This window comes from Haladaptatus marinus (assembly GCF_051194195.1).
Genome location: NZ_JBLZNK010000006.1, coordinates 344,749 through 386,850, shown reverse-complemented (window position 1 = coordinate 386,850; position 42,102 = coordinate 344,749). Strand labels below are relative to the sequence as shown.

Genomic DNA, 42,102 nt, shown 5'->3' with positions numbered 1-42,102 from the left:
AATCGCTCGTATTGCCGAAAGAGCGCTTTCGCGGTGGCGAAGGCGTCGGTGGTCAAGAACTCGATGTGAAAGCGCGCGTTCTCCTCTAGCCGGTCGAGAAAGTCCGTTGCAGCGTCGTGGCCAGCGTGCGTGATCAGCCCGTTGAGCGTCTCTGCAAGCACGTAATCAAGAACAACTGCTTCTGGAAGCGATGCTGTGTCTACACCCTGTACGATCGGGAGGGCAGCGTCGTGTGCGCTGTCTCGACGATAGGCGGCAGCGAAGAGGACGGTTGTGTCGATGAGTGCGCGTGGCATTTAGTTGACGTCGACGCCCCATGCGTCGTGTTCAGTCGTTACGTCAGTCTCGTCGTCGCCGTCGTATCCGCCGAAGTCACTAAACGTACCACTTCGGCGCTGGACGACGTGAATACGAACCGTACCGTCATCTTGGAGCTGCCAGCGAAGTTTATCACCATCATCGATATCGAGTTCACGGCGGATTCGTGCAGGAATATTCGCTTGATTCCCCGAGACTTTGCTTTCGGAATCCACGCTCTCATTGCTCATACAGACCATGAGGGGAGCGCTCGGTATAAATGTAGTGTGTGCTCACACTACCGTCAGTCTCATCGACGCTGAAGAGAAGAATAGTCGCATGCGGGCGTCCATATTGCGGGACTTCGTGCGGGATTACGAGACCGAAGAGAGTGTTGACGACGATTCGCCGAATCCCGCCACGGAAGCCTCGAATGCAGGCCGTCAGCTCTTCGAGACAGTCCAACGCGCAGAACAGAACACTGAGCTCGTCAACTTCCGCGAGAAGCGAGCCGAGAGTCAGCACGTCGAAGACAAATACCTTGACGTCCTCGAGCACGCGAAGAACGTCGCGAAGACGAACGACGTAATGGTTGCTCGACTCGGTTATCGAGAAGTTGCGACACACTACGATTGTGCATACAAGAACGATGGCTATCGGGTGATGGAAGAGATGGCTGAACGGGTACCCGGTGTGACCTACAAGACATCTCGAACGCTGTCGATTGATGACGCCATGGGTGTCGGTGGCCATCACATCGAAATCACGTTCGCCCATCCCGAGTTAGCCGGGTGGATGCGAGCACACGAAGCAAACGCGGGAGGAAACGGAGGACGCTGAGTATAGCGTTGTAATCACGGGGGTTCGACGAACCCCCGCTCGAACCACGCCACCACAAGAGATTCACACCGCACTGCCGGTGACACATGGTGGTACTAGTGTGTTGGTTACTGTGGGGTGTGTCTATTTCTGCGAAATGGAGGGGGTCGCGTTCGCGATCCCCCTCTATTACAACGTTATAATGGACTATTCCTACTAGTGACACTCGAGGACGGCTTGGTTGAGAACGTGCCGAAGTGTTCCGAGCTGACGAGTCAGCGGTTGAACGTCACCCACCAGTAATCTGTTAGAAATGGTGTACCAGATATAGAGGATGTATCTATCGCTAACGAGCTGTCAGCCAAAATTTGGTATTATTTATTATTATTCGTGACTTATGCTTTTTGGAGACAGTGCGGCGAGAGAGCTAGTAGAGAATGAAGAGTAGAGGAGGACTGTGTTAGAGTTCCGAACTGAAACTGAGAATAGACCATGACGACATCACTACAACAAGAAGCGGTACAAGATTCTGCTTGGCCGGAGGGCACCTGTTATGGGTGCGGCCCAGCGAACGACAATAGACTACAACTCAAGAGCTATCTCTCCGAAGAGGGTGATCGGCTCGTGGCGACCTTCGAGCCCGACGATATCTTCAATTCTGGTGCGCCAAACAGTATGTATGGTGGCCTGGTCGCGTCCTTAATCGATTGCCAGGCAATGTGGACCGCGATAGTTTTCACTCATCTCGCAGAGGATCGTCCGCTGACTGACAACCTCATTCAATTCGTTACCTCCGAACTTCACGTGGACTATCTGAAACCAACCCCTCTTGATCAGCCGATTCATCTCCAGTCGTGGGTTAAAGACGAACGGGGGCGGAAAACGCGTATTAGCTGCGAAATCGGTCCAGAAGGTAAGGTCACAGCTGTTGGGAATGTCCTTGGAATCCGGAGCGATAACCCATGAGAGATCTCTTTCTCCCGATTTCGTCACAACCTAGCATTGATCACCTTATTGAGTATGCGGAAATAGCTGAGGAGGCTAGCTATGACAGGGTCTGGTTGGCTGAGACGTGGGGACGTGATGCGATTACTACGCTTGCGACCATCGCCACGCATACTGAAGAAATCGGTCTTGGGACCAGTATCTCGTCAGTCTATTCTCGGTCACCAGCCTTGTTGGGACAGACCGCGGCGACGCTCCAAGAGGTTTCTGGGGGGCGGTTTCGACTCGGTCTTGGCGCAAGCACGCCGCAACTCGTCGAGGGGTGGCATGGCGTTCATCATGAAGAACCGTTTCGACGGCTCTGCGAGAGCGTTGAAATTGTCCGGCAAGTCCTCTCCGGGGATCCTGTAAGGTACGACGGAACCGTTTTTAAGGTAGATGGGTTCCGGTTGCGGTTTGAGCCCCCGTCTCCGCCACCGGCTATCGATGTCGCCGCGATGGGACCTAAATCGATGGAACTCGCAGGACGATTCGCTGACGGGTGTCACATTCCGATGGCAACCCTGGACGGACTCACAGATAGCATTGAGAACCTCCGAACCGGGACTGAACTGGGAGAACGGTCTGTTGAAGACGTACGGGTAACAGTCGAGGTGCCGTGCTGCGCACTCGACGATAGCGAGCGTGCTCGGAACCTCGTCCGCCACCACCTTGCATTCTACATTGGTGCGATGGGTGTCGTCTATCGCAACCACATCGCTCGTCAGGGGTACGAGGCCGAATCCGAGGAAATCGCTCAGCTCTGGGCCAGTGGCAATCAGGAAACAGCGATGGAGGTGATCTCAGATGAGATGCTGGATACGCTCGGGGTTGCGGGAACACCTGAGGAGACCAAGCAGCTACTTCGCCGATGGGAATCATCGGAGGTAGTTGACTCGGCGGCAGTAGTATTTCCAGTACGGGCCACCCAGTCCGAGATAGTAGCTACCACCGAGGCTCTCGCGCCAGAAGCGTGAACGCGATTGCGATGAATATCCGTAGGGAAAAGTAGGTTGCCCGATGAATGGCAGATAGATCCTACTTTCTAGAATCAGGTTTTTCTCGCTAATCTGATTGAGCTACCGAACTAGCGCGGCTGGATTGATGAATATGCGCCCTGTATTCATCACGCAGATTCATTCGAGTCTGAGAGCTGGTACGTTGGAAAGTGAGAAGACTTCCGCGAATCACTATTAGTGACGGTGAGACTGTCGAGCGAGTGCTGTTTACAGCGGAACTCTGGTGTGTCATCAGCGGGACTGTCAGGAGCTGGGGCTGACTGTCTGTCCAGTGGAAAAACAGATGAAATCCGGTGTGTTTCAGCTGGGTGAAGACCCGTGTGTTTCTGCCGGCTGATTGTCCAGTGGTCACGAGTAGCGGTTATTCGCTCGGCGGCGAACGTTCGTCAGTAGCAATGGTAGTGGTCGATGTGTTGTTGAGCTATGGCTTGAGCTCGTTCATTGCGCATCTACAGTCTGCGTCTATTGACTGTAGCAACAAGAACTCGGATTACACATAGATTTATTCATGACTAAAATGATTACTCTACATGGAAGTATTTGAAGATCAACGCCACAAAGAACAGACCGCCGGATTCATCGGTTTGCTGGTTGCAGGCCTATTCCTCTGGCGAACATTCTACGCATACACTATCCAATGGCAAGGATTGTTTCGCATGCCGTCCGGACTCTGGTTTGTCATTACGACTGCGACCTGCCTAGCGCTCTTGATCTGGTCGGTCGGCCATCTTACTGGCGACTATCGGCACAACCAACTCTACTCTCGCCTGATCGGGATCCTCTCCAGTCTCGCCGTCGGGGGCATCCTCATCTTTGTCGGCTATATTTTCGCGCAGTAATCACCACTGCTGTCTCAAACAGTCAGGCCTTGTTGAAACCCTCAAGCGATGATTGGTTTCAGGAATCGTGCTGGTGAGGAAGATTGATGAGTATGAGGATAAATCAGAGAGACGTACGAAATGGCATATGGTTACCTCATTCCTCTCGGTCTCGGGGTCATTCTATTCTTTTTTGCAGAGGATCTAATCCACATTCGCCACTTTGGCCCAGTGACGGACGAATCACGGTCAAGTGAAACAGGCGGAATGGCGTTTCGTGGATTCGGACTCCTTCTGATAGCTGTCGGGGTAACCAAATTCTTCGAAAGCCTTCCATGGTAGTATCGATAAATCCACGGTCTGTATTCAGCACGTCAATTCTGTCAATCCTTGGTGATTTAAACAGAGCCAACAGCGATTATAGAACCTCATCACGGGTATGCAGCACAGCGGGGCAGTCACTGATACTGGCGACCACTTCGTCACGCTGACGCCCGACTCGTTCACCGCCGAGGTCAGCAAGCACTTCCTGTGAGCCTTACGACAGCAGTTCGGCAGAAAGCTCGTAATCGTCTTGGACAACACACCGTACTTCATCGCCAAGACGCTCAAGAAGCAGGCCGCCGCAAGCTCTCAGCCGGGCGGCCATTCGTAAACGTCGAAGCTGAATCACGCAGCGCCAACAGTGGGCGGTACGCGCGCACGGAACTCCAAGACCGTACTTCACCCGCCAGTTGCCGCCTTCACTCGCGTTCGTACTCACTGGTCCGGAACACTACCAAACGCCTGGCTTCCGGTGTGACTCCGGTGCAGGCACAGACGGGTGATGCACGACGGGCGAGTCGACGCCAGGGTTACACGAGCGACGTGGTTCGAGGCTCGTGTTCGGCGACAATCTGTCCGTTCTTGATGACGCACTGCGGAGCGGGGTTCTCGACGATTGCCCACTGTGGAGACTGTGCGTTGTGGACGACGAGGTCGGCGGGCGTCCCCGGCTCGAGGCCGTAGGTGTCGTGGATCCCCAGAACCTCGGCACCCTGGTCGGTAATCAACTGCCAGAGGGACGCCAAGCCATCGTTCGTTCCCCAACGCCGTCCGGACGCGAGCCGGAGCTTGAGAGAAGCCACGAGCATCGCCTCTAACGGATTTAGGTTACCATGGGACTCCCAGACGTCCTGGGCCTCGTCAGTTCCGTGGGCCATGACGAGTCCGTTGTCGTGGAACTGCCGGATGGGCATCGTCGGTCGCGTACTCTGATAGCAGGTGACCACCCGGAGGTCAGCCGCCGCGAACGTCTCAAGCGCACGCTCGAGACGCCCCGTGAGATAGGCTTGCCCCTCGTCCGCGGCGTCGGCGAGTGCGAAGCAGTGGCCAGCAGTCACTCGACCCTCGTACCCCCGTTCGACCGTCTCCTCGGCTAGCCGCTCGAGCGTGTACATTCCGACCGTTCCCCGATCATGGACGTGCGCGTCGATGTTGACGTCGTAGTCGGTGGCGATATCGAACCACGTGTCGATTGTGTCGTCGATGCTGTTGTTCATCGACGCCGGATCAATGCCGCCCACGAGATCTGCCCCCATCTCCAACGCCGCACGGGCAGCGTCCTGGGAACCGGGATCGCGGAGGAACCCCTGCTGTGGGAAAGCCACGATCTGCATGTCCAGTACGTCCGCCAACTCGTCTTGCACCTCGAGTGTCGCCTCGACAATTTTCGTCCCCACAGTGCTGTCGACGTAGACGTGGTTTCGCATATGGAGGACGCCGTTGGTGACGGCCTGTTCCGCTGCCCGCCGGATCCGGGCTTTGAGGTCGGCCACCGACTCGTTCGCGAAGAACTCCCGCGACTTTCCGACGAGCTCCTTCCTCAAGTACGTCTGTTCGTTGTAATTCGGGCGCCGCTCGCCGGCCGCTGCGAACGCCATGTCCGTATGGAAGTGCGCATCGACGAACCCGGGCGACACCAGGCCCTCGCCAGCATCGAGTTCGCGAGTGCCATCCGCCTTGATGCTCGGTTCGATCGTCGTGATGTCACCGTCATCGATCCCGATATCTACGACGGCATCCGCCCGTTCTACGTACCCATCTCTGATTATGAGATCCATGGACTGACCCATGGGTGCACCTTGCGGATGGATCCAATAAGTGTAACGTCGGGAGGGAGGATCAACTGGGCTGAGTCGGTTTCGGTCCGGTTCATCGGCAAATAGTCGAACTGATCGTCCGTCGAAACACCTCAAGGGAGATTTTGAATCGCAATTTCTCATTAATGTTTGGTCTCACTGACCCGGTCATACTCGGCGATACCGTGTTTAATGGATTCGAAGTGAGTCAGAGATGAGAATAACTACATTCGATTTATCGGATTGTGCCAGTCTTAGGCAGCGTTGTAACCAACAGGTGGGGTAGCGATCGAGTAGTAGACGTCTTAACGTCTGTACAAGCAATGCTGGTTGTGGGAGAGAGTGTGGGGAAATGGTACAAGCAGATCCCGTAAAGGGATTCCCCACGGTTGGTGCTCTAGACTCCGACAATAATAGGTCAGAGGGTAAAAATACGCGACTGCAAACGCTGGAAGCGTGAGTTCACTCCCATTGCATCGCCCAAACGTGCAAGACGAATGGAACGCACTCTCCTCATCAATTTATCAAAAATTCCATTAGTGATCGCGGACTTTATACGTCATTTTTTACGCTGTCTTGGTGGTATCACGATAGTCGTCGTCCTCGGACGGGAATGCGTCGAGAGTGACGTCATCAGTCGCGGTTGCGACGGCGGCCATGTGTTTGCAGTATGCATTGCGGTGGACGTGGTGCGGGCACGTGCAGGCTATCAGTTCGTTGGTCACGTCGACCATTCCGGAGGCATCGACGTCGAAGACGAATTGTTCGGCCTGTGCGCGGTTCTGTGCCATCATCCCAGTTGTCGCCAACTCCACTCAGGTGTCCAGCCGAACAGGTTCTGTGCTTTTGCTGTATCGACCAGCGTCGAGTGGTCGTGCTCGGCAAAATCGCATCGAACATCGACCTCGGGAAAAACTTCCGCAATGAGTTCACGAGTAGGTGTTTCGGCACTAGTGTCAGGTGCCGATACCCAAATGCACTCGTGGCCATCAAAGGTAGCCTCGACGGCCCGCTGAACGAGATCGACCACGTCCGACATGTGAACGTAGGTGAATAGCGTGTTACGCTGAGTGTGGAAGTGATCCGACGCTCGCATCCCAGCCAGCGTTCGGTCACCCTTGACAAACGTCTTGCGGGCTAGAGTATCATCAACGACCCACGGGAACCGAAGGGAGGTGATCGTCCGTGGTCGATCATCGACGCGACGTGCAAACCCATCGGCAGTAATCTCAAGCATTTGCTTGCCCATCCCATAGGGGTTTGACGGCGTCAGACGGTGATTCTCGTCAAGAGGAAGGTAATCGACAGTAATGCCTTCTGGTTCGAATCCACCACCTATAGCACTGAAACTCGATGCTAGAACGACCGTATCGATTCCAAGTGCCCCTGCGGCCTCCAGAACGTGATAACTGGACATGACGTTACTTTTGTACGTTTGGTATCCTGGCGTCACGTCCGGTGTTGGGAGCATCCCAAGGTGAACGATTGCGTCGGCAGTGCTCTTCGCAAGCGATCCGTAGACCTCACCGGTGTCCAATACATCGGTCGTGAGATACTCATCCGAATGCTTCTCGTCTCGCTTACCACGCGAGAGGTTGACCGTCCGGTAACCTTCGTCGTTCAAATGTGCCAGTACGCCCTGTCCAACACGGCCATTGCCTCCAGTGACCGCGACAGTTTCGATCATAGTCTATCTCTTTACGCCTTATTAAAATAATTCAGTGCATCTGTCGAAGCCCGATACGCCCGAGGACACTGTTCTTCCGCATGCTGTTGTGCACGGTCGAGCAGGGCGCGCTCAGTCGTCGGTGTGTCCTCACATTCGGTCGAACCAGCCGCACATTCGGTCAGCGGTCGCTGGGCACCATCGGACAGTGTTGTTTGGCGAGACAGAACTGAAAAAGTGAGTGAGTTAGCAGCAGTCGGTGAGAGCGCCTTTCCGGGTGGCTTCCGCGTCACATCCATTGGTCTTCGAGCGCGGCCATCCGTTCCTCGAGCGCTGTATACTGCTCGCGCAACCGCTCGTTCTCTTGCTGTAAGTTCGCAACGTCCTGCTCGAGGTCCTTCTTGTCGGCTTCGAGCGTGTCGGTTCGCTCGTCCTTCTCGTCGAGTTGGTGAGCCAGGCCCTGAATGGCCGCGAGTGCGACCCCGTCAGCGTCGACACTGGCGATGGTTTCCTCGTCGCTGCCGAGGTCGAACGCCGCGTTGAATTCGGCGGCCATCGGCCCCATGTGACGACCGTCGTCAGTGTTTTTGAACTCCCAGGTGTTCACCTGAAGGTCGGTGACGGCATCCAAGACAGTACTGGGGTCGACTGGCATGATCTCCTGCTTCTCAGCCTGGGCGCTAGTGGTATTGAACGTGGGGGCGTACATCGGCATCTGCGACCGGAACTGGTTGGAGCCCGTCGAGCGGAACTCGGTGTCTGTCGCATCAGCGAACACGACCGCACCATCATGTACGACACCGCTTTCAGAATCGGTTTTTGCGTTGTATCCGGTTGCGAAGGAATAGTCGCCGCTAGCGGTGTTATCCCCTCCCCCTGGAATGGTTGCACCAATACCGCTGGCGGTGTTACTGCTGCCCCCACCGACGGTCGCATACGAACTGCTGGCTTCGTTATAGCCGCCGCCCCCGACGGTCGCAGAAAGACCGCTGGCGGTGTTACCGTAGCCGCCAGCGACGACACTCAAGCTATCGGGGGCGTTGTTGTATCTTCCAGAGAGTACTACCATGACAGACACATGTACCATCGTCATAGAAATAATAGTTGATGGTCCCCACGGTGTCGATTCGTAGCTCAGACTGACACGGTTAGGTCGACAGAAGGTATGTGGATGGTGTGAAATTCTGCTCCCAGCGAATGCCGTACAGCGTGCAAGATATGCGCTCTGTATTCAGCAGCGTTACTGAAACCCATCACCAATTAGGGGTTTCAACAAGGCAGTTGCTCAGTGTTTCTCAACCGAACGACGCCAAACTAGACTCGGTATACTGTCCTAACTCCTCTTCAATATCCGATTCACGCCACCCGAGCGGTGATACCACACTCGCTGCTGCCCGAACTAACAACTCCCGATAAAACCCGACATCATACTCGTTCAACTCCTCACCCGCCAATAGCACCCGCTCCTGCGACTGCTTTGCATCATCGACCACCACATACGATACACTCTGACCAGGCGCACGTCCCAACCCTAAATCACCCGCTCGCTCCAGTGCCGCCACACTCCGCATCGATTGCGTGTAGTCCTCTCGCTGCTTCGAAACACGATTCGTAATCACTAACTCACTCGGATCGACCGCCCCACGCTCAAGGCGATCCACCCACGACCGCAGTTCCTCACAAACCGCCTTTGGATCACGATACGCATCGACCGCTCGAATCAACGCCTTCTGCGCCTCATCGACATACGAGGGCGAACTCCGCTGGCGGCACTCGATGCCCCCGATACTTGTACTCGTCCTCACCAGCGACTTTCCCGAAGTACTTTGTCAATGCACCAGCATTCGAATCACGCAATGGCACAAACGATATCCAGTCGTAGTGGGCTTCATGTTCAAGTCGGATATCCACCTCTTCGGAAATCTCCGAGACAAGCTCCGAAAGCGACGTCTGTTCCTCGCCTTCGATCGGTGTCACCCACACACTATCGACGATCCCATGCACAATCCGCCATCCATGTTCCTCGAGTACCGCTTTCGTCTCTAACAGAATCTCTCTCGCAAATGCGTTGATCGCTTCGTGGCATTCGATCCGTCCGAACTTCGCGTTCGAAAAGCCCTGATAGCCGAAACACGACACCAAAATCCACTTGATCGCACTCGATTGGCCTTCCAACTCATCACGACGCTCTTCATCCTCAGTCTCTCGAATTTCGGCTTTAATCGCATCACGATCCTCGATCAACGGCTCAAGCACGTCCGGAAGATAGCCCCGGTCGTCGCAAATTGAGTAGCCAATGCCAGGCACGTGCTCCCAACCACAATCGTCCGACAGCGGCTATTCAGGGTTCCATATTGCTGCGTGTGGATAGCCATCAGCTGTGCGGCTAGAACCGGCGACCTGCCCTCGGTCGTTGATACCTGCTGCAGTACTGTAATTACCACCGAGCGTCCCGAGGTCACGCATTCCATCGTCCTCGGACCAAATGAATGCGTGAACGGTTCCATCTGCCGTCTGGCTCATCCCTACAACCTGACCGCAGTTGTTGATGTCGGTAGCCTTACTATAGTTGCCGCCGAGAGTCCCGAGATCACGCATCCCCTCGTCTGCCGTCCAGAGGAACGCGCGAAGGCCATTCTGCTTTTCTGTCGAGCTCACCCCTACAACCTGACTGTTGTCGTTGATAGCCGTGGCCTCACTGTGGTTGCCACCGGGTGTATCGATGTCGCGTTTTCCGTCGGCTTCCGACCAAATGAACGGTCCGCGTTCTTGGCCTTCGACATCCATGGTCATCCCAACAATCTGACCGTGCGTGTTGATATCTGTGGGTGCTAAAAAGTACCTTGACGATTCTAGCGGGGCGGCGCTTTCACTATCCCCCCATTTGACGAATCCTTCCGTCGCATCCGTGCCCCAGTAGTGGAGAGTTCCGACGATATCTCCCCGGTCGTTGATAGCGGTGGCAACAGTGTTCTGCTCGCCGCTACTGTAGATATCTCGCATCCCCTCTCCCCTCGACCAACGAATAGCGTGCTCCGGGTATATTTCCGTTTGAGTCCCGGTGTCCCTCTCCCAGATATCGGTCACTCTGCTCGCACCGACGACCGTACAGTGGCCGTTAATATCAGTAGCTCTACTGACGCTGTCGGAGAGGGTCCCGAGATCTTGCATGCCCTCCGCTTTCGACCACATGAATGCGTGCGGAACCAAATCGCCTCGCTGACTGAAACCAACGACGTACCCGCCACGATTGATGCTCGTCGCGGTGCTCTCGACACCACCAAGCGTACCAAGGTCGGTTCTCGAGTACGCTGCGTCTGGTTTCGATTCACTCGGTGGGGTATTCTGGGAACTCGTGCCGACCATACCGAGGTCAGCACGACCGCTTCCTGGCTGGGTGAATTCGGACAAACTACCAAGCATCCCGACCGCCCCAACACCGCCAAGAAAGCGGCGACGGTCGGGCTGGAGACCAGGTCCATTCGATACTGGGCGGGTGCTGTCTGCTCGTTCGACGGCGTCTTTCTCACACCGAGTTTCGGACTGCTCCGTGTCGTCCTTTTCTGGGGACATAATGTAACTCGAAATGCAGTGCCTTATTCATACTATTGGCTGATTAATTACTAATGGATAGTTTGTCAACATCGCTGTGTCATGGGGTGAACTTCTCATCGGTCTTGGGCTACTCGTCGGTGGGCTGACTCGCCTCGCTGCATTTTTCGGCGCGCTCATGATGCTCCTGTTCTACTTCGGGAACTAGGACATCGCTCACGGTTACATCAACGGCGACTTCGCGTACATGCTTGTCTTCCTCGCCATCGCTGCCTTCGGCGCTGGCCGGATTCTCGGCCTTGACGCGTACATCGAACAGTACGAACACGGTGGGCAACCGCTCGTCGAACGGTATCCCTGGGTTCGATACCTTCTTGGGTGACGTCCGTACGTTTTCTTCGCAACCAGTGTCGAGTGAACGCTACTTCTATTTTACACAGGCAATAGATTAGGCCAGCAGCACCTCGTAACGAGGTAAACGAGGGTACGTCAGACCCCGCTCTCAGGGGAGATCCCGCCCTGCTCAATTCGCTCGTACAGGTAATACGAGTACACCACGGTTGTCGCGGCAGTCACGAGAGCGGGGATAACGAGGAAGTAGAGTGCGTAGTCGCCGAACAGCAGTCCAACTAGCGTCAGAATCGCTGTGGCCTTGAACAACTTCCCTCCGAGTGCGTGTGTCCGGTTCCATACTTCCTCGTTACTCAGCGTCCATGGGGTTCGAATGCCGACGAACCAGTTGCGTTTCGCATGTGTGACTAGGACACCGCTGTAGTAGAGGAGACCAGCGGCCGCGACCAGAATGAGATACGTGAAGTCGAACTCGTAGCCGAGATTGAACGCGACCATCCCGGCGTGGAGTACGAACATGTACCCTGTGAAGATGACGACGAACCAGTCGTAGTATGGGCGGAACGCCTCGATATTCTCGCCAAGCGGATCGATTCGAGGGAGGGCGGCAAATACGATGAGTAGACCTGCTGTCAGTGCAGGGACAAGCCAGAGAGCGAGCGTCTTTGACATCGTTCCGTTAGGATTGCCGCTCGCATCCCAGTTTGAGACGATTTGAGATGGGAGTTCGGGTGCGGCGACGACGCTCACGACGCCGGAAAGAACGACGAACCCAGTCGCTAGCGAGAAGCGATGACGAGTATTCATCCAGAGTGGTACGACCGAACGTCTAATAAACCCGTTCCCAGTGGTGCCCTTGCTGACTCCCTAGTGCATCACCAGATCGCGTTCACTGTGGAAGGGTGTCGCCTGTCGATGTCGATCCCGAGGACGAGTGCCGTCACTTGTACCCCAATAATCGAAGACCGTTCAGTGAAACGAGGACTGTAGACCCTTCGTGCCCGACCACTGCGAGTGGGAGTGGAAGTCCACTCAGGAGGATGGTCCCCACCATGAGCGCAATTGCACCGAAGGCAATAGCGAGGTTGATCGTGAGCGTCCGGCGTGTCTTTCGACCGAGCCCAAGCACATACGGTATTTTGCTGATATCGTCGCCCATCAGGACAATATCGGCGGTTTCGAGTGCGACGTCTGTTCCGGCACCCCCCATCGCAACACCCAAGGTTGCCGTGGCGAGCGCTGGTGCATCGTTCACTCCATCACCGACCATCGCCACGGTGTCGTAGCGCTCAACCAACTCCTCAACACTCGCAACTTTCTCCTCGGGAAGTAACGCTGCCTGGACCTCGTCGATACCGACCTCATCTGCGATCCGCTGTGCGACGCGTTCGTTGTCGCCCGTCAGCATCACGATGTGGTCAACGTCGAGAGCCCTGAGTTCCGAGATCATGTCTGCAGCCCCCGGGCGGACGGTGTCAGTGAACGCAAGCCAACCGAGCACGTGGACCGAGCCCTCGATCTCCTGTGCCACGAGCACGCTCGTTTTTCCCTCCGATTCCAGCGTTTTCAATCGCTCTAATCCCGTCCCTACCCCATCGATTGTCCAGTCTGTAAGGACTGTCTCAAAGTAGGAGGGATTGCCGATATGGATCGTCCGGTTTTCGACCACAGCTCGAACTCCTTTACCGGCGACCGCTCGAAATCCGTGAGCGTCCGGGATGTCGAGTGACTGCTGCTCTGCTGCTGTGACAGTCGCCTCGGCGAGGTGATGTTCCGAGCGGGTCTGTACCGCGGCCGCCACCGCCAGGAGCTGGTCGTTGGTACTCACCGCACTGGAGGTGGGACTTGCGTCGCGGACTATGACATCGGTTAGCTGTGTATCGCCTTCGGTGAGCGTCCCGGTTTTGTCGAACGCGACTGCATTGATGTTCGCTGCTGCCTCGACGTGTTCACCGCCTTTGAACAGGACACCCTGCCTTCCGCCCGACGCAATCGCCGAGAGCACCGCCGCCGGCGTCGAGATGATGACCGCACACGGTGATGCCGCGACCATGAGCGTCATCGCCTGGTAGAACGTACTCGTGAACTCTGCGTCCAGCAAGAGCAGTGGAAGCGCGATAGCCGCGATTGTCAGGCCGAACACCCCGAGAACATACGGCTGTTCGAGGCGGTCGATGAGACGCTGCGTAGGTGCCTTCTCGCTTTGGGCGCTTTCGACCATATGGATGAGTCGCGTGATGGCCGACTCGTGTGCCTGCCGGGTCACTTCGACCTCTAAACTCCCGCTTTCGTTGATCGTCCCGCCGAATACCTCGTCTCCAGGATCCTTTGGCACGGGTATGGACTCGCCAGTGAGTGATGCCTGATCGACCGTACTCTCGCCTGCTTCGACGACGCCGTCGAGTGGAATCCGGTCGCCGGGTCGGACGACGAACACGTCGCCAACCGCGACTTCGTCGATGGGCATCGTAACCTCCTCGCCATCGCGCACCACCTGTGCTGAGTCTGGGCGCATCTCGATGAGCGACTTTATGGCACGGCGCGACCGCCCGATGGCGTAGTGCTGAAGCACGTTCGACAGCGAGAACAGGAACAGCAACATTGCCCCTTCGAACGGCGCACCAATCGAGAGCGCCCCGAGTGCGGCGACGATCATTAACAGGTCGATATCGACCGCTCGATGGCGGAGCGTCTCGATTGCCCCCTCAAGACCGTACCACCCGCCGAAGACGTAGGCGACGCCGTACCCGGCCCACATGAGGAATCCAGGACCGTCGAGCCATCCCGTTGCCAGACCGGTCACCATCCCGGCAAGCGTCAGACCGACGAACACCGCTTCCCGACGCAGTTCCGAGCGGGTACTTACGTCGTCTAGTCCAGTTTCAGTATCCTCGCGGACTGAAACGTCGTGGTCACGGACTACCTCTTTGAGTGTCTCTTCAGCGGTGACATTCCCGTCGTATGTTATGCGTGCGCTCCCAGTCCGGAAAGAAACCTCGGCATTGTGGACGCCCGGCGTGTTCTGGAGGTGCCGTTCGAGTGCCCGCGCACCGGCCTTACCACGTCCTCCTCGCCGTTCGATCTGTACAGTACACGTAGACTGTTGTGAGTGCTCGGCAAAGGTCACGTTCGATACACCGGCACTGTCTCGGTACTGTCTGTAGCGTTCTTCGGCAAGTGGGTGCCGTAGTTCATTCTGGAGAGAGTCATCGGATGATCGTCACCGGAACCCGTGCTTGACGCGTGACTGTCTCGGCGACACTTCCCAGAATAGCCCGTTCAATGTCTGACCGACTGTGGCTCCCCATCACGATCTGATCGACATCGTGTTCGTCGGCGTATGCGAGTATCGCTCGTGCTGGACGGCCGATTTCCGTGACAGTATCGAGGTCGAAATCGTGATCTGCGGCAAACTCCGTCGCGGATGCGTGAATTCCGTCGGCTCGTTCTTGGGCCCTGTCGTACCAGTCGCTGGCGACTGGGAGTCCGCCCACCTCAACGTCGATAAGAGAGTCAGCTGGGTTAATAACGTGGATTGTGGTGATAACGGCCTCCGCGAAATTCTCGATGACGTACCTGAGAGCACGCTCGGAAAGTGGAGACCCATCGAGCGGAACGAGAACGGTTTCGGGCATTATTGTGGATTTTGTGCTGAATCTAAATGAACGTGCTGTTTAATAGAATGGTCTACTTGCTGTGCTGAAACGAGTAGCACTGACTGCGTGAGTGCAAAACACTCACACCGAGCTTCTGACTGCTTCCAGAACCGCGTTCGTCGTCGCCGTATCTCTCGGTTGTGCACGACGACTCGGGATCAGACAGTCCAAGCGACGAAGGCCCTCACTTCCAGGGATAACCCGGAATCGTGTCGTCTGAACGTACTTTCCCGATCTACTCAGGTCCAGTATCCTCATCCCGGTCATTCCCCTGTACGCGAAGTTTTTCGCTCGAACAAGTTCGTCGGAAGTCGCGAAAGCGGCGAACGTCACATCAACGACCATTCGATCCCATCGAGACACGTTGGACGAATTGGCCATCTGAAGTCGAAATTTTCGAGTTGTCTGTCAATCAACATTACCGAATCGAGACGCAGCCTACTGGCGAGCAAGTATCGAGGAAATCGACCACAAACTAGCCAGCGAGAGCAGCAACCGTTAGAGAATCAGAGACAGTGACCGATTCGCTCCCTGAATGCAGCATTGACCTGTGATAATCCCAACGCTATGGGATGAGCATATCCTTAGGTGGCTCACCACAATCAGCTACGGAATGAGTGGGTCTGGCTTCGGAAGGGCCTGACGACCGGGAATACCTACCAGAATATTTTGGCCGAGCAGCAGTTCCCTCTCAGTGAATTGACTGAAAGATCGGGTAGGCATATCTCAGATTCCAAATGTGGGCGGAGGTCTTGGTTTCTGAGAATCAGGCTCCAACTATTTGTCCTATAAACGCGATATTACTCCCATGAACACTCGTACAATAGCTCTCGGAGCGGGTGCCGCCGTCACCACCTTTTTGTTGACTGGTGCCGCGACAATCGAACTGCTCGGAGCCGGGGAAGCACCTGCGATAGGAATTATCGGCGTCTTCGTCGGTCTCGTCATCGGGCTGCTGGTAGGCGGGATTATCAGCGTATATGCTGACCGCCTCTCGGGAATCGCTGCATCGGCCCTCGTTGCTTACGCGACATTCGGTGTCGCGTTCGTCGCAATCGCGGGAATGAGCTATGTCAACGTTCCCGGTGTAGATGATGTGTTCAGTTTCCCCATTCACATCGGTGTAAGCTTCGTGGCCGCCCTCACTGTCAGCTTGCTGGCCGGTCATGGAAGACGCGGGAGATGGCCTGCACTCATCTGAATTCGACTTCGAACTGTGATCGCGATCTGAACATTACGCGCCTTGCAATCAGCACGACCGCTGAAACAGCCGCTAAGTGGAGGATATGCGAATCTAACAATACAGCCGACTAGCAACAGTCGCTTTCGTCGGGATTCCACTCACATGCATCACCCGCCGTGAGGTTGTTCTCGTCTATGTACGCCGACAGACAAGCATAGTTACAGAAGTACACGGGCGAGTTACACTGGTCTTCACAGTCGCGTACACAGATTGGGTCGTGGTCGAAGATCCGCGATTCACAGTACGCACAAGTCTCGTCCGCATCGGCTTTTGCGACAGTTGTGGACATACCCCGTGTTATGGGATGGGCAACAGAAAGCGTTTCGTGAGGAATCCAATAAGTAGACTGCCTGTATTGCCCAATTCCTGGTTAATTTGTTCAGTCGGTTGTCGCGGTATGATACACCGCGGCCCCAGAAATGAGCGCAATCACTAACCCGGCACCCGCACCGATTGTGAGTCCCGTCGAGGTCTCGCCACCCATAATTTGGGCCATCACTATACCCCATCCGGCACCAATACCGACCCCGATACCGATACCTGCACCGATAGCTTTCGAGCGAGTCGAGGTGTTAGTTGTACTCATACCAGTATCACCGCGCCTCTTGCAAATATCAATGTTCGGTACAGTGATAAGCGCTTGGTGCCGGGCCGGAAGTACCCGAAGGATGGTCTCGACCTGCCTCATAGAGTTTAATTTCAGCAGACATCACCCGGTCAAATCGTATTTGCAGGCTTCGTCGCGTACCTCTCGTACCGGTTAGACAACACCCCTTCTGGCCCCGTTTTCTGCCGTCTGCAAGCGATTCTCTAGAGTGAGGGTTCTGTCCTATCTCCTGTCTCATTCTCCCTCGACGGACGTCTTCACGATTGTCACCGGCCGTTCGGACATATGAGCGATCCGTTCGGCAACGCTGCCGAGCATTCGCCTGTATTCGCCGGACCGATTCTTTGATCCGACGACGGTCAGTCCGATATCTGCTTCGTCCACGTATTCGAGGATTTCCTCGTGCGGGACGCCGTGGCGAATCTCTGTGACTGTTGGAATATTAGCATCGGCAGCCTCCTGTGCAATGTCTTCGACGGCGTGCGTCCCGGCCTGTTCGAGCGCACTTTCGAGCCCTTCGAACTCGTGGACGTATTCGTCGCCGGGATACGAACTGTACGCCTCAGCGTCCACGACATATAGAATGTGCAGTTCCGCAGAGTATCGTTCTGCGGCGTCAAGCGTATGCTCGATCGCTTGATCGATCCCGGCACTCATGTCGGTCGGTAGAAGAATGCGGTCGTACATAGGGTAGTGTTTTTTGCCGAGGGCTATTATAGGTGGGGCTAATGGGCGGGATACCTGTTTGTTTGCAGCGACGATTATCTTCTAAAAGGAAGCGAACTCCTTCTACTCCAATCATGCGAAGGAGTCTTGCTGACGCTGGGACTTGACCTGCTTTTTTATGCGATTACACACCATGACGTTCGTCAATCTACTGTGGACGAACGCACAATATCAGTTGATACGAGTTTCGCTGGTCTAAATGATCAGCATCGCGATGACTGAAGAACTGAGGATCATGGTTCCCATTCTGGGATCGAACTCCCGCTACTTAGCACCTCCTCAGATCGTTACTAATTCATTTACGTATAGTTGAAAAATAGACTCGAAACTATTGTTATTTTGTCAGTTCCTTCCGCCTGGACCTCACGCATGGCCAGCATGGGAAGCCACCGGGACCGTCACAGTCGCAGTCGTCTGGTTCGGCATTGTTGCCGTCCTCGAAGGTGAATGCGTTGAGTGTCCCGTCGTCGGTTGCGTTCTCAACTGCCGCCATGTGTTTGCAGACAGCGTTGCGGTGGACGTGATGCGGGCAGGTGCAGGCCATCAGTTCCTCAGTCACGTCGTCGATGGACACGATATACTGGTGGGCTGCGGGGGTCTCGTGGCTCTCGTTGGTGACGTCGATGAGTCCGGGGGCCTCGACGTCGAAGGCGAATTATTCGGCCTGTGCGCGTTTCTGTGCCGTCTCGGTTCGTTCTGGCGAGACGTCACCGGGTGTTATGAGAACGACGGGAACTCAACTATGTCGAATCGAGTGTTGGCAGACGGGACATTGCCGATCATCCCCATCAATCACACAATTCGTTGCATTCCCAGTCCATCCACATTTAGGACATTGAGCGATATCAGTAGACATCTCAGCTTAGGCTAAACGCTCCTCCATCAATTACCTTGGTGTGAAGATACTACTAAGTAGCTACGCCAGCAAATAAGCCCTCCAATCTGTCCGGATTACCGAGGTTGTGTCGGTATCACTAGGTGCGTTTAACAATCCTCTAGTCAACGGACGAATTCCCACTGTGCGTATTGCTGTGCCGTCTCGTTGATCAAGTATTAGGGCGGGTGACACCGTCGCGGTCTTCGGTAGCGGCCCCATTGACTTACTAGTGACTCGTGATTTAGGGAAAATCCCACCAAATATAAAATAATATACAGTTTGTTCTATCTATCATTTTCAGTTTGTAGAAAACCAAAAATGATGTTTGATGGCACGACTACGCGTTGACTCCGAGCCCAGCGAAGTACCGCTTGAATGTGTCGGCTTCGATGGCGAACACACCATCCGAGTTGGACAGGTCAATGGACTTCCAAGCACCGTCTTCTAAGTATTGATACTTTCCACCAACGACGCCAACAGTCGCTTCGTGTTGCCCCCACGGGTTCCGAAGCACCATGTAACGTGTGCTACTCCGATACATCCATCCGAGGACAGTGTAGGCATGGTTAGCAACGATTTTCGCAGAGCCGTAGTCGATTCTATCCGGCGCGGCGCTGGCAGATGGATACGTCCACGCAACCATCGGATTGAATGTCTTGCCACCACGGGAGTTGCCACGGACGATGTCCCAGAGTTGGTCGCCGCTGCGCGTCTTCGTTCCATAGTACTTCCGTCCCGACCCGGCTAGTTCCGCACAGGCTCGGACAGGATCTCCGCCAGCGATCGCTGGAATCTCGGGTTTGTCGTCGGTTGCGCCGGTTTTCCATATCGCGTAGGCTTTCTCGTAGACTGCTGGCCAAACCTCGCCGTCTTTCTGGTGATGTTCCGCGGAACGAGCATAGATGAAGTTGTTCGATCCTTCACGGAGTGGGATTCGTTCACTCGCCACTGCATACTTCGACGAGTTTCCGTCGAAGAACCTGAAGAGCGATCTGTGGTCGCTAGTGTCGGCGTACACCGTGTGACGGAGCAGCGACGGTTTCGTCCACGCCACTGCCGAAAGCGCTGCGATGAAATAACAGTCACCCACCGCTCCTTGAACCGGGTCGAATTGTTCGGCACCCTGTTTGAATATTTCACCGGCGTCTATCCAGTCGATACCTGCTGGTTCCCAGCCAACATCGAGCCGCCGTTCAAGATCAGTCGGTTCCGGAGCGTCTGATTCCAGGAGAGTCGGGGCGGTCGCTCCGGACGTTAGGTCGGTAGTGTCGACGTCCATATCGACCACGTCCCCATCATGTTTGTTATCTTTCCCACTTGTCTCTGCGAAATCCGCGGGGCCTTCTACTTTAACACCACCATCCATGGCAACTGAGTCGTCTTCATCTTTCTTTCCTGATCCGACGACGAGTGTTCGAACCTCCGGTGGGAGAGTGGAGATGGACCTCGACAGCGAGTCGTCCTGATCTGTCGAAACTTCGACGTCCGGGGTGAGCTCGTCTTCCTTGTCATCGGTTTCAGATGCCCTTCGTTCGATGGTACCGTCTTCGGTGACAGTGATGTTGGGATATAGTGGTGAGTCGAATTTCGGGTCGAATAGTTCCTCGTAGGGCGTTCCAAGGTTTTCTTCGAGGAATTGTTCGACATCGTCGATTTCACTCCACTCTATTTTCTCGTCTTTGATGAGTTCAGCCAGTGCGTACGGGTTACCGACTCCGATTTTTTCCGCTTCTGCAATTATTTTTTTGTCGCTCATTTTTCTGCACCGCAGTAGAGATATAGGCCATAATTAATAATAATATTATCTATTTGCTATTTAATCGTAGATAACACAATGGTTTTCGAACGGCCGGGAGAACTATATGGGATGGCAGAACCCAGACCTAAAATTTACTTATCAAATCTGAAAGTGTTTGAATATTCAACCGCTACGTATCTAATGAACACATATCGTGTGGAACGTACTCTCCGAGCGTGAAATCGTCTCACACTCACGATAGTCACGTCGACGTTCTCCCGGTGCTTACGCACTCACAATATTGATTGTGATCAAATTTGGCTAGCACCCGTTCGATGCTTGTACGGTTCGTGTTTTGCCGTCATCCGCGACCTGGTGCTCACAGGAGGGTTGACAGTCTGTCGATTCAACCACTCCAAGCCATCCCTCTATAATATCACTGGCTCCACTAACTGCGAAGTAGAGTTTCCCATTTGCAATCGATGGTGATAGACCTGGAGCACGCGCATCTACAGCGTAACTCCAGCGTTCTGCGCCAGTTGCTGTCTCAAGGGCATAAATTACATTTCGTGGCGGGTGATGTCCCGACGGTGGTGCCCCTGGACAATTATAATACCGAGCAGCGACGTAAACGGTATTCCCTGCGACCGTTGGTGCAGCATCTACATGTGCAGGTGTTTCAAATCGCCAGCGCTCGACACCATTCTCACGGTCGAGGGCATAGACCGTTCCTGCTGCATCTATTGGATGATCCGCATAATCAAGGAGTGCGCTGAATGATGAACGTGTGCTAACATAGACATGAGAGTCGTCAACAGCAGGAGCACTTACGTAAGGCCGATTCCCTTCACCACGAGCACGAACAGTCCTTTCCCACTGCTTGCTTCCATCTGTGGTTGAATACGCATAGACGGACAGTGGTCGGCCGGGAAACAGCCCATTCTCATAACTCCGATTTCCATCGGCGTCATCGCTCGTAAGATAGAGTGTGTTTGGAGTCACGGCAGCGTCCATCCAACTCTCTGGCGCAGGAACCCGCCACCGTTGTGTTCCATCTGCTGCGTTTCGAGCAATGAGATGGGTCACAGGATCTTCACCGAGTGTTTCTGGGAATTGAGTAAACACAATCCCATCGACGAGCCCGAGTAACTGTTCATTTTGTTCCCCTTTCCAGATCGTTTGTCCCGTTGAGGCATCAAGCGCGTGAGAACCAAGATAGACTCGGTCATCAACGACATCTAGCGTCGGAGGACGGATGATATTGTCCCGAAACCATTCGATCCTTCCGCTCTGCGCATCTAGCGCATAGACCCCTCCAAGGTGATAATCTACTTCTGGGTCTTGAGATCCAACGAAAAAGAGGCGTCCCTCACTAGCTACGGGGGCATGCCGTGGTCTACCAATTAGATGACCGGTTTTTGGGTTTCGCCTACGAACCCATCTACGGTCGCCTGTTTCTTCGTCATAAGCGATAATTTTCCCTGAATCCAAGACGTAATCAGTCTGTTCTCCAACATATACTGTGCCATCATGGATGGTAGGACTCCCAGAGAGTTCGTCAAATCCGTGATCAATGGACCATCGTGTAGTTACATAGGGACCTGTTGGACCGTTTGTCGATACTGTCTGAGTTGTTCCTGTATTTCCACGAGCATTGTTCCGTGAGACTGTGTTTCGGTTCGTTTTGTCCGTTGCCAATACTGGTGCTGTGTCCTTTACTCCAACACTAAGTGCGGTTGTTCCGCCAACTACCTGGAGGAATGTACGTCGATTCATGCAGCCAAGTAGCCAGTAATTGAACCACTAAATAAGCATTTTGACTAATAATATGTATTTGAATACTGAGTACAAGTACGAGCAGAAGTATGTTAAACTGAAGAACATCGATTATCCTGTTCTCTAATACTATAGTAGGCCATTGAAATTCAATTCAGCGGCAGTTTTGTGTTGCACCTCTCGACTTCCGCAGCAGCATTGACACCGTCTGTAATCAGGAATCCTTCCACCGGAACATTCATATCATCGAGATAGTGCCCTCCCCTCTGAGCATACTCTATGTATTCTAAGAGCTCGTTCAACCCTCTCCCAAACATCTGCTCACTCTCAGTATGATACACTTGCAAATGTCATCACGAAGCTCGGATCAATTAGCGAGAGTCGAACGCGACAATTGCTTGATGGGGAGGAGAGTAGTGATGTCGCGGCATTCTTGACGGCACGCCCTGGTGCAGAGTCTGGGATGATGATTGCACAGTACACGGCCGCTGGCCTACTCGCTGAATCGATTGCGGATAGCTCCATAAGTGCCCATTCGATTACTGTCTTGGCTGGACAGGAGGATATCCATAGTATGGGGACGATAGCGACACGGGCACTTCGGCAACAGATCGAGAAATCACGGTATATCCTCGCGATTGAATTACTCTGTGCAATTCGGTGGTATCAGCTGGCATCTGATAGGTCGCCTAGTGATCCGCTGATGAACGTGATTGATTGTATCGAGGAGTCTGTTAATTTCCCACAGGAAGATACACAGTTGAGCGATACGATCGCTGCGACCGCTAAATTGATCGCGGAAGGCAGTCTCGAAGAGGCAGTAGCCCAAACAGATGTTCGCTTAGAGTAGTGAGGCTGAGTTTCCCGCGGTGACCGCTCGGTGGGTCGCAGATACGGTCGAGGTGGAACGGCGACCAATCCATCAGCGGCTCGAGGAGCTTCATGAACGCGGTGAGTTGGAACTGGGGAAATTGAGTCCGCGGGTGGCTATCTGGTGGACTCCAGAGGACCAGTAAGCCCTCGAACGCAATATCATGCAGAACAAATTGAATCATTAGTCGTGCCTACCTCGAAGGCAGTCAGTACACCGATCAGTTGAAAGAGAAACCTTACCTGGGATGGCTATACACAAGAGAATAAACGAAGACTCGAATCGGGATTGCAGTAATAAATGTTGCAATAGCGACGGCGGTGTTCACAAGGGAACCAGCCGGAGCAATGCCTGTCCCAAAAGACAGACGGTGAGAATCACACCAAAATCGAAGTTTGTCACTCTCCCAAGCGTTTCGAACGAAATCACTTGTATGCGAGACATAAACCAGATTAGTACCAAGTGCGATTCCAATGCCAATCGAGACGATGGCCAGCGTGGGTGTGAGCGATCTTGTATAGTGAAAGGAGACCAAGAAGGGGGCGATGCTGAAAACGAGAATCGCAAGGACAAACCATCCAATCTCGTAAAGCATTTCATTGAATGACTCTGGGTCATTCCAGTCATCTGGGACAACCGACATTTTTGCTCGAAATTTCTGTCTGCTAGATATTAGATGTATACGATGTCGTTTCTCACTTTGTCCTCAGACAGTGGTTCGCACGAAGCAGATTCTGTGAGCGTTCGTGGAGCGGCAGACTTAGGCAAAAAGCTCGATTACGCATTCTGCTTCTCGGAGTTTCCGGTCAGCGTGAGATATGAAAAGAGGAGTCCGAACCCAGCAGGAACGATAATTCCAAGCAACAAGCCACCCAGTCCTCTCCCAGCGTCCATGAATCCAATGTGATAGAGGCGGGTCGCCATGTAACCACTGAGAAGTAAAAAAACAGTTGCCATGAGACCAGAAACGGCTCGGACTGCTGGAGGGAGATGGGTTATATGTAGATTTTCTAAATAGTTGCTGGTAAGCCTTCTCACTGGGTTAGTCGGGAGAGTCAATCACTGAGAGCAGATATTTCGAGTCGACTGTTCTCCCGATCGGTGTTTTCTATTATTGTACCCTCTACAAACTCGAAAGGAGAAGATTTTTGTTGGGAGTCTTGTGATATCGAGGTGCCTTGGTAGCTCAGGCTGGCAGAGCAACTCCTTTGTAAGGAGTCGGTCGAGAGTTCAAATCTCTCCCGAGGCTCTCCAACGAGTTCGGGACAACGATAGTACAAGAGGAGTTCACGGAGGGTGTCTGAAGTTAGTATGTAGTACTAACCAAGTCCCATCTGGATCCGAAGCAAACGCGATAGAAATGACTCACACGTCACGGGCTCAAGCGCCGAGGCTCTCATCTTGACTGTCTGTAGATTTCCCACCATGCACACCGTATTCCGCACTCGTCTTCCTGGTCTCGGTGACCACGCTAGAGTTCACAGTAAGGAGCCGGTAGTCGTATCGAGACCGGTGGTTAGCTGTTGATAAGTCTGAAGCCCCGTCTGAAAGCGCTGAATAATTTTTGACTGATGTTCCGGACATGCGATGGGTATAATTGCCCCGTCTTGGACTGGGAGTAGGGATTGGGCCATAGAATACGACGCAAAGCGACAGCCAGGACAGGAGATACCGCCAGCGGGCTGGTGATGGAGAAGTGCTGCTGTGTCGTTAGAGGTGAGTCCACAAATGGAAGTGAACTGTTCGAGATGGTCATCACAACTAAGAAGAGGGATTCGAAGGTTATCCAAAAGGAGAAATGACACGGCCTGCTGGCTATCAGGGTCGAGAGCAGACTGACACGCATCACAATCAATCGCCGGGAGATCGTCGGTGATCTCCGACTGTGATTGCTGAAAATCTGCGGGTGACATTATGTAAGGTAGCAGGCTCCAAGATGCATAAGTAATTGGGATCATTGCAGCAGTCATCTGCTCATCATCGGATTGAGGATATCTTAATTGTAGATGAAATATAACTTCGGTACATTCTTGTGACGGCACTGTGTTCGAATGTGACGCATGGCACGCATCGTACAAAAACCACACCACCAGACCTGGATATCCCGCTTTGATAGCACGTCCCAATACCAGTTCACGAGAGGGCGATGTCGATGATTCTCGTATCGCTCCTCCAGTGGGTTGTTAATCAATTTCCGGGTACCGAGGGCAAGTATTTCCTCTCACTCATTGTTGGTATCGGGTTCATCCTCTGTGAGTGGGTCCTTTGGAGACTCTCACGGGTTGCAAAACGTGACTATCCATTTCGTTTAGTAAATGTTGGTCTACTCATCGCGAGTCTGATTCTCATTGGGGTGAGTAGTAGTCTTTACGTCGTAATCTGGGAACAAACAAACCAAGCGAGAGAGAGTGTAAAAGCACTCGGCGCGGTCAGAAGGACCGGATTTCAGATCGCGCTAACACTCGGCGTGTGTGCAGCAGCGTACGTGAGCGCTGGTATGGTTGATCGAGTTGTTGACCGGCTCTTACAACAAACTGAGGAGATCACGCGCCACCAGGGAAAGGTTGTTTCCCGATTGTCTATTATTGGTGTATATGTCGTTGGTCTTCTTGCTCTATTGAGTGTCTGGAAGATAAACCTTCAAGGGCTATTTGTGGGTGCTGGACTGCTTGGTGCCGCGATCGGATTAGCAGCGAATGAAACGCTTGGGTCGTTGCTTGCTGGCTTTCAACTCATGTTTTCTCGGCCGTTCGAGATTGGCGATTGGGTACAAATTGATGAGCATGAAGGAATCGTGACTGACATCACGATTTTCACGACTCGTATCGAGACGTTCGAAGGGAAATACATCATGCTCCCAAACGACGTCGTTAGTAGTAGTACAATCATCAATATCGGACGAAAGGGACGACTACGTCTCGGTGTTGAGGTAGGAGTAGACTATGAAGCCGACCCCGATCATGCGATGGCTATTGCAAAGGAAGCTATGAAAGGTGTCGATGATATCCTAACGGTGCCCAGTCCAGACGTGGTATTGAAACAGCTGGGTGATTCTGCAGTACTTCTCGAACTACGGTTCTGGATCGAGAAGCCAAGTAGCCGACGGAAATGGCGTGCAGTGACAGCTGTTGTTCGAGCAGTGAAACTTGCCTACGATCGTGAAGGGATTAAAATTCCATATCCACAGCAGGAAGTGTCTGCCCGAAAGGAGGCCGGTGGATTTCGAGTGGCTGATAGCCAATCAACGGTTACAATCCCCGATCAAGATTGAAATATCAAATGCAATAGAGAAGTGTTAGCTCATCCTCGGGTCTATTGAAAGGGTGCCACTTCCCAAGTAAAAGAACGGTATATGTTTTGGGAGTCCTATCAGTCACTCTGTTTTCACTCACCGTGAGCGTTCGCTAGTCGGTGATATCCGAGAATGTTACTTGCCGTGCCATGGATAAAAAGGGCTGAAGCGGTGGTTCGTTCGGCAGTTACTTTCACCCTGTCCTCACGCACGGCCAGCACGGGAAGCCGTCGAGGCCGTCACAGTCGCAGTCTTCGGGTTCGGTCTCGTCTTCGACCTCAGACGGGAACACCTCGAGCGTTCCGTCGTCGGTCGCGGTTTCAACGGCGGCCATGTGCTTGCAGAAGGCATTGCGGTGGACGTGATGCGAGCAGGTAACGCCATCGCGTCACCCGTCACAACATCAATGAAGACTGTGTACTGGTGGTCTTCGGGCTTGTGGTGGCCCTCACTGGCGACGTCGATAAGCCTGGCAGTATCAAGGTCGAAGGCAAACTGTTCGACCTGTGGGCGTTTTGGTGCCATTTCGGCAGTTCCTGGGTTTGCGGTCAGATCAGTCTCCATACGGGCCTTTGTCGCCGCCAAAGCCCGTTTCCATCATATCACATTCGCCATTTGCATTGATGAGGAGTCTTCCCTGATATCCGCAGGTGCCGTTACTATTGTACTTACACCGCGTGCATCGACATTCCAGCGATTTCGCCGAGTCTCGTTGTGCCATGTAGACTGTTACCAGTTCAATTCGTATGACTTTGTCCTTCCTCCGTGGCTGAGAGAAATACGGTCGGTTGCAGTCATGCAAGAGCGAGCGTGCATCTGTCTACTCCGATCAAACATTCTACTGTTACATGCAGCGATTTTATCAATTATTAACACATCCATTAATTTCACACCGTGGGAAATCTATTTTAGACGGCAGAACCAATTAACGTGGTGGAGAGAGAAGATGCCAGAGAAAATCATATTCTACACAGATGAACCAAAAACAGTCGAAGCGAACTGCGAGATCATCGAAACGTACGATTTTGGGAGAAATAGTGCGTCAGCAGCATATGTCAAATATGATGAACAGAACGAAGCAGAATTACATGCCGAAAAGCAGATCGTCGGCATTGAAGACAATATTAGCGCATCACTTCGATACGAACCGGATTTCATCAGTGAAGAGCCGACGGACGTAGCGACGATCGAAGACGTACGCAGGCTCCACAATATCTCAGAATCAGCAGCTCCTGGTGAACAACAGACTGTCGTAGTCATGGATTCAGGGATAGATACGAGTCATCCGGTGTTCGAAGGTACTGCGGTGACGCAAGTCGATGTTACTGAAACAGGAGGAAGTGATGATGCAGTTGGTCATGGGACAGCGGTTGCTGGGCAAGTAATTCGCCTTGCACCTGCGTCGGATCTCATTTCGCTCCGAATATTTGGGAGTGAAGGGAAAACGAAGATGAACATTATTCTTCGAGCATATGAGTGGCTCCATAAGAACCATGATCGATACAATGTCGTTAATATGTCGTGGGGCGCTCAAAAACAGTCGGAGAAACTCGATCAGATTCATTCGAAACTCATAGAAAAAGGAGTCCGGGATGTTGTTGCTGCAGGGAATTCGGGGGCAAAGAGTGGCAGCCCAGCAACGGCGAAAGGGGCATTTAGTATCGGTGCATGTACGAAGGACGGGAAAATGGCTGAATTTTCCTCCTACAATCCAAATGGTGATAACCCTGATGTCTCAGCAATCGGGAAAGATAATCGTCTCGCGCAAGCCAATGAAACAAACATGGGGAAACAACTAGATGGACAGTGGGTAAAAGCTTCTGGAACGTCGTTTGCCGCACCTGAGGTCGCCGGAATGGTCGCGAAGTACATAGACACAAAAGACGACTGGTCTCCCGATGGTGTCCTTGAATCATTCGAATCAGGGGCTCGAGACATTGAAGGCCAGCCAAAGGATGGTGCTGGAATTGTCGACTATCAAGCGACGGTCGACGAAACCATACCAGACCCATCCACTGATGTATATTAAATAACATATAGAGGATATCGACCCTACTAGTTTTTGACCAGTTTGAATCATGAAAACCGTTGTAGAGATCCGAACCAGTTGCTCTCAACCAGGTATTATTGGGTCGTTTGTGGACGGCTGATACTGTCGGTGTCTGCGGTATCTGCGAGATCAGAGAGGTGATCTAAGATAGTAGTTCCAAGCCGGATGATTTCGCGAGCGTCTCTTCGTGAGATTTCATCGCCATAGAGTGCCTCATTTCGAAGGTTTCGTATCTGATGAACACTATCAAGCAGTTCTAGCGAGATATCAGTATTTGCTTGTAATCTCCGATTGATTTCCCGATAGTGTATAACGTCCTGGTGCTGCTCCTCTTGCACTAGAGCTTTGAGTGCCTTCTCTATTTCAATCCAAAGCGTTACAACCGCTACTTTGGGGTCGTCATCGATGTATGCGAGCAGTTGTTGTCTAATCTGTTCCTGTCGTTCGATAGGTTGTGAATTGGTAGCGGAAATAGGATTGCGTTCGGCCGAAAGAGATGCAACTCGTTTTCGGGTTTCTTCGATTTGCCGATCGAGTTCTGCTTCGAAGGGGCCCCATTTGACACGCTGAATGTATTGAACATACGGCAGAAGAAGGAGAATACCGATGAGTGCAACGTGGGTAAAGGTAAGAACGATAGCGTGAGGGAACAGAATATCGGCGGTAATGAGGAGGAAAACGAGAACAAAGACGAGGGGTGCAGAATAGTGGCGAATCGCTCCTTCCAAACTTTTGAAATTTCGAGTTATCCTTTTTGATTTTCTCATAGAGTACAATACTACTGTATTGCTATTTACTTTTATGAAATAAGGAAACTATCATATCCTATTTGATCGCGGTTACTACGGGTTATTGCTTGAAACGATGATACGTCTCTTGGTCGCAAATCACCCATACGTGGATGGGAACAAGCGAACTGCCCTCAACACGGTGGAACTGTTCTATCTCCTAAATGGCTATCACTTTGCGTACGAAGATGGGGTCTGAGTGACCGGGCCACAGCCCTACCACGGACGGTAAACCGAGAGGTTCCTCCGGTATGCTGCCGGTTCCTGTGAGAGTGCGAGTTGAAACCTCGAAGGCCGCTGGCCGATATCCCATGGTGGGATGCCACGTCGTTTACTGCGTGGAGGAGGTCATTGCCAAACTACATATGAAACGCTGCGTAAAAAGGGAATCGAATTTTCCTCGGAGCCGACAGAACAGCCCTATGGCATCGAAGCCATCGCAACTGACCTCTATGGGAATGGGTTAGTCCTTGTCGAACACACCTCAGAAGCAGAGGCCAGATAACAAGGTTATTTTCGGGTACAGACCATTGAGTGACCGATACGCTTCATTCTCCACTACCCTACTCTCGTTTGACTGCATGGCAGGATGTGAGCCATCGGGTACAAAAGGACTATTTGTTGGAAAACTTGATTAACTCTGGATTCACTTCATACTATATGGGGAAATTAGTAGCAATGACAATTGACAATAAAGAAATTGAATGTCACAACATTAGAGAAGGAGACAACGGTCTACAACTTCGCAATGAGGAAAATGATATTATCGGATATATCCCTTATGGGCGTCTTCATTACGTAGAATCCACGTAAGCAAAGACGAATGAAATCAGTCCTTGTGTGAACTCCAGTTGACAAATTCAGCACATCTTCCACTGCTGTCTCTGTCATTCTCTTGTATTTTCGGAAGACGGAGGATTTAGTAGTCGACAATTTAAATTAGCACTATTCAGTAGACCAATGGTGACCGAGAGTAGTGCAATTTTCCTTGGCTATGCACTCCTCATCGGTTTTGGTATGGAGGTATCCGCTGGATCGCTGCTCGTATCTATCACAACCCAGAGGGCAATTCCCGAGATATCTATCAATTGCGTCGTCTTCGTCGCCGTGGCTATTTTACTGGTGGTGCTGCGATCGTTCTTCTTACTACGCTTCTTGATATCTGGTCTTTGATCGAACAAATTCTGTACGGGGAGGAATGGGAACACCAACTCTCCCTGTCCTTCTCGTACTCACGATTGGTGGTCTGCTTGCAGGCCCTTGCGCACCCCTCATTCTCGCGGTTCGGCTGACCACACTTCCGTATCGACGGCAGGTACGCGGGCTAGATCTATTCTATCGTGAAATCAGCCAGTGGGTGCTCACACGAGGCTTGAGTGGAGTATCGATGCTCTTTGCGATCATCAGTATTATCTGGCTGGTTCCGTCGGGATACTCCAGGAGTACTTTCGCGGCCCCTGGGACGGACCCATTGCACCACGGTTCCGACGGTTCGTTGCGTCGGAACCGTGGCCGCTGGAGTACAACTAGTGCTGCCATGGACGTTCGTCGACAAGGCCGGTCTAAACTACCTGTTCGGTGCATTCGTTGCCATCGAAATCACGATTTCTTTTCAGAATGTTCTCAATAACGCATGGACGTTCCATTTATCTCGGAACGATAGTCGCCGCGATTTTCTTACCGGGCTCTTCAAAACAGACGTGGTTCGTGGAACTGCCATACCGATCCAACTCGGCATTCTTTTCGTCCTCATTAACCTGGGTGATATGCTGTATCTGCTCGCCAACGCGATTGTAATAGCGAGCAGCGGGATTTATCGGTACGTCCTCGACTCGCGCTGGACGTGGGGATAAACAGAGACATCGGCGCTGCCATTTCCTCACGTAAAAGATCGCACCAGAAGTGGAATGTGTCCCCCTCAATACTCGAATCTAACGATACCATTGAGGATTTTCAGCACCTAGTTCAAACGTGGAAGATTCAACCCCCCACGAAAACAGAGTGGTCATGACTGAACGAGCGTGCTAATCGTATCGAGCCAACGGGTCACCTGCTCAAAGATGAGATAATTGTCGGCGACCCGCCGTTGGGCGTTGTGTGACCACGTATCCCACCGCTCTGCATCCGCGAACACCGCGTCGAGCGTTTTTGCGACCGAGGTGGGGTCGGCTGCATCAGGAACGAGCAGACCATCCTCACCGTCGCGGATCTGTACGCCGATACCGCCGGTATCCGAACCCATCAAAACAGCCCGTTTCCACATCGCTTCGGTGACCGTAAGGCCGAACCCTTCGCGGATCGAATTTTGAGCGACGACCGTCGCACAGCGTTGGAGTGCATTGATGACGAGCGCGCTTTCGTGTTGATCCGGTGGCATCACGATGACGGCGACATCTTCCTGAATCGCGGGATCCAGCGAGTGCCACGCGTCCTCGATCGCTTCGAGTGCTTCCTGTCCCTCCGGATCGTCAGCGACTGACGACGGATCGGGACCAACGAGGACGAGTTTGGCGTGGTCGATCCGCCGCTGATGGGCATCGGTACGAACTGACTCACGCATGTCGGCGTCGCCATTGGTGGTTATCTGTTCCCCGCCGTTCGGTGCTTGTCCTGCCGCCTGTTCCGAGGGAATTTCAGAATCACCAGTGGCAACAGGAGCAAATTCCCCGATGTCCCGCTTGAGCTGGACGAATCCACGCAGTAGCGGTATGAATCCCTTGAGACTATCCCACCGGGAAATTTGACAAACGATGGGGCGAAAGAGCAATCCAAGGTCGTCCGGCTCGGTCGCTGGTGCAAAGGTTCCATCGGCCTGCAGTCGTCGTGCTGGCATGTCAAACGATTCCGTCGGATGGTTCGTGGTTATGAGTTCGGCACGCGTGAGGATGTCCGCAACTTCCTGTGTTTTGAGGCGGCGATTTTTCGCGCTGAATGGGTCGATTGCCGGTGGAATAATGTTCGAATCGTCCCGGAATAGTTGCGGAACGTAGGTAGGTAACGTGAAGACGGTTCGGTCGTAATCTTGTATCCACGGCTGCAAGAATTTCCACGCTGCCTGTGATTTTTCGGACTGTTGTTCGGATCCGATGTGACAACGCCAAATGGAAGGAATTCCAAGTTCCTCAACAACCATCGCACCCGCTGCAAGTGGCTGTGGATCGTGCACAACGAGGATGTCTTCGTTGGAGAGTCGCCCTGATAGTTCATCGGCCACCGAGCGACTCGCTTGCTCGTATAGTATCCGTTCTTGATCGACGATATCGGGGTCGCCCACACCGTGGAGGAGGTTGTGAATGTCTTTCGTGAATTCGAAGAACGCAGGCTCATCAACGTCGATGACTGCCCATTTTGCCTCGATGCCGAGTGTACGGAGGAGTCCGATAAGTTTCGGCATCATTTCGGCGACACCACCGCCGCTTGCTGTCGAGTTTACCATCCAGACCGTACGGTCGTCGAGTGCCTCGACAATCTTCGCCACACCGCTTTGCATCTCCTGAACTGACTCGCGGAGGACGAGGTCGGAGGCGTATTCGGAGAGAGTATGTTCCATCTCGGTGTCAATTATTCGAATCATTGGATCCTCTGTGACACCATGGTAATTGACAGCACACGATAAACGAATTTTGTAAGAAAAATAGAACAAATCGCACCACCCGAAGTGTTGCGAGCAAGTCGATATGAACCCGAAATGGGCATCGGCGTATACAGCGTGGGCTACGACAATCGCGAGGCGATGGTTCGGATCCCGTCATCACAGTGGACGGAATCAGTCGAGACGACACGGATCGAACTCAAAGCTGATTTGCATCGTCCGTCACGTCGTCGATGGAGACAGTGAGTGACCCGGTCGTCACGGCAAAGTAACTGAGTGAGCGACTAGATTGCTCGTCAGAAGCAGCCCGCCAGAAACTCGTTCAACTCCACGAGCAAGGACTGATCGAACGCCGGAAGGTCGGTGCAGGGGAAGTCATTTGGTGGATCGGTGAGGATGCAGCAGAACCGAGCGGTATCAACGCAGACGATCCGTTTTGGTCGCTGAAACCAGCTGCTGGAGAGCCAGTCGAGGAAGACGAGATCGACGATATCCTCTACGATGGCGATAAGTGAACAGCCACAGCCGCTGTTCATCGATACAGGGGCATTCTTTGCGTGGGTGAACACCCGTGCTGGGCGGCACGAGACTGCGCAGTCTGTGTTCGATGCGCTTCGCCGTGAAGCGATTCCGTATCAACCGTTGTTTACGAGTCGATACGTACTCTCGGAGTTAGCCACGCTCACCAGTCGGAAAATTAACCACAAGACAGCGGTCGATGCCCTCCAAACAATCCGGTGTTCGGGGAGTTTCAATATTCTTCCCGTTGGAGAGGGAGTGTTTGCCGCAGCGTGTGATAAGTTCGAGCGCTATGACGACCAACAGATTTCGTTTGTCGATCACATGAGTGCGGTACTGGCCCGTGAATACGAGATTGAGTATATCTTTACCTTCGGTCGAGATTTCATGACGCTCGGGCTGACTCGTGTGCCTGCGGATAGTCACTTTTCAGAGTGAAGGGGAAGATAATCGCATAGCACCGCTATCGGTCAGTAAGATCTCTCAACAGCACTCGGCCCTCAACAACTGATATCCGGTCTTCAACACCAACGGCTACTAAGGCATCTCGAATAGCCTGTTCTGCAATCCTATCACTCACGAGTACCTCAACGTGAGTTTGACCTTCGGCGACGTATTGATAAGCCAATCCAGCGAGGATAGTATCCGCTTTCTCGATCTCGTCCTCCGTAACATCATCTGCAGAGAGGCTCAACATCCGCTTTCGCGTTTTATCGACGACTTCCGGAACACGAGGAGTTGAAAAATCAATTCGGCCTGGTTCCAACCATCCTGAATCTTGGGCTGCTCGCAATCGATCGCGCTGATACGCATATGCATCGGGACTCTCACCCAACTCCACAGCAACTTGTTCGGGGACTGTGACGGTGAGGTTCCGCTGCCGAGCGAATCGCTCGAACGCTTGATATTTCTCGTTCGACGGTCCACCCATTGCGAACAGGACGCTACTGTCGATAATAGCCGTGCTATCGCTCGGGATCTCCGCCCCTACCATTATTCAGCCTGCTCCAGATAGGGATCGTAGTCAGCCGCCTCTTCGATGACGTCCTGTAACGCAGTGAAAACGGTCATTCCCTCGACGGGGTGAACACCGAGTTTGGATGCCCCAGTCCGTTGTGTGAGTTCGCCATGCATGACCCGGAGCGTATAGTGGAGCGCCGCGGCCAGTTTGGCAATTCCCTGTCGGTCGACGAAGACACGAATGTCCTCCGAATCGTGTTGGCGGCCTATTGCGTCGATGAGGGTTGGTGTTGCAGTCACATCTCCATGCTCGGTCTCAATCTGGAGACGAATCGGTTCGACGGTGACCATTGCTGGGGTCTCGTCGTCGTGGCGGGACAGCACACCCATCTCCTCGAGTTGCCCGATGTATTTGTAGGTCGTCGAATGAGCCATGTCGAGATCCGTTTTGATCGTCTCGATTGCGACTGGCCCGTTTTGGAGAATGTAGATGTAGAGGCGGGCCAGTTGTGGGGTGTTCAGGAGTTCAGCGTACGTAAGGAGGTCATTGAATGTTTCCTCGTGGTTGGTGGTTGTCGAGATTCGGTCGTCCGTCGACATCACAATACATGTTCTATGGATAGTGTATTAACTCTTCTCCTGCGGTGTGGACGGCATCGAAAGCAGTCCGTGAAATTCCGTTCTGCTATTTGGCTATTCCCACGGCACACGGTGTTTGATTCCCAATATATCTATAAAGACGAGCACAATCCCTACCGCATCAAGTAGGCGCGAGGCACACTTTCAGGACTCTCATGGGTACTGCTGTCGAACCTCTGGCCGTAGCCGGTAACGTTTCTGACGTGGAGCTACATTGAATATCAATTCGAATCGACCCATAGCTCCGTTCAGTATGATCGCCCATTGCCGCCGAATGGTATGTATATGTATTCAGTATACAAATACAGTATTCAGATCCATTCTCCAACGATAGATCTATTACCGGGTTCCGATGTCTACACCTCATGAAATAAAGGTTGAGGGGTTATATGAAGACGGGAAGGTAGAACTCGGATACGATCCAGCCCGGTTAGTTTCGGTACTGCATCATCACGTCACAATCACCACCCGTGACAGAAAAGCAAATCAGTTTACCCGTGAACGGAACTGCTACGCTTTCTCCGGCGTTGATTATGAACGTTAATCCATCGTGGGCTTCGCCCTGGTAGAACACCTCCTCGGTCACCTGAATCGTCACCTCGACCTGTTCGGTTGCCGTGCGGGCATCGCAGATGATCTTGCTTTCGGGTTCCGGTTGAGTTGTGGTTTGCTGGTCTGCTGGTTCGTCACAGTTGGTATTCGTCCCGCTCGATGGCGGAGTTCCTCGTTCGAATGAAATAGTTGCAACTGACCCATTGACGTATACTTTGCCAGTACCGTTTTTCTTCCCCATTCCGGAGAGATTACCGTACGTCAATTCGCCAGTGATGGCATACACATCAGCACCGCCGTTTGTTCCACTATGCACAAGACAGCCTTTGATATCATCTTCTCCGTCAACAGTAACGGCTTTGGCAGGGACGTTGTCGAACGGGTCTTGGCTAAGTTTTCGCACACTACCTGTGACTGAAAACTGGTAGTACATCGGTTGACCATAGGGTGACATCACTGTGATAACCGATTCCCCCGATTGTACTCCACGGGCGGTATTCCCGAACAGACCATTCCATTGTTGTTTCAAACCACCGAGCGCCATCATTCCTCCCATCGCTTTCATTGACGCTCGTCGATCGTGGTTCATTGTCAAAACATTTCTGTCGCTAATCTGTAGCTGTTGACTGCCTTGCCGTTTCCATTCAGGTAATCGATTTGGAATCCATCCGTTTGCCCCGGTGCTAATTTGATATTGTCTATTCCATCGGACGATAACACCCGGCCGTGTTTATAGTAAAATGTAGCCGTGATGAAGATATCCGCCGGGAATCCACCATTCCAGTTCAATTCACCCGTGATAGCCCACTCAGTCATCCCGAATGACTGGCTAATCACACCCCACCGATCACCAACAATAGTGGTATTGGGTGCAGTGTTGTGGCGTCTGTTTCGTTTCTTGCCGTGCTTGTGCTTACAGGCGGTAGCGGTACCCGTTGTACCGATTGCAACTGTAGCCCCCACCGCTTTTAAGAACTGCCTTCGCTTCATTTTCTATCTCCACCCCCGCCTAAACCCGTTACGGGGGGTACTGAATTTGAAATGCCGATTAGGTTCGTTGCACTGAGACCCCACCGGTTCGAATACTAATTCTTGATACATCTCCATTTGTCGGCACCGTGATTGAAGTTGGTTCGACATAGACGGCCACCCCACCATAGCCGGGCACCGGCACGTTCGCCCCCCCCACTTCCAGCAACGGTGACCGTCGTATCACCTTCAACAACGGCAACATCCCCATCAACTCCCGATTGGGGAATGACCGGCGCAACTGGGACATCCCCTAGTTCGGGGGTTGCAAGCGCACCTAACCAAATCCCCCCCATAAAGAGGAGGAATAATACCCCGATTGCAAGTATCGCTACGAGCAGGAAGCCAAGCAGTGACAGTACAATGCCAATCACTGCTTTCAATCCTCCGCGTCGCTTTTCGTAGGGTCGGTTTCGTTCGTAGAATTCGCGTTCCTGTTCCACTCCCGCATCAAATCCCCGATCGAACTCCGACTGGGAATCTTCCGCTGGTGGGTTTTCCTTTCGTTTGTTTGCCATTGTCATCACCTGATTGTACTCCTTCGGTTAGAGACATCGAACTAGATCTCGCATTCTTTCTCGCTAAATGGAGTACGAACGTCCGTGAGACTACACAGACCACATGGGTACACGCCAGGATTATCCTTAGATCCCGGCTTGTGGTTGCCGCCCGCCTGTCATCGTCAGTGACCACATTGTGGTGTGACTCCTACGGGGATGGTTCCACCCTCAAATCGTTCATCGGCACACTCCCTTTACGAGAATGCCCGCCTCCGAATTTATTTGCCATTTGTGGGAGCAATAGAAGACTATGTCCTCGTTTCTCCTCAATCACATGTACGATTACAACCATAATAAAGATTTGTAGTTCATAGTGAAATCCTGAATAAGAAGAAAAGTAGATATCGTAGCAAAACGTACTATGAGATAGGTGAACGCATGTCCAGAGGAACCGTAAATGAGAACTTCGAACCGACCGGTGATGGGGAGATGGTATTGGATGCCTTCAAAAAAGGCCGAGACAGTAACCAGCCATGGGGACGCCATACTCCGGTATCGATTCACGAAGAAACAGGGATCGCGAAGGGGAACGTTGAGTTCTATTTACGGGAGTTGACTAATGCAGGCTGGATTCGTCGGTATACCCGAGGTCTGTATGAATTCGTCCAGGATCCTCGTGAATGACGTGTTTTAAAGGAGAATTCATCCTATTTATTTGGACAAGATATCTTGTAAACTGATCGTATTTTGAGTTTGTATATAATACTCCGTTTACCCATATAGAATATCTGGGGAATAGTTAATCAAGTACAGAGGCTGATTCGGTAGTAGATTCCTCTATAAGTTTAGCAAGCCCACCGAGTTCACTCTTTGAGAGGGGCTCAATATTAACATGCTTCCCATCCGTCGTGTAGAAAATGCTCGCTGTGACGGGTCGCTCTGGGAAGCACTCTGTGAGTACGTGATAGTAGATGCTCAACTGCTTCCAATATTCTGACTCGGCAATTCGACTCCGATCTGTTTTGAAGTCGATGATATCCACAGTCTCGGGTCGAAGATGGACGAGGTCAATGATCCCATAAATGGTAATTCGTTCGCTATCAACCGTCAACGGTAGATAGGCATCTTGTTCAACTCGCAGGTCACCATCTAATGAGTCGATGAAACGCTTGATGTAACGCTCATCGTCGTTTGCTGGTTCCACGGCGTCCCCTAATACATACTGCTCGGCGAATTGGTGCGTCCGCGTTCCAAATTCGTAAGCATTCGCTGGTCGGTGATCTCCGAAAACGTCACTTGGCGTGCCATGGATAAAAAGGGCTGAAGCGGTGGTTCGTTCGGCAGTTCCGTCCGTCCGGTTCTTACGCATGGCCAGCACGGGAAGTCATCGAGGCCGTCACAGTCACAGTCACAGTCTTCGGGTTCTGCATCGTCTTCGCTGTCCTCCGAGGAGAACGCCTCGAGCGTTCCGTCGTCGGTTGTGTTTTCGACGGCGGCCATGTGCTTGCAGAAGGCATTGCGGTGGACGTGATGCGGACAGGTGCAGGCCATCAGGTTCTCGGTTATGTTGTCGATGGGGACCACGTATTGGTGGTCTGCGGGGATCTCGTGGCTTTCACTGGTGACGTCGATGAGTCCGAGGGCATCGACGTCGAAAGTAAATTGTTCGGCCTATGCACGGTTCTGTGCCGTCTCGTCAGCTTCCCTCTATGCTAATCGGGGTCGTCGGAATTTCATCTCGATACAATTCGAGACGTTTACAGAGGGCACTGGCCAATTCCATATTTTCTATCAGAGAATAGGTTTAAGTTTCTGTTTCGAACAATAACATCTATGGAGTTCATTGACAGACGTGAATTCTTAACACGTACTGGTGCAGCAGTTGCAATTGGCGCCGTCGCATCTCAACAGGGAATCGCCGAAAGTGCGGAAACACCCACAGAACAGGCCGTTGGCACTCTTGGCCCAGCAGGAAGTTACTCCCATCGTGCAGCTCTCCAAGTTAATGATCAGGTCAAATTCTACGAGACCATGTTTGCCGCTGCAGATGCGGTAAGCTCGGGCGAAGTGCAAGCAGCTATTCTTCCGATTGAGAACTCAATCCAGGGTGCAGTTATCGATACACTGGATATTCTCGAAGAACGTGATCTGTATATTACCGCAGAGGTGAACGTTGAAATCTGGCATGCGTTGATGGCCCAATCACCCGATTTCACGAAAGTGGCAAGTCACCCGCAAGCACTTGCACAAAGTAGTGACTATCTTTCCAGAGAGTATCCGAATGCTGAGTTCCATGAGGTCGATAGCACCTCCGCAGGCGTTGAGTTGGCTACGACGGACGGTTCAGTTGCTGCGGTAGCCCATCCTGATCTCGCAGAGAAAAATGATCTTGAGTTGCTTGCAACAGATATTCAAAACGTATCGAATAACGTAACTCGATTTGTCCGCCTCGAGACTGAACCTGCGACTGAGGGTACAAAATCAACGCTGCTTCTGTATCCTGGTCTAGAGCCTCCTGCCTTGTCCAGCGATGTGTTGCACGTTTTGGGAGATGCGGATGTCGACTTTACACGCTTCGAGGCACGTCCTTCGACGAAAGCACTCGGTGATTATGTCTTTCATGCAGATTTTGAAGGCAGTGATCCAGAAGCTGTGATAGATACAATAGAACCGGCGTTTGACTGGGTGCAGTATCTTGGCACCTATAATTTGATTATGGATTGCCGCTAACCCTCTGCCGGCTACCAGCATTTTGCTCAGGTTGGTTTTGACAATAGACTGTAGGCTACGATGACAGATGAGAGAGAGCGCGATACTAGTGGTCAATTTGCAGAGGAAACGACTGACGACGATATTCTCCGAGTGATTCGTGAGTCAGAGTATCCGGCTGTGACCGCTCAGTGGGTCGCTGATACGCTTGGTCTTGAGTTTCTAAACGTGAAGACGTTCGAGTTAGCTGATGAAATTAAGAAGATTGAATTACCGACTAATGAGTCAGCACTACCAGACATTATAGATAAACTGCAGTTGATTCAAGATGAGCTAGAAAGTGCCGGTGAGGAAATGAGGGCTCTTCAGGAGGAATTAGATAATCTCGTTCTCGATATCTACGACTTTGATGGTGAAGCTCGTGAATTGATTCAAGAACGAACGGAGTCACCACCTAACCCGCTGGATACTCGCGTTGTGATTGATTAGCAATTCGTGCGAACATAAAATTCAGAATTCAATTTGCAGCATGTGCTTTTGATGAATTTGACTCCTTGCTTCGTCAACACCACTTTGTCCCACACCCCACTAGTTTCGCGTAGCAAATCGAGCTCGACCCGATATGAACACGAACCGATCCTAACTCGGGTTCATATTTCGGCGCTCGTGTTCACGAACATGACTCACCAATCAGAGACACCAAAGTCCATCCGATTTTGATGTATAATAAGTGAGTCGATTTCCCTTCAGACCTCATTCTGCGAACAAGAGGATGGATGTAGTATGGCGGGGCGTGTTGTTCGGCCGTGACGAAGTGAACCAGCTATTGGCCGGCCAGGTAGCGTGAGCGGCTCGATTATTGAGCTACGAAGATGACGGCGACACCTGCGAGCAGGAGTCCTGCAACTCTGGTTGCGGTGATTTCGTCTCCGAGCGCGGCCATCCCGATGAACGCTGCGACGACGAAATACATGGCACCGAGAGTCGAAACGACCGTCGTCGAGCCACGTGAGAGACCGAGGTACATCGAGACGAAGCCAATTCCGGCGAACAATCCAGCCACGCCAGCGAGTACCCCGCCTCGTGGCGTGATGGCCAGTGAGGCACCAGACACGATGACAAACCCGACTGCAAGAAGGGTTGCGACGAGATACGATATCGCGGCAGCCGTCTTCGGGTCGATGGACTCCGAGGCAGCGTTCCCTAGGACGATCCAGATTCCCCACGAAACCATCGTTATCGATCCGAATACCACAGCCGTATCTACCTCAGGGACTCCCATCGGTGTGTATGTTCGCCCTCTGCGACAGTAAAAGACTCTGTTTGTAGCAATTCTAATCAAGGCAGAGGAAACAACCGCCAGTGACCGACTCGCGCCCTGTATTCAGCACCTTCGTTGAAAACTATCTCCAATTGGTGATTTCAACAGCGCCTGCAATTATATTTAAGTAGTTCTACAACTCGATAGCTCAGCCAGTGTGAGAATGCGAATTGATAACTATCCCCAGTGAGACCGGGTAGGTACGCATGCCAGAGCCAGTCATCGCGTCGGTCGGCGCCTCGCCGCTCGGCCGCACGGACCTCCCGGGCCGCGACCTGTTCTCGGTTGCCCTCGCGGAGGCGTTCGACGAACTGCCCGACCCTGCCGACCTCGTCGAGGCGGTGTACGTCGGCAACCAGTCAGAGAGCTACGAACACCAGATCATGTACGGGACGCTTTTGGCCGAGTGGGCCGGACTCCGTCACGTCCCCGCCGAGCGAGTCGAGGGGTGTGCCGCCGCGGGCGCGCTCGCGTTGCGCCACGCGGTCAAGGACGTCCGCAACGGAGAACACGAGGCCGTGCTCGCGTGCGGCGTCGAGAAGATGACTTCCGCGGGCACCAGCGGCGCGACTGACGCGCTGTCGGCGGCGTTCGACCGTGCCATCGAGCAGCGCTCCGGCATCACCGCGCCCAGCCAGTACGCACTGCTCGCCAAGCGCTACCTCCACGAGACGGACGCTACGGAACGCGACCTTGCCGAGATCGCAGTGAAGAACCACGCCAACGCCGCTCGCAACCCCCGGGCGCAGTTTCCGAAGGAAATCGACGTGGTGACGGTTCTGGAGTCTGACCCCATCGCCCCGCCGCTGAAGCTCTACGACTGTGCGCCGGTCGGGGACGGCGCCGCGGCCGTCCTTGTGACGACCGCCGAGTTGGCGGCCGAACTCGACCGCCCGCAGGTGCGCGTCGCGGGCAGCGGGGCCTCCGCGAACAACATCGCGGTCGCCGAGCGAGACATGACCGACATCGCCGGCGCTCGCATCGCCGCCGAGACGGCCTACGAGGAAGCGGGCATCGACGCCGCGGCCGTC

43 protein-coding genes, 1 tRNA gene and 4 pseudogenes (1 of these 48 only partly in view) are annotated in these 42,102 nt (G+C 53.0%); 16 read left to right on the top strand and 32 right to left on the bottom strand.

All coding sequences use genetic code 11. The features are described from left to right. Nucleotides 1-296 (bottom strand): type II toxin-antitoxin system VapC family toxin (locus ACN2TU_RS21895; RefSeq protein WP_435158416.1); only part of this gene is annotated, 296 nt, incomplete at its 3' end. Next, nucleotides 297-548: an AbrB/MazE/SpoVT family DNA-binding domain-containing protein gene (locus ACN2TU_RS21890; protein ID WP_435158415.1), complete on the bottom strand. Its 252-nt coding sequence runs from the start codon at nucleotides 546-548 to the stop codon at nucleotides 297-299. Between the two features lie 88 nt (nucleotides 549-636). Here ACN2TU_RS21890 and ACN2TU_RS21885 point away from each other — a divergent pair, with 88 nt between their 5' ends. The 4 genes from ACN2TU_RS21885 to ACN2TU_RS21870 all read left to right on the top strand — a co-directional run bounded on the left by ACN2TU_RS21885 (nucleotide 637) and on the right by ACN2TU_RS21870 (nucleotide 3,958). Beyond that, a complete protein-coding gene (locus ACN2TU_RS21885; RefSeq protein WP_435158414.1) occupies nucleotides 637-1,137 on the top strand; it encodes a hypothetical protein in 501 nt (166 codons plus the stop codon). 471 nt (nucleotides 1,138-1,608) lie between these two features. Then, nucleotides 1,609-2,082: a PaaI family thioesterase gene (locus tag ACN2TU_RS21880; protein WP_435158413.1), complete on the top strand. Its 474-nt coding sequence runs from the start codon at nucleotides 1,609-1,611 to the stop codon at nucleotides 2,080-2,082. Next, nucleotides 2,079-3,077 (top strand): TIGR04024 family LLM class F420-dependent oxidoreductase, encoded by a 999-nt coding sequence (locus ACN2TU_RS21875; protein ID WP_435158411.1) that lies wholly within the window; start codon nucleotides 2,079-2,081, stop codon nucleotides 3,075-3,077. Before ACN2TU_RS21880 ends, ACN2TU_RS21875 begins: the two co-directional genes overlap by 4 nt. Before the next feature lie 572 nt (nucleotides 3,078-3,649). Further along, complete coding sequence (locus ACN2TU_RS21870; RefSeq protein ID WP_435158410.1) at nucleotides 3,650-3,958, top strand: hypothetical protein; 309 nt, start codon at nucleotides 3,650-3,652, stop codon at nucleotides 3,956-3,958. Between the two features lie 833 nt (nucleotides 3,959-4,791). On the opposite strand, the gene ACN2TU_RS21865 is transcribed toward ACN2TU_RS21870, so the two are convergent. From ACN2TU_RS21865 to ACN2TU_RS21835, 7 genes and pseudogenes are all read right to left on the bottom strand, one after another. Then, nucleotides 4,792-6,039 (bottom strand): amidohydrolase family protein, encoded by a 1,248-nt coding sequence (locus ACN2TU_RS21865; protein ID WP_435158409.1) that lies wholly within the window; start codon nucleotides 6,037-6,039, stop codon nucleotides 4,792-4,794. A 584-nt stretch (nucleotides 6,040-6,623) separates the two neighbouring features. Continuing rightward, nucleotides 6,624-6,851, bottom strand: a complete 228-nt coding sequence (locus ACN2TU_RS21860) for an SWIM zinc finger family protein (RefSeq protein WP_435158407.1) — start codon at nucleotides 6,849-6,851, stop codon at nucleotides 6,624-6,626. After that, nucleotides 6,848-7,744, bottom strand: coding sequence for an NAD-dependent epimerase/dehydratase family protein (locus tag ACN2TU_RS21855; protein WP_435158405.1), 897 nt, complete (start codon nucleotides 7,742-7,744; stop codon nucleotides 6,848-6,850). The genes ACN2TU_RS21860 and ACN2TU_RS21855 overlap by 4 nt, the downstream gene beginning before the upstream one ends. An 11-nt stretch (nucleotides 7,745-7,755) precedes the next feature. Then, complete coding sequence (locus ACN2TU_RS21850) at nucleotides 7,756-8,022, bottom strand: hypothetical protein (protein ID WP_435158403.1); 267 nt, start codon at nucleotides 8,020-8,022, stop codon at nucleotides 7,756-7,758. Beyond that, a complete protein-coding gene (locus tag ACN2TU_RS21845) occupies nucleotides 8,013-8,792 on the bottom strand; it encodes a tail fiber domain-containing protein (protein WP_435158402.1) in 780 nt (259 codons plus the stop codon). The genes ACN2TU_RS21850 and ACN2TU_RS21845 overlap by 10 nt, the downstream gene beginning before the upstream one ends. Before the next feature lie 226 nt (nucleotides 8,793-9,018). After that, nucleotides 9,019-10,042: pseudogene (locus ACN2TU_RS21840) on the bottom strand (DNA polymerase domain-containing protein); the annotation flags it as partial. A gap of 18 nt (nucleotides 10,043-10,060) precedes the next feature. Continuing rightward, nucleotides 10,061-11,296 (bottom strand): hypothetical protein, encoded by a 1,236-nt coding sequence (locus ACN2TU_RS21835; RefSeq protein ID WP_435158401.1) that lies wholly within the window; start codon nucleotides 11,294-11,296, stop codon nucleotides 10,061-10,063. Nucleotides 11,297-11,357: 61 nt separating this feature from the next. Between ACN2TU_RS21835 and ACN2TU_RS21830 the strand changes: the two are divergent. After that, nucleotides 11,358-11,657 (top strand): annotated as a pseudogene (locus ACN2TU_RS21830) (DoxX family protein); the annotation flags it as partial. 107 nt (nucleotides 11,658-11,764) lie between these two features. Here ACN2TU_RS21830 and ACN2TU_RS21825 read toward each other — a convergent pair. The 3 genes from ACN2TU_RS21825 to ACN2TU_RS21815 form a co-directional block, all read right to left on the bottom strand. After that, nucleotides 11,765-12,433: an SdpI family protein gene (locus ACN2TU_RS21825; RefSeq protein ID WP_435158400.1), complete on the bottom strand. Its 669-nt coding sequence runs from the start codon at nucleotides 12,431-12,433 to the stop codon at nucleotides 11,765-11,767. 133 nt (nucleotides 12,434-12,566) lie between these two features. Then, nucleotides 12,567-14,753, bottom strand: a complete 2,187-nt coding sequence (locus ACN2TU_RS21820) for a heavy metal translocating P-type ATPase (RefSeq protein ID WP_435158399.1) — start codon at nucleotides 14,751-14,753, stop codon at nucleotides 12,567-12,569. Nucleotides 14,754-14,832: 79 nt separating this feature from the next. Next, nucleotides 14,833-15,261, bottom strand: coding sequence for a universal stress protein (locus ACN2TU_RS21815; protein WP_435158398.1), 429 nt, complete (start codon nucleotides 15,259-15,261; stop codon nucleotides 14,833-14,835). 829 nt (nucleotides 15,262-16,090) lie between these two features. Here ACN2TU_RS21815 and ACN2TU_RS21810 point away from each other — a divergent pair. Further along, nucleotides 16,091-16,483 (top strand): DUF8147 domain-containing protein, encoded by a 393-nt coding sequence (locus ACN2TU_RS21810; protein ID WP_435158397.1) that lies wholly within the window; start codon nucleotides 16,091-16,093, stop codon nucleotides 16,481-16,483. A 109-nt stretch (nucleotides 16,484-16,592) separates the two neighbouring features. On the opposite strand, the gene ACN2TU_RS21805 is transcribed toward ACN2TU_RS21810, so the two are convergent. The 6 genes from ACN2TU_RS21805 to ACN2TU_RS21780 all read right to left on the bottom strand — a co-directional run bounded on the left by ACN2TU_RS21805 (nucleotide 16,593) and on the right by ACN2TU_RS21780 (nucleotide 22,249). Beyond that, nucleotides 16,593-16,814 (bottom strand): hypothetical protein, encoded by a 222-nt coding sequence (locus tag ACN2TU_RS21805; RefSeq protein ID WP_435158396.1) that lies wholly within the window; start codon nucleotides 16,812-16,814, stop codon nucleotides 16,593-16,595. Between the two features lie 90 nt (nucleotides 16,815-16,904). After that, nucleotides 16,905-17,111, bottom strand: a complete 207-nt coding sequence (locus ACN2TU_RS21800) for a hypothetical protein (RefSeq protein ID WP_435158394.1) — start codon at nucleotides 17,109-17,111, stop codon at nucleotides 16,905-16,907. Between the two features lie 255 nt (nucleotides 17,112-17,366). Further along, nucleotides 17,367-17,819 carry a universal stress protein gene (locus ACN2TU_RS21795; protein ID WP_435158392.1) on the bottom strand — a complete coding sequence of 151 codons (453 nt, stop codon included), beginning with the start codon at nucleotides 17,817-17,819 and terminating at the stop codon, nucleotides 17,367-17,369. 373 nt (nucleotides 17,820-18,192) lie between these two features. Continuing rightward, the gene (locus tag ACN2TU_RS21790; RefSeq protein WP_435158391.1) at nucleotides 18,193-18,432 is read right to left on the bottom strand and encodes an SWIM zinc finger family protein; all 240 of its coding nucleotides are present in this window, start codon (nucleotides 18,430-18,432) and stop codon (nucleotides 18,193-18,195) included. A 640-nt stretch (nucleotides 18,433-19,072) separates the two neighbouring features. Further along, the gene (locus ACN2TU_RS21785; RefSeq protein WP_435158390.1) at nucleotides 19,073-20,491 is read right to left on the bottom strand and encodes a C2 family cysteine protease; all 1,419 of its coding nucleotides are present in this window, start codon (nucleotides 20,489-20,491) and stop codon (nucleotides 19,073-19,075) included. 303 nt (nucleotides 20,492-20,794) lie between these two features. Further along, entirely contained in the window at nucleotides 20,795-22,249 is a 1,455-nt protein-coding gene (locus ACN2TU_RS21780) for an outer membrane protein assembly factor BamB family protein (protein WP_435158389.1), read from the bottom strand. A 220-nt stretch (nucleotides 22,250-22,469) separates the two neighbouring features. Between ACN2TU_RS21780 and ACN2TU_RS21775 the strand changes: the two genes are divergently transcribed. After that, nucleotides 22,470-23,099, top strand: a complete 630-nt coding sequence (locus ACN2TU_RS21775) for an aromatic amino acid lyase (RefSeq protein ID WP_435158437.1) — start codon at nucleotides 22,470-22,472, stop codon at nucleotides 23,097-23,099. A gap of 798 nt (nucleotides 23,100-23,897) precedes the next feature. Here ACN2TU_RS21775 and ACN2TU_RS21770 read toward each other — a convergent pair. After that, entirely contained in the window at nucleotides 23,898-24,077 is a 180-nt protein-coding gene (locus ACN2TU_RS21770; RefSeq protein ID WP_435158388.1) for a hypothetical protein, read from the bottom strand. A 218-nt stretch (nucleotides 24,078-24,295) separates the two neighbouring features. Between ACN2TU_RS21770 and ACN2TU_RS21765 the strand changes: the two genes are divergently transcribed. Continuing rightward, a tRNA-Thr gene (locus ACN2TU_RS21765) sits at nucleotides 24,296-24,369 on the top strand. A 903-nt stretch (nucleotides 24,370-25,272) separates the two neighbouring features. Next, nucleotides 25,273-26,391, top strand: a complete 1,119-nt coding sequence (locus tag ACN2TU_RS21760) for a mechanosensitive ion channel family protein (RefSeq protein WP_435158387.1) — start codon at nucleotides 25,273-25,275, stop codon at nucleotides 26,389-26,391. A gap of 214 nt (nucleotides 26,392-26,605) precedes the next feature. Here the strand turns inward: ACN2TU_RS21760 and ACN2TU_RS21755 are convergent, their stop codons facing one another. After that, complete coding sequence (locus ACN2TU_RS21755; RefSeq protein ID WP_435158386.1) at nucleotides 26,606-26,746, bottom strand: hypothetical protein; 141 nt, start codon at nucleotides 26,744-26,746, stop codon at nucleotides 26,606-26,608. Nucleotides 26,747-26,965: 219 nt separating this feature from the next. Then, nucleotides 26,966-27,133, bottom strand: coding sequence for a hypothetical protein (locus ACN2TU_RS21750; RefSeq protein ID WP_435158385.1), 168 nt, complete (start codon nucleotides 27,131-27,133; stop codon nucleotides 26,966-26,968). 225 nt (nucleotides 27,134-27,358) lie between these two features. On the opposite strand from ACN2TU_RS21750, the gene ACN2TU_RS21745 reads away from it, so the two are divergent. Next, entirely contained in the window at nucleotides 27,359-28,441 is a 1,083-nt protein-coding gene (locus ACN2TU_RS21745) for a S8 family peptidase (protein WP_435158384.1), read from the top strand. 95 nt (nucleotides 28,442-28,536) lie between these two features. Here the strand turns inward: ACN2TU_RS21745 and ACN2TU_RS21740 are convergent, their stop codons facing one another. Next, nucleotides 28,537-29,229 carry a hypothetical protein gene (locus ACN2TU_RS21740; RefSeq protein WP_435158383.1) on the bottom strand — a complete coding sequence of 231 codons (693 nt, stop codon included), beginning with the start codon at nucleotides 29,227-29,229 and terminating at the stop codon, nucleotides 28,537-28,539. Between the two features lie 100 nt (nucleotides 29,230-29,329). On the opposite strand from ACN2TU_RS21740, the pseudogene ACN2TU_RS21735 reads away from it, so the two are divergent. Together ACN2TU_RS21735 and ACN2TU_RS21730 are read left to right on the top strand one after the other, a co-directional pair. Then, nucleotides 29,330-29,446: pseudogene (locus ACN2TU_RS21735) on the top strand (type II toxin-antitoxin system death-on-curing family toxin); the annotation flags it as partial. 1,235 nt (nucleotides 29,447-30,681) lie between these two features. Beyond that, nucleotides 30,682-31,103, top strand: a pseudogene (locus ACN2TU_RS21730) (GtrA family protein). Nucleotides 31,104-31,255: 152 nt separating this feature from the next. On the opposite strand, the gene ACN2TU_RS21725 reads toward ACN2TU_RS21730, so the two are convergent. Continuing rightward, nucleotides 31,256-32,824, bottom strand: a complete 1,569-nt coding sequence (locus ACN2TU_RS21725) for a glycosyltransferase (RefSeq protein ID WP_435158382.1) — start codon at nucleotides 32,822-32,824, stop codon at nucleotides 31,256-31,258. A gap of 314 nt (nucleotides 32,825-33,138) precedes the next feature. Beyond that, on the bottom strand, nucleotides 33,139-33,378 hold the full coding sequence (locus ACN2TU_RS21720) for a hypothetical protein (protein ID WP_435158381.1): 240 nt from the start codon (nucleotides 33,376-33,378) through the stop codon (nucleotides 33,139-33,141). On the opposite strand from ACN2TU_RS21720, the gene ACN2TU_RS21715 reads away from it, so the two are divergent. Continuing rightward, nucleotides 33,344-33,799, top strand: coding sequence for a type II toxin-antitoxin system VapC family toxin (locus tag ACN2TU_RS21715; protein ID WP_435158380.1), 456 nt, complete (start codon nucleotides 33,344-33,346; stop codon nucleotides 33,797-33,799). The genes ACN2TU_RS21720 and ACN2TU_RS21715 overlap by 35 nt on opposite strands. 25 nt (nucleotides 33,800-33,824) lie before the next feature. Here the strand turns inward: ACN2TU_RS21715 and ACN2TU_RS21710 are convergent, their stop codons facing one another. From ACN2TU_RS21710 to ACN2TU_RS21680, 7 genes are all read right to left on the bottom strand, one after another. Then, nucleotides 33,825-34,355, bottom strand: a complete 531-nt coding sequence (locus ACN2TU_RS21710; RefSeq protein ID WP_435158379.1) for a PIN domain-containing protein — start codon at nucleotides 34,353-34,355, stop codon at nucleotides 33,825-33,827. After that, the gene (locus tag ACN2TU_RS21705) at nucleotides 34,355-34,921 is read right to left on the bottom strand and encodes a DUF7437 domain-containing protein (RefSeq protein ID WP_435158377.1); all 567 of its coding nucleotides are present in this window, start codon (nucleotides 34,919-34,921) and stop codon (nucleotides 34,355-34,357) included. Before ACN2TU_RS21705 ends, ACN2TU_RS21710 begins: the two co-directional genes overlap by 1 nt. 469 nt (nucleotides 34,922-35,390) lie before the next feature. Next, nucleotides 35,391-35,915: a hypothetical protein gene (locus ACN2TU_RS21700; protein ID WP_435158376.1), complete on the bottom strand. Its 525-nt coding sequence runs from the start codon at nucleotides 35,913-35,915 to the stop codon at nucleotides 35,391-35,393. 188 nt (nucleotides 35,916-36,103) lie between these two features. Further along, complete coding sequence (locus ACN2TU_RS21695) at nucleotides 36,104-36,502, bottom strand: FxLYD domain-containing protein (protein WP_435158375.1); 399 nt, start codon at nucleotides 36,500-36,502, stop codon at nucleotides 36,104-36,106. A gap of 95 nt (nucleotides 36,503-36,597) precedes the next feature. Beyond that, a complete protein-coding gene (locus ACN2TU_RS21690) occupies nucleotides 36,598-37,059 on the bottom strand; it encodes a hypothetical protein (RefSeq protein WP_435158374.1) in 462 nt (153 codons plus the stop codon). 781 nt (nucleotides 37,060-37,840) lie between these two features. Further along, nucleotides 37,841-38,245, bottom strand: coding sequence for a PD-(D/E)XK nuclease family protein (locus ACN2TU_RS21685; protein ID WP_435158372.1), 405 nt, complete (start codon nucleotides 38,243-38,245; stop codon nucleotides 37,841-37,843). 8 nt (nucleotides 38,246-38,253) lie between these two features. Then, nucleotides 38,254-38,625 (bottom strand): hypothetical protein, encoded by a 372-nt coding sequence (locus ACN2TU_RS21680; protein WP_435158370.1) that lies wholly within the window; start codon nucleotides 38,623-38,625, stop codon nucleotides 38,254-38,256. A 249-nt stretch (nucleotides 38,626-38,874) separates the two neighbouring features. On the opposite strand from ACN2TU_RS21680, the gene ACN2TU_RS21675 reads away from it, so the two are divergent. Both ACN2TU_RS21675 and ACN2TU_RS21670 read left to right on the top strand, forming a co-directional pair. Beyond that, nucleotides 38,875-39,771: a prephenate dehydratase gene (locus ACN2TU_RS21675; RefSeq protein WP_435158369.1), complete on the top strand. Its 897-nt coding sequence runs from the start codon at nucleotides 38,875-38,877 to the stop codon at nucleotides 39,769-39,771. Between the two features lie 60 nt (nucleotides 39,772-39,831). Next, nucleotides 39,832-40,239 (top strand): hypothetical protein, encoded by a 408-nt coding sequence (locus ACN2TU_RS21670; RefSeq protein WP_435158367.1) that lies wholly within the window; start codon nucleotides 39,832-39,834, stop codon nucleotides 40,237-40,239. Between the two features lie 367 nt (nucleotides 40,240-40,606). Here ACN2TU_RS21670 and ACN2TU_RS21665 read toward each other — a convergent pair whose 3' ends face one another. Further along, on the bottom strand, nucleotides 40,607-41,032 hold the full coding sequence (locus ACN2TU_RS21665; protein WP_435158365.1) for an EamA family transporter: 426 nt from the start codon (nucleotides 41,030-41,032) through the stop codon (nucleotides 40,607-40,609). Nucleotides 41,033-41,277: 245 nt separating this feature from the next. Here ACN2TU_RS21665 and ACN2TU_RS21660 point away from each other — a divergent pair, with 245 nt between their 5' ends. Then, on the top strand, nucleotides 41,278-42,102 hold the 5' portion of the coding sequence (locus ACN2TU_RS21660) for a thiolase C-terminal domain-containing protein (protein WP_435158362.1). 345 nt of this gene lie beyond the right edge of the window; the window shows 825 of its 1,170 coding nt (coding positions 1-825); the start codon lies at nucleotides 41,278-41,280; its stop codon lies off the right edge, out of view.

What these genes read in the sequence shown, in the direction of transcription:
- ACN2TU_RS21785 (WP_435158390.1), bottom strand. Translation starts at nt 20,491, where the DNA reads ATGAGCGACAAAAAAATAATTGCAGAAGCGGAAAAAATCGGAGTCGGT.
- ACN2TU_RS21850 (WP_435158403.1), bottom strand. Translation starts at nt 8,022, where the DNA reads ATGGATGTGACGCGGAAGCCACCCGGAAAGGCGCTCTCACCGACTGCT.
- ACN2TU_RS21665 (WP_435158365.1), bottom strand. Translation starts at nt 41,032, where the DNA reads ATGGGAGTCCCTGAGGTAGATACGGCTGTGGTATTCGGATCGATAACG.
- ACN2TU_RS21760 (WP_435158387.1), top strand. Translation starts at nt 25,273, where the DNA reads ATGATTCTCGTATCGCTCCTCCAGTGGGTTGTTAATCAATTTCCGGGT.
- ACN2TU_RS21670 (WP_435158367.1), top strand. Translation starts at nt 39,832, where the DNA reads ATGACAGATGAGAGAGAGCGCGATACTAGTGGTCAATTTGCAGAGGAA.
- ACN2TU_RS21750 (WP_435158385.1), bottom strand. Translation starts at nt 27,133, where the DNA reads ATGGCACAACGAGACTCGGCGAAATCGCTGGAATGTCGATGCACGCGG.
- ACN2TU_RS21890 (WP_435158415.1), bottom strand. Translation starts at nt 548, where the DNA reads ATGAGCAATGAGAGCGTGGATTCCGAAAGCAAAGTCTCGGGGAATCAA.
- ACN2TU_RS21720 (WP_435158381.1), bottom strand. Translation starts at nt 33,378, where the DNA reads ATGAACAGCGGCTGTGGCTGTTCACTTATCGCCATCGTAGAGGATATC.
- ACN2TU_RS21810 (WP_435158397.1), top strand. Translation starts at nt 16,091, where the DNA reads ATGAACACTCGTACAATAGCTCTCGGAGCGGGTGCCGCCGTCACCACC.
- ACN2TU_RS21725 (WP_435158382.1), bottom strand. Translation starts at nt 32,824, where the DNA reads ATGATTCGAATAATTGACACCGAGATGGAACATACTCTCTCCGAATAC.
- ACN2TU_RS21780 (WP_435158389.1), bottom strand. Translation starts at nt 22,249, where the DNA reads ATGAATCGACGTACATTCCTCCAGGTAGTTGGCGGAACAACCGCACTT.
- ACN2TU_RS21695 (WP_435158375.1), bottom strand. Translation starts at nt 36,502, where the DNA reads ATGAAGCGAAGGCAGTTCTTAAAAGCGGTGGGGGCTACAGTTGCAATC.
- ACN2TU_RS21805 (WP_435158396.1), bottom strand. Translation starts at nt 16,814, where the DNA reads ATGTCCACAACTGTCGCAAAAGCCGATGCGGACGAGACTTGTGCGTAC.
- ACN2TU_RS21675 (WP_435158369.1), top strand. Translation starts at nt 38,875, where the DNA reads ATGGAGTTCATTGACAGACGTGAATTCTTAACACGTACTGGTGCAGCA.
- ACN2TU_RS21860 (WP_435158407.1), bottom strand. Translation starts at nt 6,851, where the DNA reads ATGATGGCACAGAACCGCGCACAGGCCGAACAATTCGTCTTCGACGTC.
- ACN2TU_RS21795 (WP_435158392.1), bottom strand. Translation starts at nt 17,819, where the DNA reads ATGTACGACCGCATTCTTCTACCGACCGACATGAGTGCCGGGATCGAT.
- ACN2TU_RS21815 (WP_435158398.1), bottom strand. Translation starts at nt 15,261, where the DNA reads ATGCCCGAAACCGTTCTCGTTCCGCTCGATGGGTCTCCACTTTCCGAG.
- ACN2TU_RS21825 (WP_435158400.1), bottom strand. Translation starts at nt 12,433, where the DNA reads ATGAATACTCGTCATCGCTTCTCGCTAGCGACTGGGTTCGTCGTTCTT.
- ACN2TU_RS21875 (WP_435158411.1), top strand. Translation starts at nt 2,079, where the DNA reads ATGAGAGATCTCTTTCTCCCGATTTCGTCACAACCTAGCATTGATCAC.
- ACN2TU_RS21865 (WP_435158409.1), bottom strand. Translation starts at nt 6,039, where the DNA reads ATGGATCTCATAATCAGAGATGGGTACGTAGAACGGGCGGATGCCGTC.
- ACN2TU_RS21835 (WP_435158401.1), bottom strand. Translation starts at nt 11,296, where the DNA reads ATGTCCCCAGAAAAGGACGACACGGAGCAGTCCGAAACTCGGTGTGAG.
- ACN2TU_RS21880 (WP_435158413.1), top strand. Translation starts at nt 1,609, where the DNA reads ATGACGACATCACTACAACAAGAAGCGGTACAAGATTCTGCTTGGCCG.
- ACN2TU_RS21710 (WP_435158379.1), bottom strand. Translation starts at nt 34,355, where the DNA reads ATGGTAGGGGCGGAGATCCCGAGCGATAGCACGGCTATTATCGACAGT.
- ACN2TU_RS21855 (WP_435158405.1), bottom strand. Translation starts at nt 7,744, where the DNA reads ATGATCGAAACTGTCGCGGTCACTGGAGGCAATGGCCGTGTTGGACAG.
- ACN2TU_RS21740 (WP_435158383.1), bottom strand. Translation starts at nt 29,229, where the DNA reads ATGAGAAAATCAAAAAGGATAACTCGAAATTTCAAAAGTTTGGAAGGA.
- ACN2TU_RS21715 (WP_435158380.1), top strand. Translation starts at nt 33,344, where the DNA reads ATGGCGATAAGTGAACAGCCACAGCCGCTGTTCATCGATACAGGGGCA.
- ACN2TU_RS21745 (WP_435158384.1), top strand. Translation starts at nt 27,359, where the DNA reads ATGCCAGAGAAAATCATATTCTACACAGATGAACCAAAAACAGTCGAA.
- ACN2TU_RS21690 (WP_435158374.1), bottom strand. Translation starts at nt 37,059, where the DNA reads ATGGCAAACAAACGAAAGGAAAACCCACCAGCGGAAGATTCCCAGTCG.
- ACN2TU_RS21770 (WP_435158388.1), bottom strand. Translation starts at nt 24,077, where the DNA reads ATGGCAACTGTTTTTTTACTTCTCAGTGGTTACATGGCGACCCGCCTC.
- ACN2TU_RS21755 (WP_435158386.1), bottom strand. Translation starts at nt 26,746, where the DNA reads ATGGCCGCCGTTGAAACCGCGACCGACGACGGAACGCTCGAGGTGTTC.
- ACN2TU_RS21885 (WP_435158414.1), top strand. Translation starts at nt 637, where the DNA reads ATGCGGGCGTCCATATTGCGGGACTTCGTGCGGGATTACGAGACCGAA.
- ACN2TU_RS21705 (WP_435158377.1), bottom strand. Translation starts at nt 34,921, where the DNA reads ATGTCGACGGACGACCGAATCTCGACAACCACCAACCACGAGGAAACA.
- ACN2TU_RS21800 (WP_435158394.1), bottom strand. Translation starts at nt 17,111, where the DNA reads ATGAGTACAACTAACACCTCGACTCGCTCGAAAGCTATCGGTGCAGGT.
- ACN2TU_RS21845 (WP_435158402.1), bottom strand. Translation starts at nt 8,792, where the DNA reads ATGGTAGTACTCTCTGGAAGATACAACAACGCCCCCGATAGCTTGAGT.
- ACN2TU_RS21870 (WP_435158410.1), top strand. Translation starts at nt 3,650, where the DNA reads ATGGAAGTATTTGAAGATCAACGCCACAAAGAACAGACCGCCGGATTC.